56 protein-coding genes (2 of these 56 running past the window's edge) are annotated in these 57,671 nt (G+C 37.6%); 40 read left to right on the forward strand and 16 right to left on the reverse strand.

Annotated elements, in window-relative coordinates; all coding sequences use genetic code 11:
• The 9 genes from BUB05_RS07735 to BUB05_RS07775 form a co-directional block, all read left to right on the forward strand.
• Positions 1–99, forward strand: partial view of an ABC transporter permease gene (locus BUB05_RS07735; protein WP_073049022.1) — the 3' portion only. 819 nt of this gene lie to the left of the window's left edge; only the last 99 of its 918 coding nucleotides appear in the window; its start codon lies beyond the left edge, outside the window; its stop codon occupies positions 97–99.
• Positions 100–111: 12 nt separating this feature from the next.
• Complete coding sequence (locus BUB05_RS07740) at positions 112–1,035, forward strand: ABC transporter permease (RefSeq protein WP_073049023.1); 924 nt, start codon at positions 112–114, stop codon at positions 1,033–1,035.
• 11 nt (positions 1,036–1,046) lie between these two features.
• Positions 1,047–2,081: an ABC transporter ATP-binding protein gene (locus tag BUB05_RS07745; protein ID WP_073049024.1), complete on the forward strand. Its 1,035-nt coding sequence runs from the start codon at positions 1,047–1,049 to the stop codon at positions 2,079–2,081.
• Between the two features lie 2 nt (positions 2,082–2,083).
• Entirely contained in the window at positions 2,084–3,046 is a 963-nt protein-coding gene (locus tag BUB05_RS07750; RefSeq protein ID WP_073049025.1) for an ABC transporter ATP-binding protein, read from the forward strand.
• 138 nt (positions 3,047–3,184) lie between these two features.
• On the forward strand, positions 3,185–4,867 hold the full coding sequence (locus tag BUB05_RS07755) for a peptide ABC transporter substrate-binding protein (RefSeq protein ID WP_073049026.1): 1,683 nt from the start codon (positions 3,185–3,187) through the stop codon (positions 4,865–4,867).
• A 166-nt stretch (positions 4,868–5,033) separates the two neighbouring features.
• Positions 5,034–6,014 (forward strand): AIR synthase family protein, encoded by a 981-nt coding sequence (locus BUB05_RS07760; RefSeq protein ID WP_073049027.1) that lies wholly within the window; start codon positions 5,034–5,036, stop codon positions 6,012–6,014.
• A 24-nt stretch (positions 6,015–6,038) separates the two neighbouring features.
• The gene (rph, locus tag BUB05_RS07765; protein ID WP_073049028.1) at positions 6,039–6,782 is read left to right on the forward strand and encodes a ribonuclease PH; all 744 of its coding nucleotides are present in this window, start codon (positions 6,039–6,041) and stop codon (positions 6,780–6,782) included.
• Position 6,783: 1 nt separating this feature from the next.
• Positions 6,784–7,383, forward strand: coding sequence for an RdgB/HAM1 family non-canonical purine NTP pyrophosphatase (rdgB, locus tag BUB05_RS07770; RefSeq protein ID WP_073049029.1), 600 nt, complete (start codon positions 6,784–6,786; stop codon positions 7,381–7,383).
• Entirely contained in the window at positions 7,380–7,856 is a 477-nt protein-coding gene (locus BUB05_RS07775) for a YfcE family phosphodiesterase (RefSeq protein ID WP_073049030.1), read from the forward strand. Before rdgB ends, BUB05_RS07775 begins: the two co-directional genes overlap by 4 nt.
• Here BUB05_RS07775 and BUB05_RS07780 read toward each other — a convergent pair.
• The 5 genes from BUB05_RS07780 to BUB05_RS07800 form a co-directional block, all read right to left on the reverse strand.
• On the reverse strand, positions 7,846–10,869 hold the full coding sequence (locus BUB05_RS07780) for an efflux RND transporter permease subunit (RefSeq protein ID WP_073049031.1): 3,024 nt from the start codon (positions 10,867–10,869) through the stop codon (positions 7,846–7,848). The two genes, BUB05_RS07775 and BUB05_RS07780, sit on opposite strands and share 11 nt — an antisense overlap.
• A 4-nt stretch (positions 10,870–10,873) precedes the next feature.
• On the reverse strand, positions 10,874–12,082 hold the full coding sequence (locus tag BUB05_RS07785) for an efflux RND transporter periplasmic adaptor subunit (protein WP_073049032.1): 1,209 nt from the start codon (positions 12,080–12,082) through the stop codon (positions 10,874–10,876).
• A gap of 9 nt (positions 12,083–12,091) precedes the next feature.
• Complete coding sequence (locus tag BUB05_RS07790) at positions 12,092–12,649, reverse strand: TetR/AcrR family transcriptional regulator (RefSeq protein WP_073049033.1); 558 nt, start codon at positions 12,647–12,649, stop codon at positions 12,092–12,094.
• A 199-nt stretch (positions 12,650–12,848) separates the two neighbouring features.
• Positions 12,849–14,099, reverse strand: a complete 1,251-nt coding sequence (gene hisS, locus BUB05_RS07795; RefSeq protein WP_073049034.1) for a histidine--tRNA ligase — start codon at positions 14,097–14,099, stop codon at positions 12,849–12,851.
• A 13-nt stretch (positions 14,100–14,112) separates the two neighbouring features.
• On the reverse strand, positions 14,113–14,793 hold the full coding sequence (locus BUB05_RS07800; RefSeq protein WP_073049035.1) for a HesA/MoeB/ThiF family protein: 681 nt from the start codon (positions 14,791–14,793) through the stop codon (positions 14,113–14,115).
• A 203-nt stretch (positions 14,794–14,996) separates the two neighbouring features.
• Between BUB05_RS07800 and BUB05_RS07805 the strand changes: the two genes are divergently transcribed.
• On the forward strand, positions 14,997–16,943 hold the full coding sequence (locus BUB05_RS07805; protein WP_073049036.1) for an NAD(+) synthase: 1,947 nt from the start codon (positions 14,997–14,999) through the stop codon (positions 16,941–16,943).
• 120 nt (positions 16,944–17,063) lie between these two features.
• Here the strand turns inward: BUB05_RS07805 and ilvN are convergent, their stop codons facing one another.
• The 6 genes from ilvN to BUB05_RS07835 form a co-directional block, all read right to left on the reverse strand.
• Entirely contained in the window at positions 17,064–17,546 is a 483-nt protein-coding gene (ilvN, locus tag BUB05_RS07810; RefSeq protein ID WP_073049037.1) for an acetolactate synthase small subunit, read from the reverse strand.
• Positions 17,546–19,201, reverse strand: coding sequence for a biosynthetic-type acetolactate synthase large subunit (gene ilvB / locus BUB05_RS07815; RefSeq protein ID WP_342747088.1), 1,656 nt, complete (start codon positions 19,199–19,201; stop codon positions 17,546–17,548). The genes ilvN and ilvB overlap by 1 nt, the downstream gene beginning before the upstream one ends.
• 115 nt (positions 19,202–19,316) lie before the next feature.
• On the reverse strand, positions 19,317–20,030 hold the full coding sequence (locus BUB05_RS07820; RefSeq protein ID WP_073049038.1) for an ABC transporter ATP-binding protein: 714 nt from the start codon (positions 20,028–20,030) through the stop codon (positions 19,317–19,319).
• Positions 20,031–20,170: 140 nt separating this feature from the next.
• The gene (locus tag BUB05_RS07825) at positions 20,171–20,923 is read right to left on the reverse strand and encodes an ABC transporter permease (RefSeq protein ID WP_073049039.1); all 753 of its coding nucleotides are present in this window, start codon (positions 20,921–20,923) and stop codon (positions 20,171–20,173) included.
• Complete coding sequence (locus BUB05_RS07830) at positions 20,898–21,950, reverse strand: ABC transporter substrate-binding protein (RefSeq protein WP_073049040.1); 1,053 nt, start codon at positions 21,948–21,950, stop codon at positions 20,898–20,900. Before BUB05_RS07830 ends, BUB05_RS07825 begins: the two co-directional genes overlap by 26 nt.
• Before the next feature lie 9 nt (positions 21,951–21,959).
• Positions 21,960–22,217: a TM1266 family iron-only hydrogenase system putative regulator gene (locus tag BUB05_RS07835; RefSeq protein ID WP_073049041.1), complete on the reverse strand. Its 258-nt coding sequence runs from the start codon at positions 22,215–22,217 to the stop codon at positions 21,960–21,962.
• 273 nt (positions 22,218–22,490) lie between these two features.
• Between BUB05_RS07835 and BUB05_RS07840 the strand changes: the two genes are divergently transcribed.
• Both BUB05_RS07840 and BUB05_RS07845 read left to right on the forward strand, forming a co-directional pair.
• On the forward strand, positions 22,491–22,907 hold the full coding sequence (locus BUB05_RS07840; protein WP_073049042.1) for a hypothetical protein: 417 nt from the start codon (positions 22,491–22,493) through the stop codon (positions 22,905–22,907).
• Positions 22,901–23,881 carry a gluconeogenesis factor YvcK family protein gene (locus BUB05_RS07845; protein WP_094762785.1) on the forward strand — a complete coding sequence of 327 codons (981 nt, stop codon included), beginning with the start codon at positions 22,901–22,903 and terminating at the stop codon, positions 23,879–23,881. Before BUB05_RS07840 ends, BUB05_RS07845 begins: the two co-directional genes overlap by 7 nt.
• 79 nt (positions 23,882–23,960) lie before the next feature.
• Here BUB05_RS07845 and BUB05_RS07850 read toward each other — a convergent pair whose 3' ends face one another.
• The 3 genes from BUB05_RS07850 to BUB05_RS07860 are packed head-to-tail and all read right to left on the reverse strand — an operon-like array spanning position 23,961 to position 25,613.
• Positions 23,961–24,221, reverse strand: a complete 261-nt coding sequence (locus BUB05_RS07850; RefSeq protein ID WP_073049043.1) for an HPr family phosphocarrier protein — start codon at positions 24,219–24,221, stop codon at positions 23,961–23,963.
• A complete protein-coding gene (whiA, locus tag BUB05_RS07855; protein WP_073049044.1) occupies positions 24,218–25,174 on the reverse strand; it encodes a DNA-binding protein WhiA in 957 nt (318 codons plus the stop codon). The genes BUB05_RS07850 and whiA overlap by 4 nt, the downstream gene beginning before the upstream one ends.
• Positions 25,175–25,184: 10 nt before the next feature.
• Complete coding sequence (locus BUB05_RS07860; RefSeq protein WP_073049045.1) at positions 25,185–25,613, reverse strand: NUDIX hydrolase; 429 nt, start codon at positions 25,611–25,613, stop codon at positions 25,185–25,187.
• A gap of 240 nt (positions 25,614–25,853) precedes the next feature.
• Between BUB05_RS07860 and BUB05_RS07865 the strand changes: the two genes are divergently transcribed.
• From BUB05_RS07865 to BUB05_RS07990, 27 genes are all read left to right on the forward strand, one after another.
• Positions 25,854–29,330, forward strand: coding sequence for a DNA polymerase III subunit alpha (locus BUB05_RS07865; protein ID WP_073049046.1), 3,477 nt, complete (start codon positions 25,854–25,856; stop codon positions 29,328–29,330).
• A gap of 172 nt (positions 29,331–29,502) precedes the next feature.
• Positions 29,503–30,462: a 6-phosphofructokinase gene (pfkA, locus tag BUB05_RS07870; RefSeq protein WP_073049047.1), complete on the forward strand. Its 960-nt coding sequence runs from the start codon at positions 29,503–29,505 to the stop codon at positions 30,460–30,462.
• A gap of 11 nt (positions 30,463–30,473) precedes the next feature.
• A complete protein-coding gene (gene pyk / locus BUB05_RS07875) occupies positions 30,474–32,231 on the forward strand; it encodes a pyruvate kinase (protein WP_073049048.1) in 1,758 nt (585 codons plus the stop codon).
• 134 nt (positions 32,232–32,365) lie between these two features.
• Positions 32,366–33,610, forward strand: a complete 1,245-nt coding sequence (locus tag BUB05_RS07880) for a pyridoxal phosphate-dependent aminotransferase (RefSeq protein WP_073049049.1) — start codon at positions 32,366–32,368, stop codon at positions 33,608–33,610.
• A gap of 161 nt (positions 33,611–33,771) precedes the next feature.
• Positions 33,772–34,083, forward strand: a complete 312-nt coding sequence (locus BUB05_RS07885; protein WP_073049050.1) for an ArsR/SmtB family transcription factor — start codon at positions 33,772–33,774, stop codon at positions 34,081–34,083.
• Positions 34,083–36,575 carry an FAD-dependent oxidoreductase gene (locus tag BUB05_RS07890; protein ID WP_073049051.1) on the forward strand — a complete coding sequence of 831 codons (2,493 nt, stop codon included), beginning with the start codon at positions 34,083–34,085 and terminating at the stop codon, positions 36,573–36,575. Before BUB05_RS07885 ends, BUB05_RS07890 begins: the two co-directional genes overlap by 1 nt.
• 203 nt (positions 36,576–36,778) lie before the next feature.
• Positions 36,779–37,399 carry a hypothetical protein gene (locus BUB05_RS07895; protein ID WP_073049052.1) on the forward strand — a complete coding sequence of 207 codons (621 nt, stop codon included), beginning with the start codon at positions 36,779–36,781 and terminating at the stop codon, positions 37,397–37,399.
• Between the two features lie 257 nt (positions 37,400–37,656).
• On the forward strand, positions 37,657–39,099 hold the full coding sequence (locus BUB05_RS07900) for an HD-GYP domain-containing protein (protein ID WP_073049053.1): 1,443 nt from the start codon (positions 37,657–37,659) through the stop codon (positions 39,097–39,099).
• Positions 39,099–39,689 carry a DUF5317 domain-containing protein gene (locus BUB05_RS07905; protein WP_073049054.1) on the forward strand — a complete coding sequence of 197 codons (591 nt, stop codon included), beginning with the start codon at positions 39,099–39,101 and terminating at the stop codon, positions 39,687–39,689. Before BUB05_RS07900 ends, BUB05_RS07905 begins: the two co-directional genes overlap by 1 nt.
• Positions 39,690–39,926: 237 nt before the next feature.
• Positions 39,927–40,889 carry a tyrosine-type recombinase/integrase gene (locus tag BUB05_RS07910; protein ID WP_073049055.1) on the forward strand — a complete coding sequence of 321 codons (963 nt, stop codon included), beginning with the start codon at positions 39,927–39,929 and terminating at the stop codon, positions 40,887–40,889.
• A gap of 416 nt (positions 40,890–41,305) precedes the next feature.
• Positions 41,306–42,094 (forward strand): hypothetical protein, encoded by a 789-nt coding sequence (locus BUB05_RS07915; protein ID WP_073049056.1) that lies wholly within the window; start codon positions 41,306–41,308, stop codon positions 42,092–42,094.
• 617 nt (positions 42,095–42,711) lie between these two features.
• Positions 42,712–42,897, forward strand: coding sequence for a helix-turn-helix domain-containing protein (locus BUB05_RS07920; RefSeq protein WP_073049057.1), 186 nt, complete (start codon positions 42,712–42,714; stop codon positions 42,895–42,897).
• Between the two features lie 65 nt (positions 42,898–42,962).
• Positions 42,963–43,394 carry a hypothetical protein gene (locus BUB05_RS07925; protein ID WP_073049058.1) on the forward strand — a complete coding sequence of 144 codons (432 nt, stop codon included), beginning with the start codon at positions 42,963–42,965 and terminating at the stop codon, positions 43,392–43,394.
• A 157-nt stretch (positions 43,395–43,551) separates the two neighbouring features.
• Positions 43,552–44,397 carry a phage major capsid protein gene (locus tag BUB05_RS07930; protein ID WP_073049059.1) on the forward strand — a complete coding sequence of 282 codons (846 nt, stop codon included), beginning with the start codon at positions 43,552–43,554 and terminating at the stop codon, positions 44,395–44,397.
• A gap of 190 nt (positions 44,398–44,587) precedes the next feature.
• Entirely contained in the window at positions 44,588–44,824 is a 237-nt protein-coding gene (locus BUB05_RS18550; RefSeq protein ID WP_139257961.1) for a helix-turn-helix domain-containing protein, read from the forward strand.
• 204 nt (positions 44,825–45,028) lie between these two features.
• Positions 45,029–45,808: a hypothetical protein gene (locus BUB05_RS07940; RefSeq protein WP_073049061.1), complete on the forward strand. Its 780-nt coding sequence runs from the start codon at positions 45,029–45,031 to the stop codon at positions 45,806–45,808.
• A 23-nt stretch (positions 45,809–45,831) separates the two neighbouring features.
• Positions 45,832–47,751 carry a CHC2 zinc finger domain-containing protein gene (locus BUB05_RS07945; RefSeq protein ID WP_175548530.1) on the forward strand — a complete coding sequence of 640 codons (1,920 nt, stop codon included), beginning with the start codon at positions 45,832–45,834 and terminating at the stop codon, positions 47,749–47,751.
• Positions 47,752–48,144 carry a hypothetical protein gene (locus BUB05_RS07950; protein ID WP_073049063.1) on the forward strand — a complete coding sequence of 131 codons (393 nt, stop codon included), beginning with the start codon at positions 47,752–47,754 and terminating at the stop codon, positions 48,142–48,144.
• 11 nt (positions 48,145–48,155) lie between these two features.
• Positions 48,156–49,694 (forward strand): terminase large subunit, encoded by a 1,539-nt coding sequence (locus BUB05_RS07955; RefSeq protein WP_094762787.1) that lies wholly within the window; start codon positions 48,156–48,158, stop codon positions 49,692–49,694.
• Positions 49,695–49,829: 135 nt separating this feature from the next.
• Complete coding sequence (locus tag BUB05_RS18665; protein WP_175548531.1) at positions 49,830–49,982, forward strand: hypothetical protein; 153 nt, start codon at positions 49,830–49,832, stop codon at positions 49,980–49,982.
• A gap of 31 nt (positions 49,983–50,013) precedes the next feature.
• Entirely contained in the window at positions 50,014–50,202 is a 189-nt protein-coding gene (locus BUB05_RS07960; RefSeq protein ID WP_139257963.1) for a hypothetical protein, read from the forward strand.
• Positions 50,202–51,458: a phage portal protein gene (locus BUB05_RS07965; protein ID WP_073049065.1), complete on the forward strand. Its 1,257-nt coding sequence runs from the start codon at positions 50,202–50,204 to the stop codon at positions 51,456–51,458. The genes BUB05_RS07960 and BUB05_RS07965 overlap by 1 nt, the downstream gene beginning before the upstream one ends.
• Before the next feature lie 757 nt (positions 51,459–52,215).
• Positions 52,216–53,019 carry a hypothetical protein gene (locus BUB05_RS07970; RefSeq protein WP_073049066.1) on the forward strand — a complete coding sequence of 268 codons (804 nt, stop codon included), beginning with the start codon at positions 52,216–52,218 and terminating at the stop codon, positions 53,017–53,019.
• Positions 53,020–53,033: 14 nt separating this feature from the next.
• The gene (locus BUB05_RS07975) at positions 53,034–53,453 is read left to right on the forward strand and encodes a zinc-ribbon domain-containing protein (protein ID WP_073049067.1); all 420 of its coding nucleotides are present in this window, start codon (positions 53,034–53,036) and stop codon (positions 53,451–53,453) included.
• Between the two features lie 34 nt (positions 53,454–53,487).
• Positions 53,488–53,772, forward strand: a complete 285-nt coding sequence (locus tag BUB05_RS07980; protein ID WP_073049068.1) for a hypothetical protein — start codon at positions 53,488–53,490, stop codon at positions 53,770–53,772.
• Between the two features lie 58 nt (positions 53,773–53,830).
• Positions 53,831–54,163 carry a hypothetical protein gene (locus tag BUB05_RS07985; protein ID WP_073049069.1) on the forward strand — a complete coding sequence of 111 codons (333 nt, stop codon included), beginning with the start codon at positions 53,831–53,833 and terminating at the stop codon, positions 54,161–54,163.
• A gap of 11 nt (positions 54,164–54,174) precedes the next feature.
• Complete coding sequence (locus tag BUB05_RS07990) at positions 54,175–55,026, forward strand: hypothetical protein (RefSeq protein ID WP_073049070.1); 852 nt, start codon at positions 54,175–54,177, stop codon at positions 55,024–55,026.
• A gap of 151 nt (positions 55,027–55,177) precedes the next feature.
• Here the strand turns inward: BUB05_RS07990 and BUB05_RS07995 are convergent, their stop codons facing one another.
• Complete coding sequence (locus BUB05_RS07995) at positions 55,178–55,603, reverse strand: Lrp/AsnC family transcriptional regulator (protein WP_073049071.1); 426 nt, start codon at positions 55,601–55,603, stop codon at positions 55,178–55,180.
• A 278-nt stretch (positions 55,604–55,881) separates the two neighbouring features.
• Here BUB05_RS07995 and BUB05_RS08000 point away from each other — a divergent pair, with 278 nt between their 5' ends.
• Positions 55,882–57,255, forward strand: a complete 1,374-nt coding sequence (locus BUB05_RS08000; protein ID WP_073049072.1) for an oxaloacetate decarboxylase subunit alpha — start codon at positions 55,882–55,884, stop codon at positions 57,253–57,255.
• Positions 57,256–57,337: 82 nt separating this feature from the next.
• Here the strand turns inward: BUB05_RS08000 and BUB05_RS08005 are convergent, their stop codons facing one another.
• Positions 57,338–57,671: the end of an NAD(+)/NADH kinase gene (locus BUB05_RS08005; RefSeq protein WP_073049073.1), read on the reverse strand. 473 nt of this gene lie beyond the right edge of the window; only the last 334 of its 807 coding nucleotides appear in the window; the start codon falls outside the window, past its right edge — the gene reads right to left on this strand; it ends in the stop codon at positions 57,338–57,340.

A 57,671-nucleotide genomic window follows, 5' to 3' on the forward strand; every position in this document is an offset into this window, starting at 1 on the left:
ATGGGTACAACCATATTCTATGCAGCGATACTGATTTTGATGATGTTCATAATCGATATATTGTACGGTGTGGTTGATCCGAGAATCAGACTGGACTAAGGGGGTATTCATATGAGTAATGTTGAATTTACAAAAAAAGATTTTGAAATAGTCGGGAAAAATATAGACGAATCGGAAAAAATTGTAAGAAAAAGTCTTACATACTGGCAGGATGCATGGAGAAGGCTTAAGGAAAACAAATTGGCTGTTCTTGGTTTGATTATCATTTTAACGGTTTTGCTGATGTCCATCTTTGTGCCAATTTTTACAAAGTATGCCTATGATTTTCAGGATTATAATGCCATAAGCCAGTCGCCTTCATCAGAACATATTTTTGGTACCGACAATCTTGGAAGGGACCTGTTCTCCAGGTGCTGGTCTGGAGCAAGAACATCCCTTATGGTTGCCGGAATTGCAACTATAATAAATGTAACCATAGGCGTCATATACGGTGCCGTTTCAGGTTATGCAGGAGGCAAGGTCGACCTTATTATGATGAGGATAATCGAAATTGTATATTCCATACCACAGTTGCTGTGGGTTATCCTTCTGATTGTTGTAATGAAGCCGGGAATCAAGCCTATCATAATAGCCATATCAATAACTGGATGGGGAGGAATGGCCCGTGTAGTAAGGGGGCAGGTTCTTCAGCTTAAGCAGATGGAATTCGTTTTGGCAGCAAAAACTCTTGGTGCCGACACGGGTAGACTTATCCTTAGACATCTTATTCCTAATACAATGGGACCAATAATCATCAATCTAACCTTCCAGGTGCCAAGTGCGGTTTTCACTGAAGCATTCCTGTCATATCTGGGACTTGGAATACCTGCACCGGCCGCAAGTTGGGGTTCACTGGCTCAATCGGGAACGACCATGCTTCTGATACATCCATACATGCTGTTCTTCCCTGCGGCTCTGATCTGTATATTCATGCTGGCATTCAACCTTCTTGGTGACGGCTTGAGAGATGCACTGGACCCAAGACTTAGAAATTAGGAGGAAATAAGATGAGTGAAATAAAAAAAGACAACGACATTTTGCTGCATGTGAAAAACCTCCATGTTGCATTTGATACATATGCTGGTGAAGTCAAGGCTGTCAGAGGTGTTGACTATGAACTTAAAAAAGGAGAAACGCTGGCTATAGTTGGAGAGTCCGGATGCGGGAAATCAGTATCGGCTCAGACTATTATGCAGTTGATCCCAATGCCTCCCGGAAAAATCAAGGAAGGCGAAATAATCTTTGAAGGTAAGAATCTTCTTGACTATTCTGACAAGGAGATGGAAAAAATAAGGGGAAAGGACATATCCATGATATTCCAGGACCCAATGACTTCCCTTAACCCTACTATGAAGGTAGGAAAGCAGATAATGGAGGTTCTTATCAAGCATCAGAATATGACGAAGTCGGAAGCTCATGACAGGGCCGTTGAAATGCTCAAACTTGTTGGCCTTCCGAATCCTGAAAAGAGAGCCAAGCAGTTTCCACACGAATATTCAGGCGGAATGAGGCAGAGGGCCATGATAGCAATTGCACTGGCATGCAACCCAAAACTTCTCATAGCGGATGAGCCTACAACTGCACTTGATGTAACAATACAGGCTCAGATAATGGACCTTATGCAGGAACTTCAGGACAAGCTGAATACAGCAATAATACTTATAACCCATGATCTTGGAGTTGTTGCGGATTCGGCCAAAAAGATTGCAGTCATGTATGCAGGAATAATCATAGAATACGGTGAAACAAATGATATATTTTACAATGCCCAGCATCCATATACATGGGGACTGCTTCAGTCCGTGCCTAGGCTTGATGTTGAAACCGAAGTGAGACTGGTACCCATAGACGGTACTCCTCCGGACCTTATTGCACCACCGAAGGGATGTCCATTTGCGGCAAGATGCGATTATGCAATGCCCGTGTGCAAGGAATCCATGCCCGAGGTATCGGATGTATCCGACAATCACTATGTAAGATGCTGGTTGAAGCACGATATGGCACCGGAAGTTGTAAATCCTGTAACGGGAAGGAGGGATTAATCATGGCAGAAGATAAAACGTTGATAAGCGTCAGAAATCTGAAAAAATATTTTAAAGTAGGAAGAGGACAGATTCTCAAGGCTGTCGATGATGTATCCTTCGATATCAAGGTTGGAGAAACCCTTGGCCTCGTTGGAGAGTCGGGATGTGGGAAGTCCACAACCGGAAGGACTATAATAAGACTCTACGAGCCCACAGGTGGAGATGTGATCTTTGACGATATAAATGTGAGCAAGCTGAACAAGGCTGAACAGAAAAAGTTCACAAGAGAAGCTCAAATGATATTCCAGGACCCATATGCTTCCCTGAATCCAAGGATGACTGTTACAGACATAATAGGTGAGGGTATAGACATACACAATCTATATACCGGAATGGAAAGACAGAAGAGGATATATGAACTGCTGGAACTGGTTGGTCTCAGCAGGGAACATGCAAATAGATTTCCACACGAATTCAGCGGAGGTCAGAGACAGAGAATAGGTATTGCCAGAGCCCTTGCTATAGAACCCAAGTTTATAGTTTGTGACGAGCCCATATCGGCACTTGATGTCTCCATACAGGCTCAGGTGGTAAACCTTCTTCAGGATCTCCAAAAGGAGCTTGGTCTGACATACCTCTTCATAGCCCACGACCTGAGCATGGTAAAGCATATTTCAGACAGGGTGGCGGTAATGTATCTTGGATCCATAGTAGAGCTTACCACTTCGAACGAAATATACAACGAGCCTCTTCATCCATATACAAAGGCATTGATGTCAGCGGTTCCTATTCCGGATCCGGAGGTATCGAAGGCAAAGCATAGAATACTTCTGGAAGGGGACGTGCCAAGTCCCATAAATATTCCGCCTGGATGTAAATTCCAGGGAAGATGTCCTTTGTGCCAGGAGATTTGCAAAATGGAGGAACCTGAGTTGAGAGAGGTTAAACCGGGTCATTTTGTAGCCTGTCATTTAGTGAAGTGACTTTAATTGTTAAATTTTCTTAATTTGCAAAGATGGTTGTACAGTAATATAATTTTTATAGGCGTTTTTAACCGGCAAATCCAACAAGCCGGCTAAAATAGGACGAAAGTCCAAAAAAATCAAGGGGGAACACTCAAGATGAAGAAAAGATTATTAGCACTTTTACTGGTTCTTGCAATGGTATTCACTTTGGCACTTACAGGATGCAGCCAGCCTGCAGAAGACACTGAAGAGCCGGGAACTGAAGAGCCAGGAACAGAGGAACCGGGAGAAGAACCATCAGAAGAACCAGTAGCGGAAGTTCAAGAAATGACTTTCAACTGGACTCAGGAACCACCAGACATGGACCCACAGACTAGTACCGACCAAGTATCGTTCTGGTTATTGAATGCTACTCTTGAAGGTATGGTAAGACTCAATCCTGATGGATCTGTAGGCGAAGGACTAGCAGAGTCATACGATATCAGCGAAGACGGAACAGTTTATACTTTCCACATTAGAGATGCCAAATGGTCTGACGGATCTGCAATCACTGCACAGGATTTTGAAGCAGCATGGATAAGAGCAATCGATCCTGCTACAGCTTCAGAGTATTCTTATCAGTTCTATCACATAGCTGGTGCCGAAGAATTCAATACCGGAGCCACAACTGATCCTGCTACAGTAGGAATCAAGGCACTGGACGAGAAGACTCTTGAAGTTACACTTCTTAGACCTACACCTTTCTTCCTAAGTCTTACATCATTCATCACTTACCTTCCTGCACAGAAAGCTGCAGTTGAAGAACTGGGAGATGCATATGGTACTGAGGCGGACAAAATGGTATACAGCGGACCTTTTGCTGTAGACGAGTGGATTCACGAAGACAGCCTTACACTTGTTAAGAATGAAATGTACTGGGATGCAGATACAGTTAAGCTTGACAAGATTACTGGTTACATGATCACTGAAAACAATACAAAGATTCAAATGTATGACAATGATGAGCTTGACAAGGTTGACGTACCTGCGGAATTCCTTGAGAAGTACATCGACAGTCCTGAATACCAGTCAATTGCAGAAGCAACTACTTGGTATCTTCAGTACAATGTCAAGGACAAGTATTTCTCAAACTACAAGATGAGACTTGCTTTTGCTCTTGCTACAGATGCTGAAACTTATGTAAATGTTGTAAGAAAAGGACTTGGAATGGTTGCAGAAGGACATACACCTCCATCACTTGCAGGTAAGGGTCATTCATTTGCAGAAGATAGAACTTCAGTACTTCCTGGATACGATCCAGAAGAAGCAGCAAGACTATTCGAAGAAGCTTTGGCTGAAATCGGAGCAACCAAGGAAGAGTTTGCTGCTGACGTAACGATAGTTGCAGGTGAAGGAGATACTTGGAGCAATATCGCTCAGTTCTTCCAGAGCCAGTGGAAACAAAATCTTGGTGTTGAACTTGCAATTGAGCAAATGTCATTTGCAATGAGACTGGAAAGATACAATACTGGAACTTACCAGATCACTTATGCAGGATGGGGCGGAGACTACAATGATCCTCTTACATTCATGGATATGTGGGTAACTGACGGTGGAAACAACGATGCTTACTGGAGCAATGCAGAGTACGATGCATATATCAAGACAGCAATCGAAGGACAGGGAGACGAAAGAATCGACGCTATGGTTGCAGCAGAAGCTATTATAGCTGACGAGCTTCCAATCTACCCGCTTTACCATCCGAACAAGAACATTTTGGTTAAGCCATATGTTAAAGGTCTTGGAATATATCCAGTTGGACCAGACTATGATTTCAAATGGACATATATAGAAAAATAAGATTTGAGAATCAGGAGCCTTCGGGCTCCTTTTTTTGTGAATTACAGCAGTATGCTTTACCTCAAGAGCATTTTATGTTAATATCTATTAGGAATAATAAATTAATTGATTTTATAAAGAAAATCGTTGATAAATCTATAATAAAATGACTTATTGAGGTGTTTGAATGGATATTGGAAAACTGCCAAACAAGGTACTTGAAGATTTGGTTATATCTTCAATTAAGAATAGAAGAGAAGAAGTTATAGAAAGGGCTGCAGTGGGAAAGGATTGTGCTATTATCGACTATGGAGACAAGTATTGCGTTTTGTCATCAGACCCTATAACCGGAGCAGAGAAAAATCTTGGTAAGATAGCAGTCAATGTTGCCTGCAATGATATAGCGGCAGGTGGAGCTGAACCAGTGGCTCTTCTTATTACCATATTGGCACCTCCTGAAACAACTCAGGAAACAATAAGGAATATAATGAGCGAAGCAAACGAAGCCAGCAGTGAAATAAACGTGGAGATCGTAGGCGGACATACCGAAATCACAAATGCCGTTAACAGGATTGTATTGTCCATGACTGCAGTTGGAATAAAGGATAAGAAAAACGTCCTTGAAGATGTCAGGGAAGGTGACTGTGTCCTCATGACAAAACTTAGTGGAATGGAAGGTTCGACAATCATTGCCGAAGAAAAAGAGGAAGAGCTTTTAAAAGCGGGATTCACTCCAAAAGAACTTGGAGAGGCAAAGGATTACCTGAATTATCTGAGTGTGGTCAAGGAAGGAACGATTTGTGCATCGGTAGGAGTGAAATACATGCACGATATAACTGAAGGTGGAGTGGAAGGAGCTGTGTGGGAAGCTTCAAAAGCTCTGGGTATGGGAATAGAAATTAATGAAGATGAAATACCTGTAGCGGATGTTACCAAGAAACTATGCAGGTATTTTTCTATAGATTACCTGAAACTCATATCCAGCGGGTCAATGCTGGTTATTAGCAGCAAGGAAAATCTCGGCCCCATCAAAGAAAAACTTGAACTCAATGGGATAGCAGTCACCATGATAGGAGAAATCAAGGGTGAAAAAGTGAGTTTTATCTCTGACGGGAAATCAAGAGAAGTTAACCAGCCTGAAAGCGACGAACTGTACAAGGTTGTTTGATGCAATAAATATTAGGAGTTTATAATGGCAAGATTAGATGGAAGAAAAAAAGATGAAATAAGAAAAACAAAAATTACCAGGGACTATTTGCTTTATCCGGACGGTTCTGTACTGGTTGAGGTTGGAGATACAAAAGTAATATGTACTGCAATGATCGAGAACAAGGTTCCACCTTTTTTAAGAGGAAGTGAGACAGGATGGGTGACTGCTGAATATTCAATGCTGCCGGGATCGACGGTTACAAGAAAAATGAGGGATTCCAGTAAAGGAAAGGTTGACGGCAGATCTCAGGAGATACAAAGACTCATAGGCAGGTCAATGAGGTCGGTAGTTGATTTAAATCTTTTGGGAGAAAGAACTCTGTGGCTTGATTGTGATGTAATTCAGGCGGATGGAGGTACCAGAACAGCTTCTATCAGTGGAGCATTTGTAGCTATGGCAGATGCTTTCTATAAGCTCATGAAGGAAGGCGCGCTTGAAAAAATGCCTGTGAAATCTTTTGTATCAGCTGTAAGTGTAGGAATAGTAAATGATGAGGATGTATTGGATCTCTGTTATTTGGAGGACAGCAATGCCAAGGTTGACATGAACATTGTAATGACGGATAAGGAAGAATTCATAGAGGTTCAGGGAACTGGAGAGGAAGCACCCTTTACAATGGATGAACTTACTTCATTGCTTGAAATAGGAAAGAAAGGATGCTGCGATATCTTTGAAATACAGAAAAATGTTCTTGGGAAAGAGATATACGAATTGATAGGAGAATGATATGGCAAGAGTTGTTTTATCAAGCGGAAACAAGCATAAGATAAGTGAAATAAAAAGCATACTGAGAGATTTTGACCTTGAAGTAATATCAAAAAATGATATTGGTTATAAAGATTTTGAAGTTGAGGAAGATGGAGATACACTTGAGGAAAATTCAATGAAAAAGGCAATGGAGTTGTGGAAGAAGACAGGCGACATTGTCATTGCAGACGATACTGGTCTTTTTGTTGAATATCTTGATGGGGAACCGGGAGTATACTCGGCAAGATATGCAGGCGAAGATGCGACCTATGATGACAACAACAAGCTTCTTCTTCAAAAATTGGAAAATGTACCTGCAGACAAAAGAAAGGCTTATTTCAAAACGGTTGTTTCAATTATCGACAGCGAGGGAGCATCCTTCAGTGTTGAAGGTATATGCAAGGGTGAAATAGGTTTTGAACCTGTAGGAGACAACGGATTCGGATATGATCCCATTTTTATTGTTGAAGGTCTTGACAAGACTTTTGCACAGCTGACAGACATTGAAAAAAATAAATACAGCCACAGGGGAAAGGCTGTTAGAAACTTAAAAAATATAATTGGAGAAATATTGAAATGAAGATAATAGTAGTAAGTGATACCCACTTTAGAACTCAACAAATCATAGAAAGACTTGAAATCATTGAAGATATTGACATGATTATACATTTGGGGGACATTATGTCTGACGGCAGGAAAATTGGAGATGCTCTTGGCGTCAAGACACTCTCAGTAAAGGGTAACTGTGATTTCGGCCTGGAAGAAGAACCTTTTGAAAAGATAGTGGAAGTGGAGAATATAAAGATACTTTTTACTCATGGACACAGATACAAGGTAAAACAGTCTATAGACAGATATTTCTACAGGGCAAAGGAAGTGGAGGCAAACATTGCTCTTTACGGACATACACATCTTCCGGTGAACAGGTGGATAGAAGACGTACTGATGTTCAACCCCGGCAGCGCAGCTTTACCGAAGGAAGACCAAAAGCCCTCCTTTGGTATCTTGAATATAGTTGACAACAAGGTTGAATCAAGCATAATCACTTACTAGTTCTGTTGAAAATGCTGTTGAACATTGTCGGAATGACAATTAGTGTGAAAAAAGTGGATACAATAAGTCCCGACATCAGAGTTACAGCCATGGGAGTGAAAAATGAGCTTCCTGACAAGGCCAGGGGCAAGAGTCCCATGACCGTTGTGATGGTACTCAGCATAATTGGACGGAACCTTCTGTTGAGAGAAGATTCACAGGCATTTCTTATAGAGATGCCTTTTTTTATTTCAGAATTTATATGTTCAAGCAATAGAATTGCATTGTTTACAACAATTCCAATCAGACTGGCAAGTCCTAAACCTGCCGTAAACGAAAATGGCTGTTGGAAGAGATAAAGACCTGTCAGCGACCCTATAACGGAAAGGGGGACCGTAAGCAGTATAATCAATGATTGCCTTGATGACTTGAACTGTATCAGCAGTATTACATATATTGCTGCAAGGGCATATAGAGCAGCTTCTGCAATGCCGCCCAGATATTTTGTTACTGTCTCTTTTTCTCCTCCGTAGTCAATGAGGATGTTTGTATCATCTATTGTCTTGTTCATGAGTTCTTCAATTTGAACCTGAGCATCCTGTGTATTGTAGTAATCTTTCACATCGCAGTTTATTGTTACTGCAGGATATCGGTTGTATCTGTGTATTATGGGAATTAGGCTTTTCAGGTTGACCTTGGAAACTTGTTTAAGAAGTATCTTGTTTCCCGTGAAAGAGGATTTGATTTTAAGGTTTTCAAGGCTGCCCAGGGAGTCAATATCCGATTCAAGATAAATATCGTATTCATCGTTCTGCGTTAGAAGCTTGGAGGTATCAGTCCCGTTCAGCGCAATATTCACCTGTCTCTGTATATCGTATTTTGTCAGTCCCATAAGTGAGGCTATGTCTTCATCAATTTCAAGATTATACTGGTATACGGACTTTGGAATATTGGACCATGTGCTTTTTATGCTTTCAAGGCTGTTGATTTCCCTCAATGCATCTTCCGCTTTTGAATAGAGGCTTTTTTTGTCGTTGTCGTACATTGATATCTCTATATCTGCACCTGGAGAGGATATGGCAGGTTGCTTGACCTCAATTCTGCTGCCTATTAGAGTGTCGACCAACATTTTTTCCAAATAGTCTGCATATGAGGTTTTGTCAATCAATTTACTGTCATCAAGAAATACAATCAATTGTCCTGTATGATCTGAGTTTGCTCCGGTAGCTACAGTGAGATAGAATTTCGGCAAATAACCTCCTATGCTTGAGGTATATCCTGCAATATTCTCTTCATCATCCAGTATCCTGCTTATATCATCTATAAGCTTTTCAGTACTGTCCTTGTCGCCTTTCTTTTCGTTTGAAACATCTATATACAGATAATCCTTATCGGCATAAGGAAATATTTCAACAGGAAGGAAGTATAGTCCTATGCCTATGGAAACAACAAAGAAAGAAAATATTGATACAATTGTCAAGACGCTGTGCTTTAGACCAAACTGAAGCATAGTGCTGAAAAGTTTCTTGGTTCTGTTTTTTTTTGGCAATATCATCTTTGCCTTGCCTTTGAATATACAGGTAAGGGCAGGGACCAGAAGCATGGCTGAAATATAGGAAGCTGTCAGAGCGATAATAACTACAATAGGCAGTGACTTGGCAAATTCCCCTGCTTCGCCGGGAAGGGCTATGAGGGGAGCGAATGCCGCTACGGTAGTAAGTGTTGATGAAAATACAGGACCTGAAGTATCAATGGCTCCATCAATAGATGCTCTGACCGGGTCAACGTCTTCGTCAAGCTTCACCTGGATAGCATCCGTAACAACTATTGAATTGTCCACAAGTATTCCAAGAGCTATTATAAGGGCAGCTATGGAAATCTGGTGAAGATCTATTTCCAGATAGCGCATTGCCGTAAAGGTCAGAAAAATACTGAAAGGTATGGCTGTAGATACTATGGCTGCATTTTTGTATCCCATACCTATGAATACCGTAATTATTACAAAAAGTATTCCTTCCAACAGGTTCACAATGAATTTGTTTATTGAGTTCTTTACTTCATCGGGCTGATAGACAAGTTTTTCAGCCTCCAAGGTGGCAGGAAGTTCAGACAGTTTCTTATTGAGTACATACTCCACCTGTTCTCCAATTTCGACAATGTTCTGATCGTCTTTAAAATATCCTGTAATTAGCACTGCAGGATTATTATTGGTTTTGAATTTTTTTGCATTTTCCTCATAACCCATGTATATATGGGCAATATCCTTAAGCCTGGTTATTCCGAAGTTATTCGAAATATGTATTACCAGATTTTCAATATCGTGGATGTTCTCAAAGGTTCCAGGAATATTCACACTTATTTTCCCGGAAGAAGTATCAAGAGAGCCGGAGGGTATGTTGGTATTTTGTATCAACAGAAGATTGTATATGTCTTCAACGGATAAGTTTGTCTTGTCAAGGCTGTCCAGATTCATTTCCACATAGACCTGCTTTTCAAGGTTTCCATCAATATTGACTTTCTTTATGCCTTCGATTCTAAGGAGGTCGTTCTTGATGTTCTCTGCAAAATATGAAAGTTTGTCATAGGAGTATTCTTCTCCGGATAATGTGATTATGAGACCTGCGGTTTCCACAAGGTTTTCTGTATCTATTTCAGGAGGATAAGCTCCTTGGGGAAGTTCATCTGATATGGAGTCTATTATTTTACTGAGATTGGACCACTGTTCATCCTTGTCTACAGAGTAGTTGATGGTAACAATGACAATAGATACATTGCCTGATGAAATGGATTCTATATTTTCTATTCCTTCAATAATGGAAATTTCATTTTCGATTTTTTTTGTAATGAGAGATTCGACTTCTTCAGCTGAAGCTCCAGGGTATATTGTTGTTATCATGGCTGAAGGACTTGTAACATCAGGATTTTCCTGTCGTGGAAGGCTTGAATAGGAAATTACTCCTGAAATCATGATTATGACAGCCAGAACTACAGCAACCTTCCTGTTGTGTACTGTGAAATTTATTAATCCTTTCATAATATCACCGTTCCTGACTTTCTACTTTATATCCTTCCAATACACTGTCCAGTCCCAGGGTTATGATTTCTTCACCTGGATCTACGCCTTCGACTAGAATCTTGTCCTCGTTTATACTCTTTATGGTAATATTTCTTCTGGAAGCACGGCCGTCTTCTATGAGGTAAACATAGTCTTCGCCATCGTTAAGTACTGAAGAAATATCAAGCCAGACACCCTGAATTTTTCCAAGGACAAAGTTGACTTGGGCAGTTGATCCTATAAGAAGATCTTCCGTTGAACTGTCCAGACTTATGGTGACAAGGTAGGTCAGGGAATTGGGATCGGGAACTTCACTGATTGAATCAATGGTTCCTCTGAAAATTTTGTCGTTGATTTCAATATTGGATTCAGTATCCTTGTCCAGCCTGTAGACATCACTTATGGATACTCCAACTTCAACAACAAGTTCGTTGCTGCTGACGGTTACTACTGGATAACCTGAAGCAACGGCATCGCCCTCCTCGTTTAAAATGGAAAGTACTGTGCCGTAAGAATCGCTGTATAAAATTGAATCATCAACCAGGGATTTATATCCTTCATAGGCATTTTTTGCAGCCAAATAGACAGAGTAGGATGACTGGATATCTTCACTGCTGGAGCCTTCAAGTGTTTTGTTGAAAAGCTCCACAGCCTGCAAATATTCTTTTTCTGAAATATCCAGACTCAGTTCAGCCTGCTCTAAAGAAGATAATGATATGACATCCTCTTCGAAAAGCCTAGCCATATCATTGTAGTTGTTTTTATTAAATTCATAGACGGATTTTGCCTTGTCCACATTTAAACTTGCACTGGAAATATCTTCCTGGCCTGCGCCATTCAAAGCTTTTTGATACTGTGAATATGCAGAGTCCATATTGTTGCCTGCCGCAGCCAGTTGAAATTCCATATCGGTAGTATCCATTGAAGCAATGGAATCTCCCGGTGCAATCTTTTGAGATAGATCGACAAAGATTTTATCAATATATCCGCCTGTCTTGAAAGAATATTGTTTAAGCTGATTTGATCTTACAACCCCCACATAATTGATTATACTGTCTAGGGAAGTGGATTTTGCTGCAATGGATACAACAGGTATCTTTTTTTCCTTTTCAGGCAAGGGTTCTTTTGTACATGCTGTAAACATTAAAACCAGTATAAAGAAAGCTACAGGAATCAATATTATTTTTTTCATAAATCACCACTAGAAAAATATTTTAACGAAGTCTCCTATGAGTGAGTCGAGTTTGGATTTTGTGTTTGTTTCTTCAATTATTTTGACTATACCTTTTTTTATGGACTCGGTATATGCCTTTATCATAATCTTGTCATTTGAAGTTATGTTATTGTCGGACTTGAGTACGAAGCCGGCTAGAATAACATCTTCCAGCATTTTATCCAAATCCTTGCTTACATTAGGAAGGATGGTTTCATTACTAAGTATTATATGAATTTCATATCTGTGTTTTTTGGTTATTTGAACAAGCATGTCGGCAAAATCTTTTACCAGGATTTCAGTGCTTGAAGCTCCAGAAGCATTGAGATTTTTGAACATGATTTTAAGTTCGTTGTATACTGGTGTTACTATGGCATTAAAAAGCTGTTCCTTGTTTGTGAAATATCTGTATATGTTTCCCGGTGAAACATTGGATTTTATTGCTATGTCCCTGATCTTTGATTTGTCATATCCGGTTTTATAAAATTCGGAGAGTCCGGACTTCAAAATTTCCTCTTTAACATGGGCTTTCAATACTTGTGGCATAAAATAAACCTCCATTTAATTTATGCTTAATTATATCACGATTCATTATATATTTCAAGCAAGAAAGCAGCTACGATGCGTTAAATACGCAAGTATTTACTATGAGGTCGCAGAAAGTTTCCTTGACCGCGTAATATCAATGCTTCAAGGGATTAAGCATTTTAACTTTCTACTACAAGAAAGCAGCAAATAATTGCTGCTAATCAAGATTTTTTATTTCAAGTTCATCCTTTGAATACATTGCAAATTTGTCGAATCCCTGATTGGTCAGCTGGTCAAGCTGTTTGCTCACTTTCTTTGCTTTTTTGAACAGCGATACGGCATAACCATCTGCCCTTAATTCGTCAGCCTTCATTATGACATCAGAAATCTCTTCTTCCATATCGTATAAAAGCACTACTTTTTCTTTTCCAGGAGACTTGTACTTATCTTCAATCATCTGGTTTACAAGTCTTTCGAATCCAATGGAAAAACCAACTGCAGGTATGCTTTGACCGATGAAGCTTCCGATCATTTCATCGTATCTGCCGCCGCCTGCGATTGAATAACCAAGTCCCTTATATGCGATTTCAAATATTGGACCTGTATAATAGCCCATTCCTCTTACCAGGGTAAAGTCAAACACAATATCGTATTTGCCGTCTGCTATGGCAGTTACATTTCTGGTTATGCATTTCATGTTTTCAACTACTTCTTCGGGTACACCGTAGTTGCCTAAGATGTCAATATCGCCGCTGCTTATTTCATCAAGCATAGCCAGTATCCTGTCTATATTTTCAACAGGGTAGTCTTTGCCGGAAAGCTCTTTTCTTATGCCGTCCATTCCTATCTTATCCAGCTTGTCCAGTATTATACATACTCCTTCAAAATCTTCTTCGCTGAATCCGCAGCCAAGAACCACTGATTTAAGTATTCTTCTGTCGTTTATCCTTATCTGGAAATCACTTACATCCAGTTCCGTAAGAGCCTTTGCCGTAGAGGTCAGAAGCTCTATCTCGGCATCGCAATCGGGATTTCCTATTATGTCAATATCGCATTGCTTAAAGCTTCTATATCTTCCTTTTTGGGCTCTCTCAGCCCTGAAAACATTACCAACCTGTATAGCCTTGAATACTGATGGCAGTTCATTTCTGTGTTTGCAGTAGAATCTGCTCAGAGGGATTGTAAGGTCGTATCTGAGACCAAGCTCTGCAAGGTCGCTTTCTGTAAGGTTTTCCTTGGAAAGATTCAGCTTGTTTCCTCTTTTCATGATCTTGAATATCAGCTTCAGATTTTCTCCACCCTTGCTTCCCAGAAGGTTGTCGATGTTTTCAACTACGGGTGTCTCTATAAGCTGAAAGCCGTTGTTCTTGTAGGTGTCTATAATCTTTTTTTCCACATGATCACGTATTTCTTTTTCTCCTGGAAGGAGGTCTCTCATTCCTTTAGCCGGATTTACATTGATTTTCATATTGTTATCACTCCTAAATTTCGAATATATTGTATGTATTGTTCAAAAGGTCCACGTATAGAAGTTTTCCCTTAAGTTCGCATTCCTTGTCAAGCAGTACCTTTATGCATTCGCTTACCTGTGTTGATGCTGCAGCAGCCGGAGTGTAGGAAGGATTTCCTACAAGTGTTTCAATACCTTTTTCATCACTGTCGCTGTATATTTTGGACAGGGTGTTGTCTCCCGGCATAACTACGCTTATCTGGTAATACCAGCCGGCTATGGCACCGTGTATGAGGGGGATCGAGTATTGGAAACATTTTTTTTCCAGTAGAAGTCTGGTGGTTACATTGTCAACTGCATCAATTACAACATCGTGACCCTTGATGATTTCGTCGCAGTTGTCTTCTGTAAGAATTGAATCGTAGCCTGTGAATTTCACAGATGGGTTCACATCACGGACCCTTTCCTCCGCAACGACGACCTTTTTTCTTCCAAGATTCGACATTGAGGAAAAAAGCTGTCTGTTAAGATTGGTTTCATCAAAAACATCTCCATCAATGGCTGTGATGTTTCCTATTCCAATTCTTGAGAGCATTTCAATAATATATCCTCCCAGACCGCCGCACCCCACAATCAGGACCTTGCTTTTTTTTAGGATTTTCATATCATCTTCGCTAATGGTTGTAAGATTTCGGATATACCTGTTTTCCATGATAACCTCCTGATAACAGCTTCAATCAGTATATCATAATTTAAATTTATTAAAAACCCAAATTTCCTTAAATCGCATTTCTTTTTTTATGTTATACTTATTATTGATGATACAATATGGGAGGGATTCAATCAAGTGAGTGCAGGAAATTTTTCTTCGTGTTTCTCCCGGTATATATAACATAAAATGACAGGAAGGTATATATGAAAGAACTGAATTATATAAAAATTTGTGCATCCAGCCCGAAGCTGAAGGTTGCGGATTGTGTATACAATACAAATGAAATAATATGTGAAATCGGCAAGGCCCTTGAGGAACAAGCTGAAGTTGTAGTATTTCCTGAGCTTTCCATTACGGGTTATACCTGTGGGGATTTGTTCTTTCAGGATTTGCTTTTAAAGGAATGTGAAGCTTCAGTTGAAAAACTGGTGGAATATTCAATAGACAAGGATATTCTCATTGTTGTGGGGGCACCGATATCAAACAGGGGAATGACATTTAACTGTGCAGTTTTAATAAACAGGGGAAGGGTTATCGGCATAGTTCCAAAGACATTCCTTCCAAACTACAATGAATTCTATGAAAAAAGATGGTTTGCCAGTGGTCGTGTAAATATGGATGAAACAATAGATTATTGCGGAATGACAGTTCCCTTTGGTACGGATCTTTTGTTTGAAAGCGAAGCTAACAGTGACCTGGTTCTGGGCCTTGAAATATGCGAGGACCTGTGGGCGCCTGTTCCTCCCAGCAGCAATCTTTCCCTTGGAGGAGCTGCTGTTATTTTGAATTTGTCGGCATCAAATGACCTTGTGGGCAAGAGCGAATACAGGAGAAGCCTGGTGATCAACCAGTCGGCAAGATGCCTTGCAGGATATGTATATGTATCTGCAGGATATGGAGAATCATCAACTGATCTTGTTTTTGGAGGGCATAGTCTGATTGCAGAAAACGGAAGGCTTCTTGAGGAATCCGACAAATATGAAATGGATGGAAGCAGAATAACAAGCGAAATCGATCTGGAAATAATAAATCATGATAGAAGAAATTCAAGCTCTTTCAGCGATACTCCAAAACAGAAGTACAGGAGAGTTAAGTTTTACACTGAGTCCAAAGCTTGCGAAATACACAGAAGGCACAATTCCCATCCTTTTGTTCCAGTGAGGGAAGAGGAAAGGAACAAGAGATGTGAGGAGATTTTCAGCATACAAACAAGCGGTCTTGCCAAGCGGATAGAGCATATAGGTTCTTCCAGCATGGTAATTGGAATATCGGGCGGGCTTGATTCAACCCTTGCTCTCCTTGTATGTGTGAAAACCTGCGACAGGCTGGGTCTTGACAGAAGCATGATCAAGGCTGTTACAATGCCTGGGTTCGGAACTACAGACAGAACATATAACAACGCCGTAGGGCTTATAGAATCACTTGGAGCGACTTTTCTTGAAATCCCAATAGCAGAGGCCTGCATCAAGCATTTTGATGATATTGGTCACGATATGAGCCGTCATGATATTACCTACGAGAATACACAGGCAAGAGAAAGGACGCAGATCCTCATGGACCTTTCCAATAAATTCAAGGGAATAGTAGTAGGAACAGGAGATTTGTCTGAGCTTGCCATGGGATGGGCAACCTACAATGGAGACCATATGTCCATGTATGGAGTGAATGCGAGCATACCGAAGACTCTTGTGAAATATGTGGTCAAATGGGTTGCAGAGAATGCGGTTGAAGAGAAGACAAGGGAAATCCTTTTTGATGTTCTGGATACTCCTGTGAGTCCGGAACTCTTGCCGCCTGACGAAAAAGGGGGAATATCGCAGAAAACGGAAGATCTGATAGGTCCCTACGAGCTTCACGATTTTTTCCTTTTCAATACGGTAAGGTATGGATTTGGTCCTGAAAAGATAATGAAGATTACGGAACTGGCTTTTGAAGGGAAATATTCCAAGGATACAATCTACAAATGGTTGAGACAATTCTACTGGAGATTCGTATCTCAGCAATTCAAAAGGTCATGCATCCCTGACGGACCCAAGGTCGGGTCCATATGTCTGTCGCCTAGAGGGGACTGGAGGATGCCAAGTGATGCCTCTTTCGGAATGTGGATGAGAAGGATGGACAAGATCAGGGAAGAAGGAAGCTATAGCTGATTGATCCAATAAATTTTGAATTTCAGTATAAAAAATAAAGCTGGGACTCCTGTGCTGTGAATGCACATAAGAGTTCCAGCTTTTAGTTTTTAAATTTGATTATCGGGACAGGGTATTTGTCTAGCCCCTTTCTATGGCAGTCAGACCTGTTCTTACCAGTTCGATTATTCCATATGGGCGTACAAGTTCTATGAATGCATTGTTCTTGGTTTCATCACCTGTCATTTCTATAGTTATGGACTTGGCACTTATATCTACAGTCTTTCCCTTGAAAACATCTGCCATTTGAATTATTTCAGTTCTTGTCTTTTGAGTGCAGTTGATCTTGAGGAAGAGGAGTTCTCTGAGGACGGATTTCTTCAAAGTCAAGTCTGTAATCTTGATTACATTTATAAGCTTGTTAAGCTGTTTGGTTATTTGTTCAAGAATTTCTTCGTCGCCTGTTACGGTTACGGTTATTCTTGATATATTGGGATCCGTTGTCTCGGCAACATTCAAGGTATCTATATTGTATCCTCTTCTACTGAAAAGTCCTGCAACCTTGCTCAGTGTACCAGGGTAGTTTTCTACAGTGATTGAAAGTACGTGTTTTTCGTGTTTCATTACTTCCACCTCCAGTGTGCTAATGTTGGGAAATCAGGATGAACCTTGCATTCTATGAAGCATGGCTCATTGCTTGAATAAGCCTTGTCAAGAACTTCTTCGATATCATCGTCATTCTCTATTGTATAGCCCTTTATGTCATAGGCTTCAGCTAACTTCATGAAGTCAGGATTGAAGTTGACGTCTATTCCGCAGTATTTATTGTAGCCGTATGCGTTTAGCTGAAGCTCCCTTACCATGCCAAGCCTGTCGTTTGTTATTACTACAACCTTTATGTCAAGGTTGTGTTCCCTTACCAGACCGAGTTCGCCCATGAGCATCTGGAATCCTCCCTCGCCCATGACAGCGGTTATGGTAGTATCATCATCGGCATTGAATCTGGCACCGATTGCGGCTGGAAGGGCATAGCCCATGGTTCCGAGTCCACCTGAAGTGAAGTATTTTCTGTCTCCGTTTGCACAATAGTAGTGAGCAGCCCATATCTGATTCTGTCCCACATCTGCTGTAAGTACGGATTTGCCCTTGATATGGTCTGAAATGGATTTTATGAACTTAAGAGGGTTTGCACCTTCAAGTTCCCATTCCTTGCCAAGGTTGTCATCCCAGTATGATTTTCTTGAATATTTCAAACTGCTCTTCCATTTCTTGATGTTTGACGTATATTCATATGAATTAAGCTTTTCAAGAATATTTTTTGCATCTCCAACTATGGGAGTATGTGTCTTTTTGGTTTTGCCGATTTCTGCAGGATCAATATCTATATGTATGATATGCTGTCCTTCGTTGTTATCTGTGATGACGGCAGTTGACCTGTCGGCGAATCTTGCTCCCAGGACTATAATCAAATCAGCCTTGTTCATTGCCTGGTTGATGAAGGGATATCCGTGTGATCCGAGAAGACCTGCAAAATGCTTTGAGTCATTTGGAAAACTGTCTACTCCCATGAGAGTACAAACAACAGGTATGCTTGTCTTCTCTACAAATTCTTCAAGTTCCTTCCTGCAACCTGAAGAGCTGATTCCACCTCCGACGCATATTAATGGACGTTCAGCCTTGTTGATTATTGAAACCGCCTTCTTCACCTGCTTCATGTTTCCTTCGTATGTTGGCTTGTATCCTCTTATTTCTACGGTTTTGGGATATTCAAAGTCTATTATTTCGTTTTGTATATCCTTTGGAATATCTATGAGTACAGGACCTTTTCTGCCTGTATTCGCTATATAAAATGCTTCCTTCATTATCCTTGGAATTTCGTCTTTTGAACTTACAAGGTAATTGTGTTTTGTGAAAGGCTCTGTTGCACCTACCACATCCGCTTCCTGAAACATGTCTGTTCCTATTTTGGCTGATACTACCTGTCCGGTTATAGCTATCAGCGGTATTGAATCCATATAGGCAGTCGCGATTCCTGTGATGAGGTTTGTTGCACCGGGTCCTGAAGTTGCAAGACATACTCCGACGGAGTTATTGACTCTACCGTAACCGCTTGCCATGTGGGCTGCAGACTGTTCGTTTCTGACTAGGATATGCTCTACATTGGAATTTCTAATGGCTTCGTAAAGCGGGAGGACGGCTCCACCTGGATATCCAAATATTTTTTTGATGTTTTCTTGTTCCAGACAAGCTATTACTGCTTCAGCAACTGTCATTTTCATTTGATTCACCCCTTAGGTATAGTATTAGTTTGAAATTATACCAAATTATTGTATGAAAATCAATACAAATCAAAAAAGATTGCACTAAAATCAGTACAATTCTTTTTTGGATTCATTAATTATCTGAAATCACCTTCAGTAATTCCTTTTTTAGTGGTGCCGTAGTGTCATCGTTGAAGCTTCTTTTCATAATGTTGATTTTTATATCCTTTTCGTAGACTATCCTGGCAGGAGAGTCTGCAAGAACATAGATCTTGTCTGCAAGAAAGACCGCTTCATCGATGTCGTGGGTAATAAATACCACTGTCTTTGAAGATTGGGCCCAAATTTTCCTGAAGGAATCCATGACAGACATCTTAAGCTTGATGTCGAGACCGCTGAAAGGTTCGTCCATGAAAAGAATCTTTGCAGGATATGAAAAGGCTCTGGCTATGGACAGCCTTTGCATCATACCGCCGCTTAATTCATCAGGAAACAGGTTTGCTGACGATTCAAGGTCTACAAGCTTCAGGTTTTCAAGGATTATTCTTTTCCTCTCATCTTTGTCCGAATAGACGGCTTTGAGTATGAAATCGACGTTGTCATAAACATTAAGCCAGGGAAGGAGTCTTGGTTCCTGAAATATATATGAAAACTCCTTGTTGCCCATTCCCTCGATTTCTCCCGAATCATGTCGGTCAAGGCCGGATAGAAGCTTTATCAGTGTCGACTTGCCGATTCCGGATGCTCCCAGGATACATGATATTTTGTTTTCCTCAATGTCAATGCTGAAATTGTCGAAAACCGTCTTGTTATGGAATTTTTTTGTCAAATTGCTGATGCTTATCATATAATCACCTTTAAACGCATTTAATGCGGCAAAGCCGCTATCTTGCAGCTTAGGAAAGTCAAATGTGCATAAACCCTTGAAGCGTTGGTTTTATGCGATTAAGGAGACTTTCCTTCGCAGCTTAATAAATGCTTACGCATTTAACGCGGCATAGCCGCTTTCTTGAAAATAAGTTGTATGATGTTCTCGAATAGATAGCTTAAAAGTATTATAAGCATGGTCCATGCCATGAGCTCAGGTATTTCAAGATAAATCTTTGTGTCATGAAGTCTTGTACCTATGGCATATCTTGGCATCGACAGAACTTCAGCTGCGGCGACAACCTTCCAGGCAAGTCCCATTGAAGTCGTGAAGCCTGCCAATATATAGGGCCTTGCAGATGGAAGATATACATTTTTAAATACCTGAAATGGTTTGACCTTGTATATTCTGCACATTTCAATCAACTTGCCGTCCGTTTCCCTTATTCCCTGGACCATGTTGGTCCAGATGATGGGGTAGCACATGAGCAGTCCTGTGAATACGGGGACATAAGTTGACTTGAACCATATTATTGCTATTATGATAACCGAGATTACCGGTGTTGATCTAATGAGAAGTATCAACGGTTCAAAAATATGATAGAGATTGTCGTTGAGACCGCAGAAAAATCCTGTGGCTATTCCCAGAACAGCAGATATTGCAAAGCTGACTGTGACTCTCAGTGAAGTTGAAATTATAACTTCGAGAAACTTTTCATCTCCCACCACATCAACTGCCGAGTATAGAACGCTCAATGGCGATGGAAGATAAATATCCTTATTGATTGCAAGATACATTACCTCCCATAGAATCAGCCAAATCGCTATCCCTATTAATCTATATTTCTTACTCTGAGTAGTAGAAATCTTCATCTGGGAGCTTGCCTCCTATTGAAGAAGGATTGAAGTTCATCAATATTTCAAGGAATGTGTTGATTTCATCCTTCGCTTCCTGTGCGGTTTTGAATACTATTGCACATTTTGGTATTGCAGTCTCTGCTAGTTTCGCATTGGGAAGTATTCCGTTAGACTCTATCAAAAGTCCAGCTTCTGCGGGGTTTTCATTTACCCAGTTTACCGAGGCTTCATATTGAACCATGAATTCTGAGATGAACTCCTTGTTGTTTTCTGCAAATTCCCTGTTTACCAGAAGACACCCCATTGCAAGGTCTCCGGCATTGTCCGTCGCCTCGCTCCATGCTTCGTTCAAATCGATCAGAAGATTGACGTTTTCGGATTTCATTACAACCTGTGTAACGAAAGGCTGTGGCAGGACTGCTGCCGGTGCATCTCCTGCAATTACTGCCTGTGCAAGGGACGCATGGTCGGGATAGAATTCTATCGCTATGTCGTCCTTGAGGCCGGCTTTTTCAAGAATATAGTTGATTGCATAGTCGGGAGTCGCTCCCTGTCCGCTTACATAAAGTGTTTGTCCCTTCAAGTCTTCCAAAGAGGATATTTCTGCACTTCCAACTATATGTATTACGCCAAGGGTGTTAAGAGCAAGGAATTGAACTGCTCCTTCAGTTTTGTTGTACAAAACCGATGCAAGGTTTGTAGGAACTGCAGCTATTTGGACATCACCGTTTATGATTTTTCCAACCAATGCTTCAGGTGCGCTTTCGGCCATATATTCAACAGAATATGCATCACTGTTTAGAGCTTTTTCTTCGAACAGCTTGATCATTCCCATTGAAGTAGGACCCATAAGGCCTGCTATCATGACATCCTGGCTTGCTACAGGTTCTTCCGTAGTTTCCGTTTCTTCTGAAATCTGCTCTGTTTCTGCTGATTCATTGTCCGCTGGAGCTTCCGGTGCTGTCTCCTGATTTCCTGTACATCCTGCCATTGATCCCATGATCAACAATGCTACCATTAAAAGTGAAATAATTCGTTTCATTCTGACCTCCTAATTGTCATGAAAAATTTTTTTTGTAAGTGCGCTTTTTACTGTTATTCCTGAAACTGATCCGAGTTTTCCAGTTAGGCTTCCGATATCATCGGTTGTTCCATCAACTATTATTGAAATAACGTTGATATTCTTGTTTTTGTAGGGGATACCCATTCGGCCTACTATTATGTCGGCGTGTGAATGAAGAATCTCATTTACCATTGAGACGCTTTCAATGTCTTCAATTACTATTCCTACTACTCCAATTCTATTCATAAAACTCTCCTTGTTAATGTTGTTGGAAATACTTTAACTTTCTTAAGCTACAAAAAAACCCTGCCTGTAAACAAGCAAGGAATAAGTTCAATCATTCTTTCTGTGGAAGTAAAATGATTTATATGTTAAAATTATTATCGGTAAGGCAATAATTTCAACAAGCTATTCCTTACTCTCAGATTGCTCCTTGAGCTCAGACTTTGTTAAAAAAATAACGGTATAATTAAATATATCATATTTTAATATATTAATCAAGTGATTTTGGAGGTAAAGATGATATTTAACAAATGGTTTTCATATAATGAAACAAGCGATGATTTGCTTGAATTAAGGGATAAATTTTCAGAGGAATTCAACGGTGCTGATTACAGCAATATATTATGTTATGATTTGATTGTATACGACGGAGAGAAACCCTCGTGTCTTGCCAGAATGGAGGGAATTGACGGTAAATTTGTAATTGTCGGCGTGGCTGCCGGAAAGGAAATTGAAAACATTACCATGGAAGATTTGGCAGTAAGACTGTTGATAAGAAGGGCAGTGGATTCGGGAGCCGAAAAGGTTTATTTCATACCAACGGAAAACAGCAGAAAGCTTGCAGAGGTCATAGGGTTTATGTCAAGCGGTGAAAAAATCAGGGACTGCGAATCAATGGTAAGATACGGCGATGTAGGAGGAGACTGTTGCTAGATGAAAATATGAAGTATTATAAGAAGGTTGTCATCTTCGGTGGAGGCACAGGTCTTTCGATAATACTAAAGGGGTTAAAAAAGTATACGGACAACATAACTGCTGTAGTTACTGTAGCCGATGACGGCGGAGGATCAGGAGTACTAAGGGAGGATCTTGGGATGCTGCCGCCGGGAGATATCAGAAACTGCATCATTTCACTTGCGGACACTCCTCCGATAATGGAAAAGCTGATGCAGCACAGGTTCAGCAAGGGATATCTTAAAGGGCAGAGCTTTGGTAATCTTTTTATTGCAGCCATAAACGAGATCTATGGAAATTTCGAATATGCATTGAAGGAAATGGGGGACATATTCAATCTTACAGGAAGAGTTCTTCCAATGACTCTTGAGGATACAAATCTTGTGGCGGAGCTTCATAGCGGAGAACATATATTTGGAGAATCTTCAATACCGGAATATGTGAGAAAAAAAGGGGATAGGATTAAAAGGATTAGTCTGGTGCCTGAAAGATGCAAGCCCCTTGAAGATACCCTGAAATATATTGAAGATGCAGATGCTGTCATTATTGGTCCCGGAAGTCTTTATACAAGTGTTATACCCAATATGCTTGTTGAGGATATAGCTGATGCTGTCAGGAATTCAAGGGCGAGGACATTCTATGTTTGCAATCTAATGACCCAGCCGGGGGAAACGGATGGATACAATGTAAAGGATCATATGGATGCAATATGCAGTCATTCAAAAGAGGATCTTGTGGATTATGTAATTGTCAATGATGGAATTGTTGAAAAAGAGATAAAAAAGATATATTCAGACAGGAAGTCCGAGCAGGTTTTACTGACAAAGGATCAGGAGGATTATCTGAAAAATAAAAATATCAAGATAATCAAGGACGATTTTCTTGATATTGAAAAGAATTATATCAGACACAATGCAGATAAGATTTCAAGTGTCATCATGGAAAATCTGTAAGTTCCAATAGAATAAAATAAAACCGTTCGCCAAGGAACGGTTTTATAACCAAGGGGGCACCCCTTGGTTAATAGTTTGTTTACTCTGCAAATGAATCTAAAAGTTCAACAAGTGCTTCTACAGCAGATTCCGAATCGTCGCCGTTGGCGTTGATAACGATTTCAGCGCCTTTTACTGCGCCTAGTGCCATGATGCTTATAATACTTTTTGCATCGGCTTCCTTGTCATCTTTTACAACTTTTATTTTTGATTCGAATTCAGCAGCCTTTTTTACAAATAATGCAGCAGGTCTGGCGTGAAGACCAATTGTGTTTTTTATTACATATTTTTTGCTTGTCATTTTGTACTCCTTTCTTCTGATAGATTTTCAGCTATATTCTCTATTTTTTTTAATCGATGGTTGACACCGGATTTACCTACTGGAGGTGTTAAAAGTTCACCAAGCTCTTTAAGGCTTGCCTCTGGGTTATCCAGTCTTGTCTGTGCAAGCTCCTGCAATGGTGCAGGAAGCTTTTCCAAACCTATGGTATCTCTTATTTTTCTTATGCTGCTCAATTGCCTCACAGCTGCATCGACAGTTTTGGTAAGATTTGCAGTTTCACAGTTGATTATCCTGTTTACACTGTTTCTCATCCCTTTCACTACTCGAATGTTTTCGATTTTCAACAGAGAGTTATATGCTCCGATTATGTTGAGCAAGTCAACAATCTGTTCGCTTTCCTTAATATAATTGACAAAATAATTCTTTCTGTTTACTATTCTAGCGTTTAGTCCATAGTAAGTCAACAGTTTAGAAAAATCACACGCATGATTTTCATTGCTGTTGACAAATTCAAGATGATAATTCTTCTCGGGATCGGATATTGAACCGCATCCCAGGAATACACCTCTAATATATGACCTTTTGCAGCAGTCGTTTTCCAATAGGCTGAAAGGTATGCCATTGTTAAGGTTAAGGAGATTGAATTCATCATTTGTAATCACAAGGGAATCCTTTAAAAGTTTTTTCGTATTACCGTGAAACTTGATCTTGTAACTGTTCCCTCTTTTAAGCCGATTGGTTTTTCTTGATTCCACATCGGCATGCTCGTTATACAGTATTTTGAGAAGTGAATAAATTCTCCTGGCTATGGCGGCATTTTCAGTAGAAAAATCTATTGAAATATTTCGTCTTCCCTTAAGGGATATTGAGCCGGTGGTTCTGATTAGGGCAGCCAGCTCGCTTAAGGCACAACAGTTCTTTTCAATGTTCTTCCTGCATATTTCATTTTTTGCTGTTGATGAAAAGGACATGAAATCACCTCTAGTTCAGCTGGTGCTGGAAGAATTCTATGTCTTCAATAGCACTTGTTATTACTCTTCTTTCGTCGTCATATCTTGCTAAAGCTATTGCCCTTTGAAAAGGGTAGTATGCTGCAGATATGAATCCTTCACTTTTTTGCGGCTTGCAGTTCATGTCTCTGGCTTTCATTATATACCAATGAACCGTTTTTCGGATTTTCAGTCTCTTATTTGAATTCCTCATGAATTCATAGGAAATTCTATCAAGATATTTTATTACGCTTACCTTGGCTCCGCTTTCTTCATTAACTTCTCTTACGGCAGCGTGCATGAGTGTTTCATCTTTTTCAACCCTTCCCTTAGGAAGAACGAAATCGCCGTTGAATTTGCGCAGAAGCAGTATGGAATTTCCAAAAAAAACTATTCCTCCGGCACTTACTTCTTCTATCATTAATTGTCTCCTCAGTTAGAAATAATATGTATAGCATATCATTTAAAGACCATATAATCAACAAAATTCTTGGATAAGCGAAGCTCCCTGAACATTTAGTCTTAAAGAATAAATATTCATAATAGTTGTGAATATGTTTAAAATATCAATCTTAGAATTGCAATTATCAGGTACTATAAAAGAGCATTTTCTTGTGCTATAATAAACTATTGAATTACCAAGTATGACTAAGGAGTTTTTATGAGCAACAATAAATTTGTACATCTTCATGTCCATACGGAGTACAGTCTTCTGGACGGAGCTGCAAGGATAAGCAAGCTCATGGACAGGGCTGCACAGCTGAATATGGACAGCATTGCAATAACGGACCACGGGAATATGCATGGGGTTGTCCAATTCTATAAGGAAGCTAAAAAGAACAATATAAAGCCCATTTTGGGCTGTGAAGTATATATGGCGGAAAGGACAATGGCCGACAAGGATCCGGTGAAGGATAAAAACCAGTATCACCTGGTTCTATTGGCTGAAACACAGGAAGGTTACAGCAACCTGATTAAAATTGTTTCAAAGGGATACGTTGATGGATTCTACTACAAACCCAGAGTTGACAAGGAAGTGTTGAAAAAACACAGCAATGGAATAATAGCCTTGAGTGCGTGCATAGCAGGAGAGGTGCAACAGAAGATACTGAGAGAATCATATGAGAAAGCCGTTGAAAAGGCAATGGAATATATCGATATCTTTGGCAAGGATAATTTCTTTCTTGAACTTCAGGACCATGGTATAAGGGAGCAAAAGACAATCAATGAAAACCTGGCAAGAATGTCAAGGGAATATGATATTCCTTTAGTAATGACCAATGATGTTCATTATATAAACAGGGATGATGCGAAGTTTCATGAAGTGCTTCTTTGCATACAGACAGGAAAAAATATGGACGATGAGGATAGGATGAAGTTCCCTTCCGATGAATTTTTTCTAAAGGATTATGATGAAATGGTGTCCATGTTTCCTGGGCTTGAGGAGGCGGCTGATAATACTGTCAAGATTGCCGAAAGGTGTAATGTGGAGCTTGACTTCAATACGATGCATCTGCCTGAATTCATATCTCCCCAGGGATATGACAACACTTCCTATTTGGAGCATCTTTGCAATGAAGGCATCAGGGAAAGATATGAAGAAGTGACTGAGGAGATTCAAAATAGACTGTCCTATGAACTTGGAGTAATAAAGGGAATGGGTTATGTTGATTATTTCCTCATTGTCTGGGATTTCATTAAATATGCAAAGGACAATAATATTATGGTAGGTCCCGGCAGGGGTTCTGCCGTTGGAAGCATAGTTTCCTATGCCCTCAAAATCACCGATATTGATCCTCTGAAGTATGACCTGATCTTTGAAAGGTTTCTGAATCCCGAGAGGGTGTCAATGCCTGATATCGATATCGACTTTTGTTATGAAAGGCGTGAAGAGGTTATTGACTATGTAATAGGGAAATATGGTTTTGACAGGGTTGCCCAAATAGTGACCTTTGGAACGATGGCTGCAAAGGGAGCCATAAGGGATGTGGGCAGGGCAATGAATATGTCCTACGGAGAAGTTGATTTTGTTGCTAAAAAGATTCCTGCGGAACTGGGAATTACAATTAAAAAAGCCCTTGAAAAAAGCAGGGAGTTAAGGGAACTCTATGAAGGGGAAGAAAAAATAAAGGATCTTGTTGATATAGCAATGAAGGTGGAAGGCCTTCCAAGGCATACATCTACCCATGCGGCAGGAGTGGTCATATCAAAGCTTCCAATAACTGAATATGTACCCCTTTCCAGGAGCAAGGATGTGATTACAACCCAGTACAATATGACTGAGCTTGAAGAGCTTGGTCTTCTCAAGATGGATTTTCTGGGACTTAGAACACTGACTGTAATCAGGGATGCCATAGACCTGGTCAAGAAAAACACCGGCAGGGAAATAAGCTTCGACAAGTGCGAATATGATGACGCCAATGTATATGAAATGTTTTCGAGAGGGGACACCTTGGGGATATTTCAGTTTGAAAGCTCCGGAATGAGGGCAATCCTGAAGGAAATGAAGCCTGACCATTTTGAAAATATTGTTGCTGCAAACGCTCTGTACAGACCAGGTCCCATGCAGCAGATACCTGTGTATATCAACAACAAAAACAACAATTCTGAAATAGAATATATAAACGACAATCTGAAGGATATTCTCAATGTCACCTACGGATGCATGGTCTACCAGGAACAGGTAATGCAGATAGTCAGAGATATCGGTGGATTTTCCTACGGCAGGTCCGACCTTGTTAGGCGGGCAATGGGAAAAAAGAAGATGAAGGTCATGGAACAGGAGCGGCAATATTTCATCTACGGCAAGGAGGATGAACAGGGCAATCTTGAAATCAAAGGTGCCGTGAGAAATGGAATAAGTGAAAAGGATGCAAATGAAATTTATGACCTTATGATAGATTTTGCGAACTATGCCTTCAACAAATCCCATTCGGCTGCGTATTCAGCCCTTGCATATCAGACTGCATGGCTTAAGAACTATTATCCGGTGGAATTCATGGCCGCGCAGATATCCTCCATAATGAACAGTGCAGGGTCCGTTTCCATATATATAAGGGAATGCAAGAGGCTGGGGATAGAGGTTCTTCCGCCTGACATCAATGAAAGTGAAGCAAAGTTTATAGTGAAGGACGGGAAAATCAGATTTGGACTTGCTGCAGTAAAGAATGTTGGTGCCGGTGCAATAGATGAAATAGTGAAGGAAAGAAAGAAAAATGGGCAATTCAGTGATTTCACCGAGTTTTGTGAGCGTGTGGACAGCAGTGTTATGAACAAGAGGCAGATGGAATCGCTTATAAAATGCGGCGCCTTTGATTCATTGAATATTAAAAGGTCTCAGCTTATTGCAGTCTATGAAAATGTAATAGACAATATCCACAAGTCAAGAAAAAACAAGGTGGAAGGCCAGATTTCACTTTTTGATTCCGGAGACATGAAGCAGTCCATGAACAGCTTTTCCATGCCTGATCTTAAGGAATTTGACGATAAGACCAAGCTTGCAATGGAAAAGGAAATGCTTGGAATATATATAAGCGGCCATCCGCTCAATGAATTCGAAGAAGAATACAATAGAATGGTAAATCTTACGTCTGCCCATATCATGGAGTTCATGGATGAGGACTCAGTGGACAACAAGCTTATTTTCGACGGATCAAAGGTTACAATTGGAGGAATCATACTCAGAAAACAGAACAAGATTACCAAGAACAACAATCTCATGTGCTTTTTGACCCTTGAGGATTTCTATGGAGAAATCGAGGTGATAGTCTTTCCAAAGATACTTGAAAAATTCAAGAATATAATAAATGAAGACAATATGGTTCTTATCGGAGGAAGACTAAGCTTTAACGAAGATGAGGAGCCGAAGCTGATTGCTGAGAAATTCACTGCACTTAACAGGGAATGCAAGGGAACCTTGTATCTCAAGATTGAAAAAAAAATAAATCCTAATGAAGCCAAGAAGGGAATAGTGGACATTGTGAAGAAATACAGGGGGATGAATAACATAATCATTCATCTGGAACAAAAAAATCAGAACTACAGGCTTCCGGACGGATACAATGTTGACTGCATGAACAGGCTGATGCTTGTAGAGCTAAAGGATCTTCTGGGAGAATCCAATGTAATTGTCAAATGATAAGAATAAGTAAAATCTTTAATTAAAATCTTCAATGAATTGTGATTGTATTATATAATATAGTTAGGTTGTTGAAGATTTTTTATTTACAAAATACAAAATTATGATATAATAGCGATGGGGACGAAAAATGTAATAGGCGGGACATTTATAATCCCTGAGGAGGAATTTTATGAGAAGAATTGGCGTATTGACCAGTGGAGGAGATGCACCGGGGATGAATGCGGCTATTAGAGCAGTCGTAAGATATGCTATCTACAGCAATATTGAAGTTCTGGGCATAGGAAAAGGATATAGAGGCCTGATAGAAAACGACATGAAGAATATGGACCTTTCATCTGTTGCAGACATTATCCACAGGGGCGGTACAATACTGGGAACAGACAGATGTGAAGAGTTCAAAACGGAAGAAGGTTTTGGCAAGGCTCTTGACAATCTTAGATACAGAGAAGTTGACGGTATAATCGTAATAGGCGGTGACGGCTCCTTCCAGGGAGCGCGGAAACTGAGTCGGGCCGGTATTCCTACAGTGGGAATCCCTGGTACCATTGACAATGACCTGGCATATACTGAATATACTTTGGGATTCAATACAGCCTTGAATACTATACTTGATTCCATCGGTAAAATCAGAGATACCTCTTCATCACACGAAAGAACAAACATTATAGAAGTAATGGGAAGGCACTGCGGGGATCTTGCTCTTTATTCGGGACTTGCAGGCGGAGCAGAGGTTGTTATGATACCTGAAGCGCCAATCAGCATAGACGGGATATGTGAGATAATTATGAGAGGTAAGGCGAGGGGCAAGAAACACAGTATCATAGTGTTGGCTGAAGGCTCTGGAAATGCCTATGACCTTAAGGATGAAATAAACAAAAGAATCGATGTTAGCGTCAGATATACAGTTTTGGGGTATATACAAAGAGGTGGAACACCCACTGCATATGACAGGCTTTTGGGAAGCAGGATGGGAGCCAAGGGTGTGGAACTTCTTGTTGATGGAATTGGCAACGTCGTATTGGGAACAAAGGATGGCAAGGTATTCCATCAGGATATAGAAGAAGCATTATGTATGGAAAAACAGTTCGACTATGAAGCTTATGAACTGACAAAGATATTGTCAGTGTAAATGGAGGAGTTATGAGAAAAACCAAAATTGTATGTACAATTGGTCCTGCGTCGCAGGAAAGGGAAACACTTGCTCAAATGGTTAAAGCAGGCATGAACGTAGCAAGAATGAATTTTTCACATGGAGACCATGCCGAACATTTGGAAAGATTCAATACTGTAAAGGAAATAAGGGAAGAGCTTGATGCTCCTATAGCCATAATGCTGGACACAAAGGGTCCTGAAATTAGAACCAAGGAATTTGAAAAGGGATTTGTGGATCTGGAAATAGGACAAAAGGTTATTATTACATCAAGGGATGTCAAGGGAAAAGACGGTCTCATAAGCGTAACCCATGATAATATAGCAAATGACGTGGATGTAGACGATACAATCCTAATTGATGACGGACTTGTAGGCCTTACAGTGACGGCCAGGATAAATGATACGGATTTGGAGTGCGTAGTAAACAATGCAGGCACAGTAAAGAATAAAAAGGGTGTAAATATACCAAATGTTGACATAACTTTGCCTGCGCTGACTCAAAAGGATATTGATGATATTGAATTCGGGATAAGGCAGGACATAGATTTCATCGCGGCTTCCTTCATAAGAAAGGCAAGCGACGTTATGGAAATCAGAAAAGTTCTTGAAAATAACAATGCTGAGCATATACAGATAATCTCAAAAATAGAAAACCGTGAAGGTGTCAACAATATTGATGAGATTATCAAGGTATCGGACGGAATAATGGTTGCAAGGGGAGACCTGGGAGTTGAAATACCGGCTGAAGAGGTTCCTCTTGTACAGAGAATGCTTATTGAGAAATGCAATATTGCAGGGAAGCCGGTAATTACTGCCACTCAGATGCTTGATTCAATGATGAGAAATCCTAGACCTACTAGAGCTGAAGTTTCGGACGTTGCAACAGCAATATTTGAAGGTTCGGATGCAATAATGCTGTCAGGGGAGACTGCAGCAGGAAAGTATCCTGTAAGGTCAGTAAAGACAATGTCTGATATTGCATTGAAGATTGAGGATTCCCTTGATTATGATGAAATGTTCAAGAGGAGAAATTACTATGCCGACAATACCATAACAAATGCAATCAGTATGGCAACTTGCAGGACAGTGCTTTCTCTTGATGCCAGAGTGATAATAACTGCTACTGCATCAGGTTATACCGCTGCTGAAGTATCAAAGTTCAGACCCAGGGCTTCAATTGTCGCTGCAACACATTCGGAAAGGGTAATGAGAAAGCTTGCGATGTACTGGGGTGTCAAACCGATAAAAACCGAACAACTCGACATGACCGATGAACTTATAGAGAACTCTGTTCAGAGAGCTCTTGAAGTGGGATATATTAGAAATGGAGACCTGGTTGTAATAACCGCAGGTGTTCCCGTAGGAGTTGCAGGAAGCACAAACCTGTTGAAGGTTCATGTTGTAAGTGAACTCCTCTATAAGAAGGTTGGAGCAGGAAGGGAAACAGTTGTGGGCAGAGCTTGTGTCGGAGTTGTACCTGAAGACTTTGAAAACAAGTTTATGGAAGGAGATATTCTTGTTGCTCCTGTTACCGACAAGGATCTGATGCCATATATTGAAAAGGCTTCCGCTGTAATTGTAGAGGAAGGCGGACTTACTTCCCATGCATTCATAGTATGCATGAACCTTGGAATTGAAGTTGTAGTTGGAGCTGAAAATGCCACATCAGTAATAAAGGATGGAGAAACAGTGACTGTAAACGGAACAAGAGGGGTTGTTTACAGAGGAGAAGCAAGGATATTGTAAAAAATTACCCGTGTTGACAATAAATCAATCTAAAAGCAATAAGGGAGATGAGATATCTCTCTTTTGTTTGATATACAATATTACATGTGATATAATTCTCGAAGCAAGAAAAAATAAATTATTTGAGGTGGAACATGAAACCGTTGATGGTAGCAAATCATGCAAAGTGGCCTGCGAAGGATGATCCTATATTTGCGATAGCCGGCAAGGCTCAAGAGGCTACAAGGAAGTATGGAAGTGAAAATGTTATAAACTCCACACTTGGAGCCTTAATGAATGATGAAGGGAAACTCATAGCCTTTAAATCCGTATTTGATACTTTAAAAAACATGCCTAATGAAGAAATAGCTGCATACGCTGCAATAGCAGGAATGCCTCAGTATCTTGATGCTGTGGTTGAGGCGTTCTTTACGGAACACAAACCCGATGCTCATATAAGGGTTGTGGCAACTCCTGGAGGAACCGGTTCCATAAAGGAAGCTGTCTGGAACTATACTAACGAAGGGGATGAAATACTTACTTCGGACTGGTTTTGGTCGCCATATCAGACTATTGCTGAAGAAGGTGGAAGAAACATTGTAACCTACAAGCTTTTTGATGATGAAGGTAACTACAATACTGAAGGTTTCAAAAGCAGGTTCAAGGAAATAATAGACCGTCAAAAGAGGCTCATGGCAATAATCAATACACCTGCTCACAACCCTACAGGATACAGTGTTTCAGACGAGGAATGGGATGATATACTTGATTTCCTTAAGGAAGAAGCAAAAGACCTTGAAAAGAAAATTATAATTTTTGTTGATTCGGCATATATCGATTTTGCAGGGGTTGGAGATGAAAGAAGAGCTTTCTTCGAGAAATTCTCAAATCTGCCTGATAATATTCTGGTGATTGCAGGATTCAGTGCTTCCAAGGGATTTACTATGTATGGCCTGAGAAATGGAGCTGTAGTAGGAATATCTTCAAACGAAGAGATTGCAAATGAATTTTACGCGTCATGCGTACATACGGGAAGAGCAAACTGGTCAAATGGAAACAGAGGCGCAATGCTGACTGTTGCGGAAATATTCAATAACGAGGAACTCAAGAAGAGTTACCTTGAGGAGAAAAACCATTACAAGACGATGCTGAGGAAAAGAGCGGATGCATTTGTTGAAAATGCTGAGAAATGCGGATTGGAGCTTGTCCCTTATAGAGACGGTTTCTTCATCAGCATACCATGTGACAAGCCCTATGAGGCTAGTGAAGCATTGACGAAAAAGAATGTTTTTGTCGTACCTTTAGGAAAAGGACTTAGATTTGCTGTTTGTGCAGTTGCAGAAGACAAATGCAGAAAAGCACCTGCACTGATTAAGGAAGTAATGGACGGTCTGAAGTAGTATTCGTTATGAAAGAAAAGTTAAAGTGAGTTGTTGTAGTTTTATTCTACGGCAGCTCATTTTTTATAATCTAAGAAATTTAAGTTGACTTATATATTCAAATATTGTAATATATAGATAAATAAAGATGATAATAATTTAACAAATTGGGAAGTGATTAAATGGAACACGGAATTTTAGACAGTGAGACATTGGAGAAGATGGCTGGGATTTTCAAACTTCTTTCTCATCCATCAAGATTGTGCATAATGGTAAATTTGATGGCGGTGAAGGAAAGCAATGTTTCCAGAATGCAAAATTGTCTTTGCGAACCTCAATCAACAGTATCACAGCATATTTCAAAACTTAAGGCTGCAGGATTGATCAAGGGGACCAGAAAGGGTACGGAAATTGTTTATAAAGTATCAGATGATACAGTGAAAGGCATGCTTGTAGATATGCTTAATCTATTAGGAAAAGGAGATTTGATCTGATGAAAGTTTTAATTGTTGGTGGAGTTGCAGGCGGAGCAAGTGCAGCTGCGAGACTTAGAAGAAATGATGAAAAGGCAGAAATAATAATGTTCGAAAGAGGCGAATATATTTCTTTTGCAAATTGCGGACTGCCTTATTATATTGGGAATGTCATTGAAGAAAGGGACGAGCTTTTGCTTAAAACTCCGGAAGACATGAAGGCAAGATTCAATGTTGACGTAAAAGTTAAAAGCGAGGTGCTGTCAATAGACAGGGAAAACAAGAAGGTGAGTGTGAAGAAAGTAGATAACGGAGAGGTTTACGAAGAATCATACGACAAGCTTATCCTCTCTCCGGGATCTTCGCCGCTTAAGCCTCCCATACCTGGAATAGATGCTCCGAATATCTTTACAATATGGAATATACCTGATACGGATGCAATAAAAGATTATGTAGACAATAAGAAAATAAAAAAAGCGGCAGTCATCGGTGGTGGGTTTATCGGAATTGAAATGGCGGAAAATCTTCACGACCTTGGGATAGAAGTGACAATAGTTGAGCTGGCAGACCAGATAATGGCTCCAATAGATTTTGAAATGGCACAGATTCTTCACCAGCATGTAAATATGAAAAATGTAGAGCTTGTACTTAATGACGGTGTTAAGAGTTTCGACTACAAGGACGGGACTACATTAATAACACTTAACAGTGAAAAGACTCTTGATGCGGATATGGTGATACTGTCCATTGGAGTAAGGCCCAACGGAGAATTGGCAGAATCCTCCGGGCTTAAAACAAATAAAAGAGGTGGAATAGTAGTTGACAAGCATATGAGAACCTCTGATGAGGATATCTATGCAGTTGGAGATGCGGTTGAAATAAATGACTTCATAAATAATATAGAAACGATGATTCCACTGGCAGGACCAGCCAACAAACAGGGAAGAATTGCAGCCGACAATATTGCGGGAAAGGATGTTGTTTACAAAGGTACCCAGGGGACTTCCGTAGCAAAGGTGTTCGATATGACTGTATCTGCAACGGGTTCAAACGAGAAAATACTCAAGAAAATCGGCAAGGAATTTGGCAGGGACTATCAATATATATACATACATCCAAACAACCATGCAGAATACTATCCGGATGCCTCCAAAATCAATATGAAGCTTTTGTTCTCTCCTGTAGACGGCAAAATACTAGGAGCGCAGGCTGTTGGATTTGAAGGTGTGGAAAAGAGGATAGATGTAATTGCTACTGTTATCAGGTTTGGTGGAACTGTTTATGACCTGACGGAACTGGAATTGGCTTATGCACCTCCTTTCGGATCGGCAAAGGATCCTGTGAACATGGCGGGATTTGTTGCTGAAAACTTTCTTAAGGGAACGGTTGATATGGTTCACTGGAACGAACTGGGCCAATATGACGAAAAGGACTATGTTGTTCTTGATGTAAGAAAGAAAGAGGAACTGGAAACTGGGTGTTTCCAGAATTCAGTCAACATACCTCTTGACAGCTTAAGGGACAGAGCTGATGAACTTGACAGGGATAAAATGATATTGATCTACTGTGCTGTTGGTACAAGAGGATATATTGCAGCCAGGATGCTTCAACAAATGGGCTTTGGAAATGTAAAAAACCTTAGCGGCGGCATGACAACCCTTAATTCTATCAATTATATGCCAAACAGCATGTTGCTTAAGAATATATTGGGAACAAATAACAATAATTCCAATAATAGTGAAGACAATGGTGGTAATGAAATGAAAAGAGTAAACAGCATAGATGTGGAAAAAATATCATTGAACTGTTCCGGACTGCAGTGTCCAGGTCCTATAATGAAGGTTTTTGAAACAATCAAGACAATGAATCACGGAGACCTTGTGGAAGTGACGGCAACAGATATGGGATTTGCGGCAGACATTTCCGAATGGTGCAAGAGGACAGGGAATACACTGGTGGATATCAAAACTGAAAACAAGTCGATAGTGACGACAATCATGAAGGGACTTAAGGAAGATGGCCATGCCGAAGAGGCAGGAGAAAGAACGGACAAGTCAATGGTTATATTCAGTGGAGAACTGGACAAGGTCATTGCAGGATTCATAATTGCAAATGGTGCTGCGGCAATGGGGAGGGACGTAACGATGTTCTTCACGTTCTGGGGACTAAATGCTCTTAGAAAGCCTGAAAATGTACCTGTGAAGAAAACCTTCGTGGAAAAAATGTTCGGATTCATGATGCCGAGAGGGGCAGGCAAGCTCAAACTATCCAATATGAATATGGCTGGAATGGGTTCTGTAATGATGAAATCCATAATGAAGCAGAAAAATGTAGATACCCTTGAGACTCTTATGGAAACGGCAAAAAGGAGCGGAGTGAAGATTGTAGTTTGCACCATGTCTATGGATGTAATGGGTATTAAAAAAGAAGAACTGATCGACGGACTGGAATACGGTGGTGTGGCTTCCTTCCTTGCTGCATCGGAAAGGTCTGATGCTACGCTGTTTATCTAGATGTTATGTTACAAGTTGATTACAAAATGAATAAAAGTGTATAATTTTTTTATAAAAGTGGTAAACTATATAATGTAGTTTACCTTTTTTATTCGCATTTTTGCTGAAAGGCTGATGGTTTGTGCATTAATAATTAAAAAATAATTCACAAATAAGAAGAAATAGTGTAGAATAAAATGGAAAACAGCTTGGGAGGATAAAATATGGATTTCAAAGAAATACAGGATTATTTGACAAACCTCAAATCAGTAATATCGGGGAAAATTGTCGCAGGACAGGATGATGAAATAGAGGAAGTTCATATATTGGCGGATTCGTCAAGGAATACTAAACAGATATGCAGAGACGTACAGTCCGTATTAATATCCAAATACGATATAAATGTTGATTACAAGAAAATCAGTATCGCACAGATATCTGACAATCTTACCATAGACAACAATTTCAGACTCAAGCTTAAGTCGGTAAAAGCTGAAAACAACCTTAAGACAACTACCGTCAAGGTGGATCTTGAGCTGGACGACAAGATATACAATGGAGAATCCACAGGAGTCAAGACAGACAGGAATACACTCAGGCTGTCTGCGGAAGCAGGTCTGAAAGCTGTTGAAAACTCCATCGGATTTGACAATTGTCTGCTTTTGGAAGATATCGAAAGCAGGCAGCTGGCTGGGAAGGAAGTAGTGACCAGTGCAGTTACATTTGTTTACGGCGGAGCTGAAGTTTTGCTCTGCGGCAGTGCTTTTGTGGAACACTCAAAGCCTGAAGCTGTTGTAAAGGCTACTCTTAATGCAATAAACAGGAGTGTTGCAAAAAGCAGATAGACAATTTAATATTTGATTATAAAAGACCAGCATCTTTGTAATACGAGGTAGAATTTTTAATTGATTAGCGAAGCGGAATTGCCTGTACTTTATAGCGAGAAGGCAGAGTAAACCTATGGAGGCTATATCATGAAAAAAATAATACCAGTTTTAACTTCATTATTGGCATTTCTTCTTGCAAGCGGTGCTGGATTTAGATGGGTATAATCCCTTAAGACTTTTCTTGCTGGTCTTTTATATATTTTTGGGAGGCGATGATGTCTAGTAAAGTAAGAAAATATATTACAGTAGTATTGTTTCTTGCTGTATCCATGGTTATATACCTGAATTCCAATTATGTTATAAACAATTGGAATATTGTAATTATCATGGGGATATTGTCAGTGATTGCCGAGACATTTATGGTTAAGATTCCTGGAATAGGTGGTGTGTCAGTTGCCTTTGCTATAGTTTTTTCAACAATTATTATGGAAGGACCGTTAGCTGGAGTAATTGTGAGTGCGATTGGAATTACATTTTGCAGACCATATGTAGATGACATAGGATATGTTCATATTTTGAATACACCAATATATAAGACTGTATTTAATATTTCTCAAAACATACTTTATGCCGGCACTTCTGCACTGGTATATGTTTATTTACATAGCAGATTTTATTATTTAGGCGATATAGATCCTGTTTCTGCTGTAGGTACAATGGCTACATTTCTTTTTGTCAACACCTTGCTTATGACGTTTTTAATTCATTTTTTATCAGGTGGTAGGTTTCTAGATATTTGGTCAGAGAATTTTAAGGGAATGATAGTTAGTGTTGCAGCAGTAGGACTATTGGGAATTATTATTGCCAAAGCGCACGACAGCTATGGTCTGGGAGCAGTAGTTATGTTCTTCATACCACTGATGCTATCGAGGTATTCATTCAAGTTATATGTTGATATGAGAGCGAACTACTACGATACAGTAAAGGCGCTTATTAACACAATAGAGGCAAAGGATCCTTATACAAGCGGCCATGCAGCTAGAGTAGGAAAATATGCCGTTGCTATAGCTAAGGAAATGAAACTTAAACCATCACAGATTGACACAATTAAAAATGCGGCTCTCCTTCACGACATCGGAAAAATTGGAGTGAATGACAATGTACTCAACAAGAAGGAAAGGCTTACAGATGAGGAATTTGACATAATCAAGAGTCATCCTTCAGTAGGATATGATATAATCAAGGATATAGGATTTTTGCATAACGTCATGGATATTGTTAAGCATCACCATGAAAGATGGGACGGTACGGGTTATCCTGATGGGCTCTCCGGCGAGGACTTGCCTTTGGAGACAACCATATTGACAGTTGCGGATTCTTTTGATGCAATGGTTACAGATAGGCCGTACAGGAAAGCTCTATCGGTTGAAACTGCACTTGGAGAGATAGTGAGATGTGCAGGGACACAGTTTAACCCCGGTATAGTTGCTGTATCCATTAAAGTCCTTCAGCGGTACGAAAAGGATATTGAGTCTGTAAACAGAGAAATAGAAATCAAGAGCAAGGCTCTTGCTGCTATTACTGATGATACAGAAACAGTTCATAAAAAGGATGATAAAAGACTGCAGATTGATGGAAGTCAAGACAAGTTTAAGCAGGATGATAGTCCTATTGGAAAGATTGACGAGGCAGAGGATGATGATAAGGGTATTGCATAATGAGTCATGAAGTTCTGATAACATTGATTCTGTCAATGGCAATTGCATTGGCAGGAAAACAATACGATCTAAAGAAGATTTCAAAAGTAAAAATAAAAGGACTTGCTTTATTTCCGGCAAGTTTTTTTCTGCAGTATTTAAGCATGTTCATAGTTGAGAGGTATGGAGCTACGACAGCAGGTTTGCTGGTACTTGAACATTTCAAGTGGATACATCTCTTGTCATACCAGCTTCTGCTCATAGGAGTTGTTTTGAATATAAAAAAGAGATATATGAAGATACTTTTCATAGGTACAATGCTGAATTTCATTGTTATCCTCTTCAACGGCATGCAGATGCCTGTAAGGATACCTCCTGAATATGCAAAGGCGTGGGAAAACCACATTTATCTCATATCAGGAAAGGACCTGGTACATACGGTCATGACAGAGGACACCAGATTTTCTTATCTCGGTGATATAATAATGCTTAAGAAACCCTATCCCTTCAACAAAACAATAAGCATAGGAGATATTTTCCTATTGCTGGGATACGGCAAGTTCATGTTGGAAGAATCCAAAATAACAATAAAATCACCTGGAGCCAGGTGATTTTATTTTTTAAAGCATACATGCCTATTTGCCTTATATTGGTTTGTTCTCGATAGGACTTGACATTATTATATGAGTTTCAGTGTTCCCGAAAATCAAGTTAAATCAATGGGAACAAGCATTCACAAGGAGTGTCGAAAAACTAACACTGGCTTGTTCTAAAAGGGTGAAAATCTTGGAGTTGAACAACAAATTTTAACGCTTTTTATATAAAAAATTATATAGGAAGGTGCTATCATGGCAAAAAAAATGAAAAGATTATCAATGGAAATTTGTACAAGTATGACGTACGATGAATTATTCAAGCTCAAGATTAAAAACCTTGAACTAGAAGGGGCAGTTAAAGAAACGCTTGAAAGCCATTATCACGTTATCAGATATCTAAAAGAGTATTTTGATACATCCATCTTGCAAATATCAGATATGAATACCCAATTCTTAGAAGATTTTGGCTATTGGTTGAAGGATACAAGGGGAATTAAAAATATCACTATTAATGGATATGTCAAAAGAATAGTTGCAACTTTGAATCTTGGAATTGAGAAAGGATTCATCAAAGAAGATAATTTTCATTGGAAAAGGTTAAAAGAAGATAAGGTTATGAAAGAAATCTATACAGATGACGAACTTGAAAGACTTCTGAAAAAGCCTAAAATGAAATTCTTTGGTAAATATAGGACGTGGGTATTGATTAATTTCCTGCTCGGTACGGGTGTAAGAGCGAAAGAGGTTAGAAACATATTAATCGGGAATCTTGATTTGAAACAAAGTATGTTAATCCTGACACAGACCAAAACAAAGACGGATAGATATATTCCTATTTCAAAGTCTTTAAGAAAAATTCTGATGGAATACTTGAGGTATAGACAAAGTGATAATCCTAATGATTATTTGTTTTGTACTATCAAAGGGGAACAATTGCCAAGAACAACTATGCAAATGGCAATTCGTAATTATCATACTGAAAGAGAAGTTGATACTTTTGGAATTCACAAATATAGACATACTTTTGCAACAAAATGTATTGAAAATGGAATGAATCCTTTCCAGCTTCAAAGAATACTCGGTCATAGTACAGTTACAATGACACAAAGATATGTTCAAATGAGTACCAAGATACTAACACAGAATTTTGATAATTTAAATCCATTAGAACAATTTTTTGGAGAAGGTAGCGAAAGAATCAAACTCAAAAAGTAAGGGGTAGACAAAAACACACCCACTTTTCACAATCGCTATAAACAAGTAATACCAATACTTTCATAGATTGGTAAAAATAGAGCATAGTAAAAGCCCATAAGTGTTGAAATACCAACGTTTATGGGCTTTTTTTATTGTTTAAAATGAATTCTGACAGGATTTTAAGCGGGTTTTATTATAAAGAGGTATCATTGTATACCTAATGGGTGATAATTGAAAATATTGCTCTTTGAATTGATTTAATATGGCAATAAAAAATATGCATAAAAATACAAATAAAAACTTGACTTTTTGCATAAAATGTGGTATAATTGTACAACAATTTAGCGAAGAATCTTCGCCTGTATAAATTATACCACTGTATTCAATATAAGTCAAGGCTATATTGAAAAAAATCAAAAATTGAAAGGAGAAAAATGGCAAAGGGAGAAAGAAGACAAAAAAGATTTGAAGAAAGCATATCATTAATTGACACAAAGAAAAGTAATGGTGATAAGCTTAGACCAGACGGACAAGCTCAAGCTTGTAGGGATTTACTTTATTTAAATGACGAAGATAGAGAACAATTTTTTGGTGGGAACTACTATAAGGAAATAAAAGAAAAGATATCTCAAAAAGATAAAAGAAACTCAAAAGTTATAAAAGAATATTCGGATTATATTAATGCCTTGAGAAATTATTTAGAAGAAAATAGTGTGGATACAAACAGATACTATAAAATTATTAGAATAATGGGAACACTTAAGGATGATATGATATGGACAAAATTATTTGAAAATGAACCGGTCTTATTTAAGGATGTTCAATTATCAAGAAGCCCATCAAATTCAAATCATTTTGAAATAGATTTTAATAATGAGGATGATTATAAAATTCTATTAAAAATATTACCGTTTTTAGATTATAGTGATAATCTAAAGGAAATAGGATATATTTTTAATAGAATAGTCAAGAATTGCAAATTTACTGATAATCAATCACAATTATTGGAGCTTTTGAGAGCTGGGAAAGATAATCCTGAAGATTATTTATTTTATTCCTGTCCAAGAAAGCGGGAATCAATTAGCGAGATTAGAAAGGCTTTATATTATTTTGAAAGTGATATGGCTGATGAGTTAGGTTGGGAATATGATAGGGTTAGAAAGGTTTTTGATGGCTTATGTAAAAAACTTTGTAATAAATATAAAAAAATTAATCTAAATTAGGGCAGATTTCGACATGAAACCTATAATGTATTATAGAGGGATATGTTTTTTGGTCAAGAGTAGACTGAAATTGGGAATTTTATATATACAATATGTGAAGGATAAAATCGTGCAGAAGCGGACTATATTTTGTGGAGTCTCCTTATACAATATATGTAGAAGAGATTACAGGAAAATCGGACTATATCTTGTGGGGATACCTTATACAATATATAGAGGGATGTGATTTTGGTCAAATAGTGTGAGATTTCAACATGTAACCCTTATACAAGTAGTGAAGAGAAACAAACAAAACAAGGTATTAACATCAACGTCAATGATGTTTATATATGAATATTATTTGAATAGCTATTTTATAATAGTTTTTCATCCTCCAATATATCAAGCTATAGCCAGCCTGATATATTTTTTTTGACAATGTTATGAAATAATTAATAATGTTGTCATTATTCTTTATGTTGCCGTTTTAACGGTACATTTTTAAAAGGGCGGTCTGCCAACTGCCCTTCTCCTAATAAAAATATCAACCATTTATGGTTGTTTTGTATATCCAAGGGGGCGAAAGCTCCCACCCCTTTTTTAAGAAGGGAATTAATGATTTAATAAAGGTGGTCAAAATGAAATGTGATAAATTAATAATGCTTTTGAAAAATACGCTTTACTTGAATGATAATATAAGTCAAAAATATATAGCTGATGGAATTAATATTTCCAATTCGGCACTAAGTCAATTTAAACGTGGAAAACTTATATTGTCAGATGAAAAACAAAAGGAATTACTTGATTTCCTTTTGAATATATAAATATTGGGTTTTGATAGTTAAACTTGTAAAAGGGTAATTATCGGGAAACAAAAGGAGGTTCGTAAATGAGCGAAGAAAATAAAACATACACACAAGAGCAAGTTGATAAGCTTGTGCAGTCGGAAACTGATAAAATCCGAACAGAGTACACAAAACAAATTAAGGAGCTACAAGAGAAACTTCCACCTGAAAAAGATGAAAAGGAAGTTGACTTGGCGAATAGATTGAAAGCTCTTGAAGAAAGGGAAAAAATGATGGATGTTCAAGATGAATTATCAAAAAAGGGTTTTGATCGGGAGCTTGCCGATTTTATAAAATCAGGTTCTGATATTGAAAAACTTACTGAAATCTTGAAGAATAATCAAAACTATATCCCTGACAAACATAAGGGAACAGAAACAACAATAACCAAAGAACAGTTTAAAGCTATGGGATATTCAGAAAGAGCGAAAATCTACAATGAGAATCCTGAACTTTATAAAAAACTGTCACAATAACTATGATATAAACGCTCGCCAAAGCGTTTAAATAAAATAAAATTTTTTTAATACCATTCTAAAATTTTATCTTTTAATAAACAATATGATAAATGAATAAAAAATATGACAAGTAAAGACGGTAAACCGTCAAATAAATTTAAAGGAGGAATAATTAATGGCATTGATTATACCAGCTCTATATAAGGACTCTGTCCTTGAAAAAATGAGCTATAAATTAAGAGTTTCAAAACTAGCCACAGATATGACTAGCGATGTGTTTCTTATAGGTTCAGAAGGCGAGACAGTTCATTTTCCTGTATGGGATAGAATTGACGAAGCTGACGTTGTAACCAAGGGAACAGAAATTGATGTGGAAACCATGTCGCAAACAGATTCAACCGCTACAATTTATCAAATTGCCAAAGGTGTCAGAGTTTATGATAAAGACGCTAAAGGTGTCAGGGGTAATATGACTGATGTTGCAATTGAACAAACAGCTGGTTCATTAGCAGAGAAAATTGATTCTATGCTTATTGCAACTCTAGACAGTGAAGTTTCACTATCAAGTGCGACGGCGGCAGTCAATGCAATCACACAAACTGAACTACTCACAGGAATGGGATTGTTTTCTGATGACCAAGATGCAGATTCTTTCGCAGGAATCGTAATAAATTCAGTTCTACTTTCAAGTTTTCTTGGAATGGATATGTTTGTATCTACTGGATACACTAATACAGTTGACGGAAACGGTATTGTAAGAGCGGGCGGACTTATAGGTTTCTTTATGGGAATACCTGTATATATGTCTAACCACAATACTATGAGTTCAGATACTACACCTGAAGCCAAAACTTATGTAATCAAGAAAAATGCTCTTGGTTATATGTTCAAACAAGATTTGAACGTGGAAATCGAGAGACTTCCAAAATTGTTTGCAAATGATGTTGTAACATCTAGTATGCTTGCAACTAAGCTCGTTGACAGTTCAGGAGCATTGCTTCTAAAGAAAACAATAGCGTAGTACAAAAAAATTAAATGAAAGGTAGGTGAAAAGCCACAATCCTTTCAGAGAAATTATTAAAGTCTTAAAATTAGAGTTAACATTACTTGTGCAATTAAATACAGAGATTGAAGAGAAAGCTAATCATCAGGCTTTCTCTTTTTTTGAACTTTTAGTTACATATGAAATCACAAAGAAAGGAGTATGTAAAATGTTGAGATTGAAAGATTTAATCCAAATAAGAATAAGGTCTGGAATTAGTCAAAAAGAATTAGCTGAATATTTAGATTTTTCAAGACCATTTGTCTCTATGGTTGAATCGGGTAAAAGAGATATCCCGAAAGACAAGAGAAAAGAATGGGAACAAGCCGTTATGGTTTTGAGAAGTGAGAAAATAAAAGAACTAAATAAAAAATTACAAGAAATGATTAAAGAAGAAAGCAAATAAATCACGAAGGGGGAACATGTAGTGAATTATTTGCTTTTCTATCTTTGAATAAAAGGATATGAAAAGCGAGTAACATTATTGTCTGAAAGGGTAGCTACAACGCTCTAACAAGGCAAACTTCAATTTAAATTACAAATAGGTATCTATGGTATACCTGAATGAAAAACAGATAGAAAAGTAATGTGATTACTACATTACTTAAAAATGGAAAACAGAAAATGGCATAAAGAAATAAATGGTGAAGAACAAAAATTGATACTTACAGATGATATTGACAGCCTTTTGAGTTGTGCAATATTAAACCAACTATTTAATATACAAGTAGGCGGTTTCTTTAGTTGGGAAACTTTATATTTAACAAAGGAACATGCTTGGTTAGACCCAATATATATTGATTGTGACCTTTCAAAAGGAAAGTGTTTTGGAAACCATTTTACAGTGATTGAAAATCCTGAAGCAATGAATATGAATACAATAAGAAAAATCAAGAGAAATGGTTATTGTCGAAAATATCCATTCAGTACAACACTTTTAATATTAAGCCTGTATAACATAGATTTATCTAATATGACAGATGAACAACTTAAAATACTAATTGCCATTGATTCGGCATATCAGGGCTTTTATACAAAGAACGAGTATTTTAAATCAATATGGATAAACTGGGCTAAAAGTATGAAATTAGATATCTTCATAGATTTATTAGAAAGAACCAATAAATCGGAATTTCAAGACATCAACGTTAAATATAATTTGAAAGCAAAATTAAGAATCAGAGATGATAAATTAATTGGAACTTCATTGAAAGTTCGGGAAATTCAAAAGATTTTCCCCGATATTAATTTATCAGTAAATTTAAAAGGTCTTGAATTTGAAGAAGAATTTAAGACAATTCCATATGAAGGATATCCCGATCAAAAGGAAAATATCTTTCAAGGAGCATGGACAAAGAAGAACTACGCTAAATGGTCAGTTCTTGCATAATGGACAAAAGGAAGGGGAGATTAGTGATAAATACAAAACAATTTTTAGAATCTTTTCACGGAAAAGAAAAAATAAATTTCAACTGTATTAAACAATATGGAAAGAAATTAAATTCAGAATATAACGATAAAACGATAGATGTATTATCCCAGTTGAACGAACAAGGATATAACATCTATTTTTATGTGAATGGTGGAGGCGTAAAGGACAAAGAAATAAATAAATTTAACGCTTTATTTATAGACTTTGACAAAGGCAAAATACAGAGCAAAGAATATTATCCACTTGATGAAGTGGCAAAATATAAAGAAGAATGTATAAAAAAGGTTCAAGATTTTGATTTTGAGCCTTCTTTTATTGTAGAGACTAGGAACGGCATACATGTTTATTGGCTTCTTAATGAGGGAGCATTACCTGAAGAATGGAAAATATGTACTGAAAAATTGATATCATATTTTGACAGTGACCCAAGAGTAAAGAACCCAGCTAGATTGATGAGAGTACCTAACTATAATTGGATTAAAGATATCAATAATCCTTTTATGTGCAATATCATTGAATCAAATAATATTAAATACGATATTGAGGATTTTATGTTTTGCCTTCCTGATATTGAGAAAAAGGAAATTAAGAAAAGTAATAGGATAATTAAGACAGTTAAAAAGGTTGATTCTAATAATAACGATAATATGAATATTATGGCAATTAAAAACCTTGATGTTGATATGATGAAGCTATTATTAGATAGAGGGGGAAAAAGGTGTAACGATATAATCTATACTATATATAAAGAATATATCGTTACACCTAAAACCCACGACAAAGATATACCAACGGATACACTTGTTTTGTCTGATATGGAATTTTTTGATTTAATTGAATATATAGATTTGTATATATTCCTTGGTGTTGATGGTGACAAGTTTTCTTGTATACTTCCAAGCCATGAAGACAATAATCCATCGGCTGGCATTGTCACGAATCAAAATGACCACTACATGTACAACTGTTTTGGTTGTGGTTTTAAAGGTGGAATACTTAAACTAATTCAAGCCATTAGCGGTTGTAATCTGCCACAATCAATTAATTTCCTTAAAGCGGTATTCAATATAACAACGGAAACGGAATATCAGAAACAACAAAAGGAGTTATATGATTCAAATATTTCATACATTTTAAGCGGTAAGATGGAAAATGATTATCCTGATTTGTGGAAATATATCAAGCCCAGGAAGACAAAATTAATCACATTACTTGAATACGCAAAGAATAATATTACTGATGAAAAATATTCTATTGATGGAGATTCAATCTTCTATGGTTCTATAAGGTACTTTAAGGATTTGTTAAATATTGGCTCTTTAGAAACTATCAATAAAACAATTCAATTATTCAATTTCCTTGAGCTAGTCACTAAGATTGCACCTGAAGAAATACCTTCTGAAATGTTAGAAAAGCATAAAAAGAAGGCAAAAGAGAATAAACATAAGAATTTGATAAATACATACATGATTAAATCTTATGATTATAATACGCTTCAGGAGAGCGATGAAAAGGCAAAAATTTTAAAAGATAATAACTTTTCTATGAAGGGCTTGAGCTATGAATATATTTTAAGAACTTTCGGGGAAGAAACGGCAAAGAAATATTATCCTCAAAATAGGAAAAGCAAGCCTTCTAAAAAGTCGGATATCTTGACAAATGAAATTGTAAAAATAATATTCTGTCAGATTGAATTAAAGGGCTTTGTCATAGAAAAAGAAATTGTAGAATCTTTGGGTTCACAGTATGGCAGAGAGAAAGTTAAAACCCAAATGAAAAGAAGTATCCAAGAGATATTAGATAAATACGATTTGCAAAGAATAAGAGCAAATAAATTGAATAAAGAAAAGTATGGGATAACTTGTCAGGGTTATCCTTTTATTATTGTGAGAGGTGATTAAATGGCATCAACAAGTATAAAACAACAATTGCAAGACATTATAAAAAATGAGTACAAAACCATATATGTCCTTTGGAAGTATTGTCCTCAATATTTTCAAGGAAAGGAATTGAATTCAATAGATGATTTAAAAGCAAACTGGAAGATGTTCCCAAAGAGTACAGATGAACAAATGGCTTTGAACTGGGAACTTGAAGAAGATGTTTCTAAGGGGATAAAATTTCTTCTTGATAAGCTCCATCAAAAGAAAATGGTTGATGTATATTTGACCTTTTACGAGAAAGCCAAAGAAGGGGACGTTGCATCAGCTAAATTCCTAATGGATTTTTCAAAAGAATTCTTTAAGGACAGTATATCGGAGCTTGAAAGCCTATTAAATGGAATAGAAGTTTAAGGGTGATTAAATTGGATAATAATGAAAAATTAATAAAGATAATGTCAGAGCCGAAGCTTTGGATCGAAAGCTTTGTGAAGATAGTAGATAAAGAAGGTAAACTTGTACCGTTCAAGCTGAACAATGAACAGGCTGAACTACTTGAAGGATTAGACAAATATTCTATCATTCTTAAATCAAGACAATTAGGGATATCAAGTGTATCACTAGCCTTATCCTTGTATTATGCACTGATTCAATCAAATGTAACATGTTTATTAATGTCTTACTCAATTGATTCAGCTACAGGAATCTTTGATAAGTTAAAACAGATGGAAAGTGATTTACCTGAAGTTATAAGAGTTAAGATGGTAAATAATAACAGAAAAGAGTTGAAATTTTTAAACGGTTCAAGGATTATTGTTGCAACTTGTGGGACAAAGGACGTTGCAAGAGGATTGACAATTAAATTCTGTCACTTGTCAGAAGTTGCATTTATGAATGACAATATAGATAAGCAATTATTAGCAATTGAACAAGCTTTAATACCTGACGGAAAGATAATACTTGAATCAACTGCCAATGGATTGAATCACTTTTCCGAGATGTGGAGTAAGGCAGAAAGGCAAGAATCACTTTATAAGGGGTTCTTTTTTAGTTGGGTAAACGATAAAGTCATGTTTGCCAAAGAATATGATATGTTTTCAGAAATTTGGATTCAAAGAAATGGTAAATTACCAACGGTAGAAGAGTTATCCGACATTGAAAAGGATTTATATGGACAGGGAGCAACTATTAAACAACTTGTTTGGCGTAGGCTGAAAATTGCCAATAGTTCAGAAGAATCCTTTCAACAAGAGTTTCCAAGTAATCCAATTGAAGCTTTTGTTTCAAGTGGTTCAAATATCTTTGACCCTGTACGGATTCATAAGAAAATATCAAATATCCATAATATTAAACCGATTAAGAAACCAAGAGATTTTCCAAATACATTGATAATGTATTTTGGCAGCCAATTATTACTTTGGGCTGATGTTGAAAAAGGCAAAAGATATTATATCGGGGTAGATTGTTCTGAAGGTATCGGAAAGGACTCAAGTTGCATAGAAATAGTCGATTCTGATGGTTTCCAAGTCGGGCAATTTTCAAGCAACAAAATAAAACCTTATGAATTTGCTCAAGTGGTTTATGAGCTTGGAATATATTTCAATTATGCTTTGTTAGTAGTTGAAAAGGCATCAAGCGGAAATATCATACTAGAAAAATTAAGGTACGAATACAAGTATAAAAATATCTATAAATCAAAAATATTTGATGAACATGGAAGGAAGAAAAAGAAAATTGGATGGCTAACAAATGCCAAAACAAAACCTTTGATGATTGGTCATTTTGTGGAATTGTTTGAGACTGATGAAATTTTTATTAATTCAAAGGAATTACTTGGACAGATGAAAACATTCATTTCAAAAGACAATGGAAAGACAGAAGGAGCAGGACATAAACACGATGACTGTGTACTAGCATTTGCAATGGCTCTACAAGGTGTCAAAAGTGGAATTTGGTATGTATAAACCATTTGTAATAGGTGTTTACAGGACTGTGAGAGCTTAAATTAAACCTTATTAATAAGGGGTATACCATTTTACCTCTAAGAATATAAAAAGGCTTAAAAACCTGTCAGAAAAGAAAAACAGGGGGGTGAGTATGTGCATTTAGAAAAGATGATTGAGAAGTATTTAAAGATAAGCAAAGAAAAGTTGAAAGACTTGAATAAACAGAGAACTAGACAGTTGAGAATAAAAAATAGAAAGAAAAAAACTAAGAAAGAGAGTCCAAAATATGACGGCACAGAAAAATAAAAAGATTGTAAATATAACGGAGGGAAGAAAGATGATGAACGCAGAAAAGATTGAAGTGAAGGTTATAGAAGAAAAAGAAAAAGTTGATAATGAATTTCTAGAATTAGTGTTGGATATTAAGGCAAGCTTCAAATCTATAAAGAAAGATATTGAGGAAATAAAACTTTCTATTGATAGAATTTGTAAAACTATGGAGATAAATGAAGGAGTGAACGAGTAATGAAAGAAAATAAATTATGGTTTCAAGAGGTTGTGGAAGAATCAGAGCATATTGGAAGAATATCAAATGTATTGGATAATAAAGCTTATTTGAACGGTACGCATAAAGTTCTTTCAAGAAAAGATTTTGAGTTCAAAGAGGAAACATATACAACAAGTAAGATTGTATTGAATACCCTTAAAACGGTTATTGATTTTCATTCTAGTTTGATTGTTGGAAAGCCTGCCAGTGTTGTTGGTGGTAATCCTGAAATCATAAATATATTTAATCAGCTTTACAGGGAAAGTGGGTACAATAAACTCAATTATGATATCGTTAAAACCTTGTATAGTTATGGGGATGTATTTGAATATGTTTATCAGGATGGGGACAAGATAAAGAGTAAGTTGATAAGTTCAGCGGATGCCCATCCTGTGTATGATATTCAAGGAAATTATGTTTCTTTTGTAGAGTATTGGACAGATATTCTTACAAGTTCGGAGTATTATGTGGTCTACAAACCTGAAGCCGTTGAGCGTTGGGACAATGAAGGAACTGGTGTACTTGTGAAAAAGGCAGAGTACAAGAACAGTACAGGGCTACCAATACATTATTCCAACAATGAGAATTACAGTTATGATTATTATGGAAAGTCAATACTTGAAGATTTAAAGCCTATACTTGATGAAATTGAATTGTTGTTGAGCAAGATGAACGATAGTATTTATACTTTGTCATTGAATCCGTTGTTTACTGTATCGGGGCAAAAGGTAGATAGTCAAATTGATTCGGGACTTGTTGGAGCTATTCTTAATTTAGAGGATGGAGCTGAAGCACAATATCAAAGTGCAAACCTTGACAGTGCATCAATAAAGCTATTACTTGATAATCTACTAAATCAACTTTATACTATAGCTGGTGTTCCAAGTTCTATAATAGGTCAATCAAATGTATCAAATGTCAGTGAGGTATCTCTTGAATTATTGTTTAGACTAGCGATCAACAAGGCTAGAGCTACAGAACACATATTACATGAGGGATTACAGAAGCGACACGAATATATAATGAAGTTGTTGGGGTTGAAACTCAAGAAAGGCGAGTATGTTGATGTAGTATTCAATTATGATTTGCCAGTTGATAACGGGGAAACTATGGATAATATGAAAACTCAATGGGATATGGGGGCTATTAGTACGGAAACAATTATTTCAAATAGTCCTTATACAAATGATGTGGCTTTAGAGATGGACAGATTGAAAGGCGATAGTTCTATATAGTGTTATTGATTGAATTGTATACTATATATAGTGGGTGTTAACTTGAAGATGATGTAGGGGAAGGGGATTCCACTGTATAAAATTTTGTGTTATATAAAGAAATTCAAAGAAAATCAAAGTAAAACGTAGAAAATACTATATAAATATATTATAAAATGAACATATAGGCTGAAATCGGCATTATTTGCCTAATATCAAGATTTATGTCGCATAACTTCAGTTTTGCGACAAAACGGGAAACGTTTTCCTGCTGTATTTATACATAATTAACTATTATGTATACTTTTAAGCCTTGTAATTCCAATATGTACAGGGAATGAGGGTAATAGAACATGAAATAAAGATTTCATTCACTATTCATGCAAGTTGGGTGTCATTTTCAGGGTGGATTTAACCCCCTAAATAGGGGAAATGGGTGTTGTAGTACCTCTTTTTTTCTGCCACCCAAATTTCAGCCCCTATTTCCATCTATCATTCACACTATGCCCACAACTATCGCCCAACATGTACCCACACATTTTGACATCTCTCAAAAAAGTCAATATTCATCTCCTGAACCTATTGCAATTACTGGGGTAACAAGGGGTTTTTCACTCACTTATGAGGATAACCCCAAAATCTCCAAAAAATGTGATATAATGTAGTGGCATTTATTATATGGGGGGTGTTTTAAATGGTTCATTCAGGGTTTAGTTGATGGGGGTAACAAGGGTATTTTGTAGATTTGAAATCAATAGACTATAAAGGGGATGAAACAATGAAAAAGCATAAAGGTTTAATAAGTATTCTAATAATCCTTTTAATAGGTGTACTTGCAGTTTATCAGACTAGCTTAGTGGAAGGACAGGTTAAGGAAGGTATAGAAGAAGTAAATCAACTTGTAAAATCAGGTGATTACCAAGAAGCTTTAGAACTTTGTGAAAGTATGTTGAATAAAGCAGCTTATAAAAAGCATTTTTCTGATATTAAAGAGGCAAAAGCTGTTGTTGATTCAAAGTTAAGACAATTAGAAAATTCAAATAAACATTTTGAAGTCGGTACAAAATATTTCAATACAGAATCATATAAGATGGCTTATGACAATTTAACACAAGTGCTTGAAGAGGATACGGAAAACTATAATAATGCTAAAGTTATGATTGAAAAATCTAGGGAACAAATAGCAATCGATAGTATAGAAAAGGCTAAGAAAAAGGAACTTGAACAGGATTATAGAATTGCTTTAACATTTATTAACTATGGATTGACTTATAATCATGACAATGAAGAATTATTATCACTTAAAGAATATTACAAACCTTTTGTTGAAGAGCAAATTGACAGAGAAGAAGTTAAGGCTCAAATTGATAGAGCACAAAAAGAAGCTGATGCAATAGCACTTGCAAAAACAAAAGGCGTTTATATCGGTATGACAATGGAACAGGTTCTTGGTTCGTCATGGGGAGAGCCAAAGGATAGAAATGTTACTATTACTGAAAACCATAGATATGAACAATGGGTTTATAGTCTTAGTTCCTATTTGTATTTTACAGATGGGATACTTGAGACAATACAGAAATAGAAAGGGGAAAGATTATGGCATTAATCAAATGTAGTGAATGCGGGAATCAAATAAGTGACAGGGCTGAAGTTTGTATTCATTGTGGTTGCCCGGTCAGTGAAATGGATAAACAAGAAGTAAATAATAATATTGTTGAAATAAATGGCAGAAAATGTGATTTATCTCAAATTATAGAATATAAAAGAAAGGGAGCATTGATTTATGCAATAAGAGATTTAAGAGAAATGACTGGTCTAGGGTTGGCAGAAGCTAAAAGTTTGGTAGATAATTTGGATGTGCATAGTGATAATATTGGAAAAACTATTTATGAAACCAAATGTCCGAGATGTGGTTCAACTGAATTTCAAATGGTTCCTAGAAAATGGAGTTTGGCGACGGGAATATTTACTAACAAAGTAGATAGGGTATGTGTAAAATGTAAGAAAAAGTTTTAAGAATGAAAAACTTGAGAAATGAAAGGGGATAGAAATGGATTTAGTAGAAAAGTATGATTTTTTAATGAATAAGTGTATTAATAATGGGAAGTCAAATCTTACAAGAGAAATAAAAATAGAATCATTACTTGAATATAAAGCAACGGTTGAAAATATGTGTTCTGAAGAAATAAATAAGCACTACAGGAAAATTGGTGAAAATTTATTGAAAGGTAAAGAACAATATGTTGTTAGTGACAAAGGAGAGTTGGAAGAAAAAAATACTTATATTGAAGTATTAAAAAAAATAAACAAAGAGTTATCTGATTTAATGAAGTAAATTGTTAGACCCTTGAACCCTTCGGGGTTCTTTTTTTATACGAAAGGAGAACAAACAAATGACAAATTTAGAAAGATTAAAGATAGAATTATCAAACAAAACATATTTCACAGATGATATTTACACTATGTATCTATCAGAAAATGATTTGATCGCTACGGAAACTTATTCCAAAGCGACTGACCAAAGAGGACTATTATATACAGTAATAGACATACTTGAAGCCCTGTCAAATGATATAGACATGTTTAGAAAGGTTGAAACTGAATTTCTAACCACTGATTCAGCTTATAAGTATCTTGAAAAGCGTATCAATGATATCAATAAAAGGATTCTAGCCCTTCCAACAAATGAGACAGACTCACTATTTTCACAGATGTATTTTAATTAAGGGGGAATAATATGAATACTTTAGATGAAAGATTTACAGAATATATAGGTAGAAATGGCGAAACGGTTCTTGTTGATGGTAACTCAAGGACTGTTTTTTTTATGTCTTTTAAAGAGGGGATTACCATTCTAAATGACTATATGTATTTGTTCACTCAAGCAGGGGAAGTTTCAACAGGTGTTATAATTGAGAGGAATGATACAAAATATCTTGTGACTCACCAAGAGGGCAATATAAACGGAGTGTACGATAAATTCCTAATCAGAGAGATTACAAAAGAGCTTAATTTTATCATTGATAATGAAGCGGTAGCCGTTCCAAGTATAATTTATGATGGTGTGCAAAGGGTATCCGATTCAAGTTATTTATCAGTATTTGAAGGCAAGCTGGAAGTAATGATATGTGATACTACACAGAATCAGAAAATTGAAGCCAATGATAGATTTATTACTTTTGGTAATGCTTGGAAAGTTATAGGAATTACAAAGACTGACAAAGGATTGATAAAGTTACATTGTGATAAAGACCTTATAGCGGATGATGATGACATGGAAAACGAAATTCCTAAGGGAATAATAATTGAAGAACCAACACCCACAGGAGCGTATTATATTGATGGTAAGGCAGATATAAAATGTATGAGTCTTGAAACATTTACAGGGATTAAAATTGAAAATGATATTATTATTCCTAGTGTGTGGGCTTTTACATTGGAAGATAACGAGAATGATGTAGAGTTTAGTATTACAGGAGATGATACTTGTACTATTAAGAGTCAAGAAAGTTCGGGGAATATTGTTCTTACTGGTGTATGTGATGGAGAGACAATTATTAAGGAAATAGATTTAGAAGGGTTGTGGTAATTTCAATAAAAGTTGAAAAAATACGGCTTGTTCTGATATAATAATGGTATATAGAAAGCGTTAGAACTAACCAATAAACCACTTTTAGAACAAACCGTATATTTGATTTTTCGTTGATATCACAATGGGTACAGAGATTCACCAAACCGCCTTATATTGGTTTGTTCTCGATAGGACTTGACATTATTATATGAGTTTCAGTGTTCCCGAATGCCTGGACTTTTCCAACAAGTGATTCGAGGTTTGACATTTCTTTCAGGTGAGCCTTGATAATCATACTGTAAGGACCGGTCACATGATAACACTCGATTATTTCTTCCATATTTTCTGCAAAAGAGACGAATTCCGTCAACTTGTCGGATTTCATGGCAACGTTGATAAATACCCTTATTGGCTTTCCGATCTTGATTGTATCAATTATAGCCTTGTATCTCTGGATGATTCCGCTTTCTTCAAGTCTTCTGACTCTTTCTGCCGTAGCCGGAGGGCTTAAGGCAACAAGCTTGGCAAGATCCTTCATGGAGATCCTTCCATCGTTTTGAAGAGTTTCTATTATTTTATAATCTGTATAATCCATAATCCACCTCACTATATTTGTAAAATTCCTGATATTACTAATTTAATTAAGCAAAAATGCGATATTCGATAACAAAATGTATTTACAAATTTTTGCTGCAATGTTAGTATTATGTTAAGAAATTCAATAAAATTATAACATAATTATATAAAGTTAATCAAGAAAAAACTTTATAATAAAAAACAAAACTTACAATATTAGAATAATACACGAAACTGAAAAGGTTTTCAGATTTATTGAATTTTTTAGGGTATAATATAAGTGAGGATGGTGCAACCATGAAAAAATTAAAAATAACTGAGACTTCATTAAGAGACGGTCATCAATCATTAATAGCAACAAGACTGACAACGGAAGAAATGATTCCAATATTGGAAAAAATGGATAATATAGGATACCATGCCATGGAAGTATGGGGTGGAGCCACTTTCGATGCATGCTTGAGATTCTTGAACGAGGATCCATGGGAAAGACTCAGAACTATAAGGAAGCATGTCAAGAAGACAAAGCTGCAAATGCTTCTTAGAGGACAAAACCTTCTTGGTTACAGACATTACTCCGATGATGTAGTGGAAGCCTTCATTAGAAAGGCTATACAAAATGGTATTGATATTGTAAGGGTATTCGATGCACTGAATGATCCAAGAAATATGGAAAAGTCCATTGAAGTTGTAAAGAGCGAAGGTGCTCATTGCCAGTGTGCAATATCTTATGCAACAAGCAAGGTCCACAATACAGAATATTATATAGACCTAATTAAGACATTGGAAAAGATGGGTGCTGATTCAATATGCATCAAGGACATGTCAGGCATATTAAAGCCATATGACGCCTATGATTTCATCAAGGCTGTCAAGGCAGCTACAGATCTTCCAATAGAGCTTCACAATCACTGCACAAGCGGTATAGCTTCCATGACTATACTAAAGGCTGTTGAAGCGGGAGTGGATATTGTAGACACTGCCATTTCACCTTTCTCATCAGGTACAAGTCAGCCTCCTACTGAGACAATTGTTGAAACATTCAAGGGAATGGACAGGGATACAGGTCTTGACCTTGTGGAGCTTGAGCACATCGCTGCATACTTCAAGCCCATAAGAGACAAGTATCTTAACGACGGAACCTTGAATCCGAAGGTATTGCTGGTTGAACCAAGAACCTTGCTGTACCAGGTTCCTGGTGGAATGCTTTCAAACCTTATATCTCAACTTCAAGCTTTGAATGCGGAAGACAAGTTCGACCAGGTTCTCAAGGAGATACCAAGAGTTAGAGAAGACCTCGGATTCCCTCCACTGGTAACTCCCTTAAGTCAAATGGTTGGAACTCAGGCTGTGTTCAATGTTATAACAGGCGAAAGATACAAGATGATACCTAAGGAAATCAAGAAATATGTACAGGGATACTATGGAAAGTCGCCGGCACCTATATCAGATGAAATCAGAAAAACAATAATTGGTGATGAAGAGGTTGTTACAGTAAGACCTGCAGACCTTCTTGAAGACGAGCTGAACAAGGCAAAGGAAGAATTGTCGGACTTGTTTGAATCAATGGAGGACGTATTGTCATACGTGCTGTTTCCCCAGGTGGCAAAGGAATTTCTAGAAGGAAGGGAATTCAAGTCATATACGGATGCTGAAAAATACATAGTTTAGACTTGCAAAGACTAAAATGATTTTAAATGAAAAACACTTTTGGAGATTGATTTCTTCAAAAGTGTTTTTGTTTGATGCAATTTTATATGAATTTTTCTTTTATTACCTTCCAGTAGTTGAAGATTCCCATTGACAGCATATTAATGTGTTTTTTCGAGACAAAGAAGTTTGCGTGAGTTATCCTTTCATAATTGAGTTCTTCGCCATCAACGCTAAAAACTACATCTTCCAAATACTTGTATTCAGGAACTACTGTTATATGAAGTTCGGGAGGAACGACGATGCCTGAATTCAAACATCGGTAGGCCTTTGAATTCAACGGAGCTATAGGTGTCAGCTGCAGTGTGTTCAGGGATGGATAGACGATGCTTCCGCCGGCGGAATAGTTGTAGGCTGAGCTTCCCATTGGTGTGGAG

Source organism: Dethiosulfatibacter aminovorans DSM 17477, from assembly GCF_900142005.1.
GTDB classification, from domain to species: Bacteria; Bacillota; Clostridia; order Tissierellales; family Dethiosulfatibacteraceae; genus Dethiosulfatibacter; species Dethiosulfatibacter aminovorans.

Bases quoted from the DNA above. Each gene is read 5' to 3' on its own strand.
- BUB05_RS07860 (WP_073049045.1), bottom strand. From the start codon at position 25,613: ATGATAGAAGAAGTAAGTGCCGGAGGAATAGTTTTTTTTGGAAATTCC.
- BUB05_RS07895 (WP_073049052.1), top strand. From the start codon at position 36,779: ATGGATTTCAAAGAAATACAGGATTATTTGACAAACCTCAAATCAGTA.
- BUB05_RS07775 (WP_073049030.1), top strand. From the start codon at position 7,380: ATGAAGATAATAGTAGTAAGTGATACCCACTTTAGAACTCAACAAATC.
- BUB05_RS07990 (WP_073049070.1), top strand. From the start codon at position 54,175: ATGAATACTTTAGATGAAAGATTTACAGAATATATAGGTAGAAATGGC.
- BUB05_RS07920 (WP_073049057.1), top strand. From the start codon at position 42,712: ATGAAATGTGATAAATTAATAATGCTTTTGAAAAATACGCTTTACTTG.
- BUB05_RS07910 (WP_073049055.1), top strand. From the start codon at position 39,927: ATGGCAAAAAAAATGAAAAGATTATCAATGGAAATTTGTACAAGTATG.
- hisS (WP_073049034.1), bottom strand. From the start codon at position 14,099: ATGAAAATCAATGTAAATCCGGCTAAAGGAATGAGAGACCTCCTTCCA.
- BUB05_RS07800 (WP_073049035.1), bottom strand. From the start codon at position 14,793: ATGGAAAACAGGTATATCCGAAATCTTACAACCATTAGCGAAGATGAT.
- BUB05_RS07760 (WP_073049027.1), top strand. From the start codon at position 5,034: ATGGATATTGGAAAACTGCCAAACAAGGTACTTGAAGATTTGGTTATA.
- BUB05_RS07785 (WP_073049032.1), bottom strand. From the start codon at position 12,082: ATGAAAAAAATAATATTGATTCCTGTAGCTTTCTTTATACTGGTTTTA.
- pyk (WP_073049048.1), top strand. From the start codon at position 30,474: ATGAGAAAAACCAAAATTGTATGTACAATTGGTCCTGCGTCGCAGGAA.
- BUB05_RS18550 (WP_139257961.1), top strand. From the start codon at position 44,588: ATGTTGAGATTGAAAGATTTAATCCAAATAAGAATAAGGTCTGGAATT.
- ilvB (WP_342747088.1), bottom strand. From the start codon at position 19,201: ATGAAAATGACAGTTGCTGAAGCAGTAATAGCTTGTCTGGAACAAGAA.
- BUB05_RS07970 (WP_073049066.1), top strand. From the start codon at position 52,216: ATGAAAAAGCATAAAGGTTTAATAAGTATTCTAATAATCCTTTTAATA.
- BUB05_RS07905 (WP_073049054.1), top strand. From the start codon at position 39,099: ATGAGTCATGAAGTTCTGATAACATTGATTCTGTCAATGGCAATTGCA.
- BUB05_RS07820 (WP_073049038.1), bottom strand. From the start codon at position 20,030: ATGATAAGCATCAGCAATTTGACAAAAAAATTCCATAACAAGACGGTT.
- BUB05_RS07980 (WP_073049068.1), top strand. From the start codon at position 53,488: ATGGATTTAGTAGAAAAGTATGATTTTTTAATGAATAAGTGTATTAAT.
- BUB05_RS07885 (WP_073049050.1), top strand. From the start codon at position 33,772: ATGGAACACGGAATTTTAGACAGTGAGACATTGGAGAAGATGGCTGGG.
- BUB05_RS07750 (WP_073049025.1), top strand. From the start codon at position 2,084: ATGGCAGAAGATAAAACGTTGATAAGCGTCAGAAATCTGAAAAAATAT.
- BUB05_RS07995 (WP_073049071.1), bottom strand. From the start codon at position 55,603: ATGGATTATACAGATTATAAAATAATAGAAACTCTTCAAAACGATGGA.
- BUB05_RS07865 (WP_073049046.1), top strand. From the start codon at position 25,854: ATGAGCAACAATAAATTTGTACATCTTCATGTCCATACGGAGTACAGT.
- BUB05_RS07835 (WP_073049041.1), bottom strand. From the start codon at position 22,217: ATGAATAGAATTGGAGTAGTAGGAATAGTAATTGAAGACATTGAAAGC.
- BUB05_RS07880 (WP_073049049.1), top strand. From the start codon at position 32,366: ATGAAACCGTTGATGGTAGCAAATCATGCAAAGTGGCCTGCGAAGGAT.
- BUB05_RS07925 (WP_073049058.1), top strand. From the start codon at position 42,963: ATGAGCGAAGAAAATAAAACATACACACAAGAGCAAGTTGATAAGCTT.
- BUB05_RS07755 (WP_073049026.1), top strand. From the start codon at position 3,185: ATGAAGAAAAGATTATTAGCACTTTTACTGGTTCTTGCAATGGTATTC.
- BUB05_RS07975 (WP_073049067.1), top strand. From the start codon at position 53,034: ATGGCATTAATCAAATGTAGTGAATGCGGGAATCAAATAAGTGACAGG.
- ilvN (WP_073049037.1), bottom strand. From the start codon at position 17,546: ATGAAACACGAAAAACACGTACTTTCAATCACTGTAGAAAACTACCCT.
- BUB05_RS07825 (WP_073049039.1), bottom strand. From the start codon at position 20,923: ATGAAGATTTCTACTACTCAGAGTAAGAAATATAGATTAATAGGGATA.
- BUB05_RS07805 (WP_073049036.1), top strand. From the start codon at position 14,997: ATGAAAGAACTGAATTATATAAAAATTTGTGCATCCAGCCCGAAGCTG.
- BUB05_RS07745 (WP_073049024.1), top strand. From the start codon at position 1,047: ATGAGTGAAATAAAAAAAGACAACGACATTTTGCTGCATGTGAAAAAC.
- BUB05_RS07915 (WP_073049056.1), top strand. From the start codon at position 41,306: ATGGCAAAGGGAGAAAGAAGACAAAAAAGATTTGAAGAAAGCATATCA.
- BUB05_RS07850 (WP_073049043.1), bottom strand. From the start codon at position 24,221: ATGACAAGCAAAAAATATGTAATAAAAAACACAATTGGTCTTCACGCC.
- whiA (WP_073049044.1), bottom strand. From the start codon at position 25,174: ATGTCCTTTTCATCAACAGCAAAAAATGAAATATGCAGGAAGAACATT.
- BUB05_RS07985 (WP_073049069.1), top strand. From the start codon at position 53,831: ATGACAAATTTAGAAAGATTAAAGATAGAATTATCAAACAAAACATAT.
- BUB05_RS07740 (WP_073049023.1), top strand. From the start codon at position 112: ATGAGTAATGTTGAATTTACAAAAAAAGATTTTGAAATAGTCGGGAAA.
- BUB05_RS07950 (WP_073049063.1), top strand. From the start codon at position 47,752: ATGGCATCAACAAGTATAAAACAACAATTGCAAGACATTATAAAAAAT.
- rdgB (WP_073049029.1), top strand. From the start codon at position 6,784: ATGGCAAGAGTTGTTTTATCAAGCGGAAACAAGCATAAGATAAGTGAA.
- BUB05_RS07780 (WP_073049031.1), bottom strand. From the start codon at position 10,869: ATGAAAGGATTAATAAATTTCACAGTACACAACAGGAAGGTTGCTGTA.
- BUB05_RS07940 (WP_073049061.1), top strand. From the start codon at position 45,029: ATGGAAAACAGAAAATGGCATAAAGAAATAAATGGTGAAGAACAAAAA.
- pfkA (WP_073049047.1), top strand. From the start codon at position 29,503: ATGAGAAGAATTGGCGTATTGACCAGTGGAGGAGATGCACCGGGGATG.
- BUB05_RS07960 (WP_139257963.1), top strand. From the start codon at position 50,014: ATGATGAACGCAGAAAAGATTGAAGTGAAGGTTATAGAAGAAAAAGAA.
- BUB05_RS07900 (WP_073049053.1), top strand. From the start codon at position 37,657: ATGTCTAGTAAAGTAAGAAAATATATTACAGTAGTATTGTTTCTTGCT.
- BUB05_RS07790 (WP_073049033.1), bottom strand. From the start codon at position 12,649: ATGCCACAAGTATTGAAAGCCCATGTTAAAGAGGAAATTTTGAAGTCC.
- rph (WP_073049028.1), top strand. From the start codon at position 6,039: ATGGCAAGATTAGATGGAAGAAAAAAAGATGAAATAAGAAAAACAAAA.
- BUB05_RS07840 (WP_073049042.1), top strand. From the start codon at position 22,491: ATGATATTTAACAAATGGTTTTCATATAATGAAACAAGCGATGATTTG.
- BUB05_RS08000 (WP_073049072.1), top strand. From the start codon at position 55,882: ATGAAAAAATTAAAAATAACTGAGACTTCATTAAGAGACGGTCATCAA.
- BUB05_RS07930 (WP_073049059.1), top strand. From the start codon at position 43,552: ATGGCATTGATTATACCAGCTCTATATAAGGACTCTGTCCTTGAAAAA.
- BUB05_RS07830 (WP_073049040.1), bottom strand. From the start codon at position 21,950: ATGAAACGAATTATTTCACTTTTAATGGTAGCATTGTTGATCATGGGA.
- BUB05_RS07890 (WP_073049051.1), top strand. From the start codon at position 34,083: ATGAAAGTTTTAATTGTTGGTGGAGTTGCAGGCGGAGCAAGTGCAGCT.
- BUB05_RS07965 (WP_073049065.1), top strand. From the start codon at position 50,202: ATGAAAGAAAATAAATTATGGTTTCAAGAGGTTGTGGAAGAATCAGAG.